Origin of the sequence: Aestuariivirga sp., from assembly GCF_020252395.1 — a bacterium.
In the GTDB taxonomy this organism is placed as follows: Bacteria; Pseudomonadota; Alphaproteobacteria; order Rhizobiales; family Aestuariivirgaceae; genus Aestuariivirga.
Genome location: NZ_JADCDB010000037.1, coordinates 1 through 41,822 on the forward strand (window position 1 = coordinate 1; position 41,822 = coordinate 41,822).

The 41,822-nt window shown below is 63.1% G+C and carries 37 protein-coding genes, 3 tRNA genes and 2 pseudogenes; 8 read left to right on the forward strand and 34 right to left on the reverse strand.

Going from position 1 to position 41,822, the window contains the following annotated elements; translation table 11 throughout:
• Positions 1-377 (forward strand): annotated as a pseudogene (locus IOC82_RS15610) (transposase); the annotation flags it as partial.
• Positions 378-535: 158 nt separating this feature from the next.
• Here the strand turns inward: IOC82_RS15610 and IOC82_RS15615 are convergent.
• The 22 genes and pseudogenes from IOC82_RS15615 to IOC82_RS15720 form a co-directional block, all read right to left on the reverse strand.
• Positions 536-698 (reverse strand): annotated as a pseudogene (locus tag IOC82_RS15615) (IS256 family transposase); the annotation flags it as partial.
• Positions 699-796: 98 nt separating this feature from the next.
• Positions 797-3,040 carry a DNA topoisomerase IV subunit A gene (gene parC / locus IOC82_RS15620; RefSeq protein ID WP_290547132.1) on the reverse strand — a complete coding sequence of 748 codons (2,244 nt, stop codon included), beginning with the start codon at positions 3,038-3,040 and terminating at the stop codon, positions 797-799.
• Positions 3,041-3,086: 46 nt separating this feature from the next.
• Complete coding sequence (locus IOC82_RS15625; protein WP_290547133.1) at positions 3,087-4,754, reverse strand: ribonuclease J; 1,668 nt, start codon at positions 4,752-4,754, stop codon at positions 3,087-3,089.
• On the reverse strand, positions 4,751-5,557 hold the full coding sequence (locus IOC82_RS15630; RefSeq protein ID WP_290547134.1) for a biotin--[acetyl-CoA-carboxylase] ligase: 807 nt from the start codon (positions 5,555-5,557) through the stop codon (positions 4,751-4,753). Before IOC82_RS15630 ends, IOC82_RS15625 begins: the two co-directional genes overlap by 4 nt.
• Positions 5,500-6,945 (reverse strand): NADH-quinone oxidoreductase subunit NuoN, encoded by a 1,446-nt coding sequence (gene nuoN, locus IOC82_RS15635; RefSeq protein WP_290547135.1) that lies wholly within the window; start codon positions 6,943-6,945, stop codon positions 5,500-5,502. The genes IOC82_RS15630 and nuoN overlap by 58 nt, the downstream gene beginning before the upstream one ends.
• 13 nt (positions 6,946-6,958) lie before the next feature.
• Complete coding sequence (locus tag IOC82_RS15640; protein WP_290547164.1) at positions 6,959-8,473, reverse strand: NADH-quinone oxidoreductase subunit M; 1,515 nt, start codon at positions 8,471-8,473, stop codon at positions 6,959-6,961.
• Positions 8,470-10,518 (reverse strand): NADH-quinone oxidoreductase subunit L, encoded by a 2,049-nt coding sequence (gene nuoL, locus IOC82_RS15645; RefSeq protein ID WP_290547136.1) that lies wholly within the window; start codon positions 10,516-10,518, stop codon positions 8,470-8,472. Before nuoL ends, IOC82_RS15640 begins: the two co-directional genes overlap by 4 nt.
• 10 nt (positions 10,519-10,528) lie before the next feature.
• Positions 10,529-10,837 carry an NADH-quinone oxidoreductase subunit NuoK gene (gene nuoK / locus IOC82_RS15650; protein ID WP_290547137.1) on the reverse strand — a complete coding sequence of 103 codons (309 nt, stop codon included), beginning with the start codon at positions 10,835-10,837 and terminating at the stop codon, positions 10,529-10,531.
• A 3-nt stretch (positions 10,838-10,840) separates the two neighbouring features.
• Positions 10,841-11,449 carry an NADH-quinone oxidoreductase subunit J gene (locus IOC82_RS15655; protein WP_290547165.1) on the reverse strand — a complete coding sequence of 203 codons (609 nt, stop codon included), beginning with the start codon at positions 11,447-11,449 and terminating at the stop codon, positions 10,841-10,843.
• An 8-nt stretch (positions 11,450-11,457) separates the two neighbouring features.
• Entirely contained in the window at positions 11,458-11,946 is a 489-nt protein-coding gene (gene nuoI / locus IOC82_RS15660) for an NADH-quinone oxidoreductase subunit NuoI (RefSeq protein WP_290547138.1), read from the reverse strand.
• A 109-nt stretch (positions 11,947-12,055) separates the two neighbouring features.
• Positions 12,056-13,117, reverse strand: coding sequence for an NADH-quinone oxidoreductase subunit NuoH (gene nuoH / locus IOC82_RS15665; RefSeq protein WP_290547139.1), 1,062 nt, complete (start codon positions 13,115-13,117; stop codon positions 12,056-12,058).
• Between the two features lie 3 nt (positions 13,118-13,120).
• Positions 13,121-15,202, reverse strand: coding sequence for an NADH-quinone oxidoreductase subunit NuoG (nuoG, locus tag IOC82_RS15670; RefSeq protein WP_290547140.1), 2,082 nt, complete (start codon positions 15,200-15,202; stop codon positions 13,121-13,123).
• A 12-nt stretch (positions 15,203-15,214) separates the two neighbouring features.
• Positions 15,215-15,670 (reverse strand): DUF3291 domain-containing protein, encoded by a 456-nt coding sequence (locus tag IOC82_RS15675; RefSeq protein ID WP_290547141.1) that lies wholly within the window; start codon positions 15,668-15,670, stop codon positions 15,215-15,217.
• A gap of 3 nt (positions 15,671-15,673) precedes the next feature.
• Positions 15,674-16,981: an NADH-quinone oxidoreductase subunit NuoF gene (nuoF, locus tag IOC82_RS15680; protein ID WP_290547142.1), complete on the reverse strand. Its 1,308-nt coding sequence runs from the start codon at positions 16,979-16,981 to the stop codon at positions 15,674-15,676.
• 9 nt (positions 16,982-16,990) lie between these two features.
• Positions 16,991-17,674: an NADH-quinone oxidoreductase subunit NuoE gene (gene nuoE, locus IOC82_RS15685; RefSeq protein WP_290547143.1), complete on the reverse strand. Its 684-nt coding sequence runs from the start codon at positions 17,672-17,674 to the stop codon at positions 16,991-16,993.
• Positions 17,671-18,864 (reverse strand): NADH-quinone oxidoreductase subunit D, encoded by a 1,194-nt coding sequence (locus tag IOC82_RS15690; RefSeq protein WP_290547144.1) that lies wholly within the window; start codon positions 18,862-18,864, stop codon positions 17,671-17,673. Before IOC82_RS15690 ends, nuoE begins: the two co-directional genes overlap by 4 nt.
• Positions 18,861-19,463 carry an NADH-quinone oxidoreductase subunit C gene (locus tag IOC82_RS15695; protein ID WP_290547166.1) on the reverse strand — a complete coding sequence of 201 codons (603 nt, stop codon included), beginning with the start codon at positions 19,461-19,463 and terminating at the stop codon, positions 18,861-18,863. The genes IOC82_RS15690 and IOC82_RS15695 overlap by 4 nt, the downstream gene beginning before the upstream one ends.
• A 2-nt stretch (positions 19,464-19,465) precedes the next feature.
• Positions 19,466-19,990, reverse strand: a complete 525-nt coding sequence (locus IOC82_RS15700) for an NADH-quinone oxidoreductase subunit B family protein (RefSeq protein ID WP_290547145.1) — start codon at positions 19,988-19,990, stop codon at positions 19,466-19,468.
• A complete protein-coding gene (locus IOC82_RS15705) occupies positions 19,981-20,346 on the reverse strand; it encodes an NADH-quinone oxidoreductase subunit A (RefSeq protein WP_290547146.1) in 366 nt (121 codons plus the stop codon). The genes IOC82_RS15700 and IOC82_RS15705 overlap by 10 nt, the downstream gene beginning before the upstream one ends.
• A gap of 335 nt (positions 20,347-20,681) precedes the next feature.
• Positions 20,682-20,758: transfer RNA gene (locus IOC82_RS15710), tRNA-Asp, on the reverse strand.
• A 52-nt stretch (positions 20,759-20,810) separates the two neighbouring features.
• Positions 20,811-21,191 (reverse strand): RidA family protein, encoded by a 381-nt coding sequence (locus IOC82_RS15715; protein WP_290547147.1) that lies wholly within the window; start codon positions 21,189-21,191, stop codon positions 20,811-20,813.
• Entirely contained in the window at positions 21,188-22,156 is a 969-nt protein-coding gene (locus IOC82_RS15720) for a small ribosomal subunit Rsm22 family protein (RefSeq protein WP_290547148.1), read from the reverse strand. The genes IOC82_RS15715 and IOC82_RS15720 overlap by 4 nt, the downstream gene beginning before the upstream one ends.
• A gap of 294 nt (positions 22,157-22,450) precedes the next feature.
• On the opposite strand from IOC82_RS15720, the gene IOC82_RS15725 reads away from it, so the two are divergent.
• Both IOC82_RS15725 and IOC82_RS15730 read left to right on the forward strand, forming a co-directional pair.
• Positions 22,451-23,236, forward strand: a complete 786-nt coding sequence (locus IOC82_RS15725; RefSeq protein ID WP_290547149.1) for a MipA/OmpV family protein — start codon at positions 22,451-22,453, stop codon at positions 23,234-23,236.
• Positions 23,237-23,497: 261 nt separating this feature from the next.
• Positions 23,498-23,629, forward strand: coding sequence for a hypothetical protein (locus IOC82_RS15730; RefSeq protein ID WP_290547150.1), 132 nt, complete (start codon positions 23,498-23,500; stop codon positions 23,627-23,629).
• Positions 23,630-23,633: 4 nt separating this feature from the next.
• Here IOC82_RS15730 and IOC82_RS15735 read toward each other — a convergent pair whose 3' ends face one another.
• Complete coding sequence (locus tag IOC82_RS15735) at positions 23,634-24,062, reverse strand: DUF2721 domain-containing protein (RefSeq protein ID WP_290547151.1); 429 nt, start codon at positions 24,060-24,062, stop codon at positions 23,634-23,636.
• 153 nt (positions 24,063-24,215) lie between these two features.
• On the opposite strand from IOC82_RS15735, the gene IOC82_RS15740 reads away from it, so the two are divergent.
• The gene (locus tag IOC82_RS15740) at positions 24,216-25,004 is read left to right on the forward strand and encodes a DUF2092 domain-containing protein (RefSeq protein WP_290547152.1); all 789 of its coding nucleotides are present in this window, start codon (positions 24,216-24,218) and stop codon (positions 25,002-25,004) included.
• 10 nt (positions 25,005-25,014) lie between these two features.
• A complete protein-coding gene (locus IOC82_RS15745) occupies positions 25,015-25,227 on the forward strand; it encodes a hypothetical protein (protein WP_290547167.1) in 213 nt (70 codons plus the stop codon).
• Positions 25,228-25,271: 44 nt separating this feature from the next.
• Here the strand turns inward: IOC82_RS15745 and IOC82_RS15750 are convergent.
• The 11 genes from IOC82_RS15750 to IOC82_RS15800 form a co-directional block, all read right to left on the reverse strand.
• A tRNA-Val gene (locus IOC82_RS15750) sits at positions 25,272-25,347 on the reverse strand.
• Positions 25,348-25,645: 298 nt separating this feature from the next.
• Positions 25,646-28,066 carry an endopeptidase La gene (lon, locus tag IOC82_RS15755; RefSeq protein ID WP_290547153.1) on the reverse strand — a complete coding sequence of 807 codons (2,421 nt, stop codon included), beginning with the start codon at positions 28,064-28,066 and terminating at the stop codon, positions 25,646-25,648.
• A 288-nt stretch (positions 28,067-28,354) separates the two neighbouring features.
• Positions 28,355-29,623, reverse strand: coding sequence for an ATP-dependent Clp protease ATP-binding subunit ClpX (gene clpX, locus IOC82_RS15760; RefSeq protein ID WP_290547154.1), 1,269 nt, complete (start codon positions 29,621-29,623; stop codon positions 28,355-28,357).
• Between the two features lie 194 nt (positions 29,624-29,817).
• Entirely contained in the window at positions 29,818-30,450 is a 633-nt protein-coding gene (locus IOC82_RS15765) for an ATP-dependent Clp protease proteolytic subunit (RefSeq protein ID WP_290547155.1), read from the reverse strand.
• A 382-nt stretch (positions 30,451-30,832) separates the two neighbouring features.
• The gene (locus IOC82_RS15770) at positions 30,833-32,023 is read right to left on the reverse strand and encodes an IS256 family transposase (protein ID WP_290547168.1); all 1,191 of its coding nucleotides are present in this window, start codon (positions 32,021-32,023) and stop codon (positions 30,833-30,835) included.
• A 501-nt stretch (positions 32,024-32,524) separates the two neighbouring features.
• Positions 32,525-33,889, reverse strand: a complete 1,365-nt coding sequence (gene tig, locus IOC82_RS15775; protein ID WP_290547156.1) for a trigger factor — start codon at positions 33,887-33,889, stop codon at positions 32,525-32,527.
• A 60-nt stretch (positions 33,890-33,949) separates the two neighbouring features.
• Positions 33,950-34,034, reverse strand: a tRNA-Leu gene (locus tag IOC82_RS15780).
• Positions 34,035-34,331: 297 nt separating this feature from the next.
• Positions 34,332-35,273, reverse strand: coding sequence for a hypothetical protein (locus IOC82_RS15785; RefSeq protein WP_290547157.1), 942 nt, complete (start codon positions 35,271-35,273; stop codon positions 34,332-34,334).
• A gap of 21 nt (positions 35,274-35,294) precedes the next feature.
• Positions 35,295-35,840, reverse strand: coding sequence for a class I SAM-dependent methyltransferase (locus IOC82_RS15790; RefSeq protein WP_290547158.1), 546 nt, complete (start codon positions 35,838-35,840; stop codon positions 35,295-35,297).
• 59 nt (positions 35,841-35,899) lie between these two features.
• A complete protein-coding gene (locus IOC82_RS15795; RefSeq protein WP_290547159.1) occupies positions 35,900-36,901 on the reverse strand; it encodes a glycosyltransferase in 1,002 nt (333 codons plus the stop codon).
• 137 nt (positions 36,902-37,038) lie between these two features.
• The gene (locus tag IOC82_RS15800) at positions 37,039-38,457 is read right to left on the reverse strand and encodes an NAD(P)H-hydrate dehydratase (protein ID WP_290547160.1); all 1,419 of its coding nucleotides are present in this window, start codon (positions 38,455-38,457) and stop codon (positions 37,039-37,041) included.
• Positions 38,458-38,735: 278 nt separating this feature from the next.
• Here IOC82_RS15800 and IOC82_RS15805 point away from each other — a divergent pair, with 278 nt between their 5' ends.
• From IOC82_RS15805 to IOC82_RS15815, 3 genes are all read left to right on the forward strand, one after another.
• Positions 38,736-39,074: a P-II family nitrogen regulator gene (locus IOC82_RS15805; protein WP_290547161.1), complete on the forward strand. Its 339-nt coding sequence runs from the start codon at positions 38,736-38,738 to the stop codon at positions 39,072-39,074.
• 44 nt (positions 39,075-39,118) lie between these two features.
• The gene (gene glnA / locus IOC82_RS15810) at positions 39,119-40,537 is read left to right on the forward strand and encodes a type I glutamate--ammonia ligase (protein ID WP_290547162.1); all 1,419 of its coding nucleotides are present in this window, start codon (positions 39,119-39,121) and stop codon (positions 40,535-40,537) included.
• Between the two features lie 130 nt (positions 40,538-40,667).
• Complete coding sequence (locus IOC82_RS15815; protein WP_290547163.1) at positions 40,668-41,588, forward strand: DMT family transporter; 921 nt, start codon at positions 40,668-40,670, stop codon at positions 41,586-41,588.
• The last annotated feature ends 234 nt before the right edge of the window (positions 41,589-41,822 follow it).

Consider the following 41,822-nt stretch of genomic DNA (forward strand, 5'->3'; position numbering starts at 1 on the left):
GCGGGCGTGTCGTCTCGCTCGCCGTCATCATCGCTACAGGCGTCAACAGCGACGGACGGCGCGAGATTCTGGGTATGGAGATCGGCACCGCGGAGGCCGAACCCATCTGGACCGCCTTCCTTCGCAAGCTGACGCGGCGCGGGCTCCGGGGCGTCAAGCTGGTCGTCTCCGATGCCCATGAAGGGATCAAGGCCGCCGTCTCCAAGGTGCTGTGCGCCAGCTGGCAGCGCTGCCGCGTGCACTTCATGCGCAACGTCCTTGCCCATGCCGGGAAGTCGGGCCGCCGCGTGGTCTCGGCCTTCATCGCCTCCGCCTTCGCGCAGGAAACGCCGGAAGCCGCGAGCACCCAGTGGCGGACAGTGGTCGATCAGATCCGGCCCAAGCCGGTAACGCTCGGCGACCAATGCCATCAGCTACACCACGGAAAGGGACATGATCAACGGCCCAAATACGAGTCGCCTTAGCCGCGACGAACGCCCACCCGGCGTGTCTGGCCGCAAAGTGCTTGCCCGCCCCCGGCGTTCCATCGAGACACAACTTCGCGCGGGGGAGAATGGGCGCCTTTGGCTGCTCCGGGGCTTGTCTCAACCTCCGCTTCCATGATGCATTCCGCCGCAAAAGCGAGCTATCTCACGCACCAAGTTCCCATCAGCCTGTTTCTCAACAAGCTCCATAAGATCCATTCCGCCGACGGTCATCGCGGTCTCCGTTTCAGATTACAGGTGTCGCACCCTGAACCTGCTCCGAAGACCGGCGGTGGCCGCCACATCACCTACGGCCGTGCGCTGCGCTGGTGTCACCCGAACTTGTTCCGCTGCGGGAAGCCCTTGGGCGGAAGCCTGCCGGCCTGGGCGCGTTCGCCGATCCATTCCTTGAGGTCGGTGACGACGAAGTTGCGGCCCGAGCTGTCCGTCCAGGTCAGTCCGTCCTTCAGCTTGAAGGCGCGGGCATCGCTTAAGCCACCGTCCTTGAACTTCTGCAGGCGCACGCCCTTGCCGCGGGCCATTTCCGGCACCTCGCCGAGCTTGAAGATGATCATCTTGCGGTTCTCGCCGATGGTGGCGAGATGCGTCGCATCGGGCGGCACCACGACGCAGACGCAGGCCTCGGCCGGCGCCTTGACGTTCAGCACCTGCTTGCCCTTGCGGGTGTTGGCCACGCATTCGTCCTCGGCAACGATGAAGCCGTCGCCCCCGGTGGAGGCCAGAAGGCGCTTCGTTCCCGGCACATGCACGAAGAGCGAGACAATCGAATCCGCCGCATCGAGGTCGCAGATCAAGCGCACCGGTTCGCCATGCCCACGGCCACCGGGCAGCTTGCCCACATCGAGGGTGAAGAACTTGCCGCTCGACGAGAACAGCATCACCTTGCCGGTCGACATCGCATGGAAGGTGAACTGGCCGCGGTCGCCATCCTTGTAGGTGAGAGTCGAAAAATCCTCCATGTGGCCCTTCATGGTGCGTATCCAGCCCTTCTCGGAGCAGACCACCGTGACGGGTTCCTTCTCGATCATCGCCTGCTCGAAGTCGACGTCGATCTCGGGGACTTCCGAGAAATCCGTGCGGCGGCGGCCGAGCGGCGTCTTCTTGGAGAATTTCTCCTTCACGGCCTTGATCTCATCCGAGATCGTGGCCCACTGCTCGTCATCCGACTTCAGGAGCGCGTTCAGCGCCTTCTGCTCCTTGGTGAGCTTCTGGTGCTCGCCGTGGATTTCCATCTCCTCCAGTTTGCGCAAGGCGCGCAGCCGCATGTTGAGGATAGCCTCGGCCTGGTTGTCGGTGAGTTTGAGGCGCGCCATCAGCGCAGGCTTCGGCTCATCCTCCTCGCGGATGATGCGGATCACCTCGTCGAGGTTGAGGTAGGCGATCATATAGCCTTCGAGGATCTCGAGGCGCCGTGCGATTTCGCCGAGCCGGAAATTGGTGCGGCGGACGAGCACGTCCTTTCGGTGGTCCAGCCACTCGCGCAGCACCTCCTTGAGGCTCATCACCTTCGGCACCTTGCCGTGGCTCAGCACATTCATGTTGAGCGGAATGCGGGCCTCGAGCTCGGTGTTGCGGAACAGCTGCTCCATCATCAGGTTGGGGTCGACGGTGCGGCTCTTCGGCTCCAGCACGAGGCGCACGTCCTCGGCTGATTCATCGCGCACGTCGGCGAGCAGCGTGAGTTTCTTGGCGTTCAGCAGTTCGGCGATATTGGCGATGAGCCGGCTCTTCTGCACGAGATAGGGAATCTCGGTGACCACGATCTGCCACATGCCACGCGGCAGTTCCTCAACGCTCCAGCGGGCCCGCACGCGGAAGCCGCCGCGGCCGGTCTTGTAGGCCTCGAGGATGGACGCGCGGTCATCGATGATGATGCCGCCCGTGGGGAAGTCCGGCCCCTGAACGAGCGTGGCGATCTTCTCGTCCGTCGCGTTGGGCGTCTTGATGAGGTGGAGGGCGGCATCGCAGAGCTCGGCCGCATTGTGCGGCGGGATGGAGGTCGCCATGCCCACGGCGATGCCGGAGGAACCGTTTGCGAGCAGGTTCGGGAAGGCGCCGGGCAGCACGACCGGCTCCTGCACCGAGCCATCATAGTTGGGGCGGAAGTCGACGGTGTCCTCGTCGAGTCCCTCGAGGAGGAGCTTCGCTACCTCCGTCATACGCGCTTCGGTGTAGCGGTAGGCGGCGGCAGAATCGCCGTCGATGTTGCCGAAGTTGCCCTGCCCGTCGACCAGCGGATAGCGCGAGGAGAAATCCTGCGCGAGGCGGACGAGCGCATCATAGATCGACTGGTCGCCATGCGGGTGATAGCCGCCCATCACGTCGCCGACGATCTTGGCGGATTTCTTGAAGGCCGAATTGGGATCGAGCCGCAGAATCTGCATCACATGCAGCAGGCGGCGGTGCACCGGCTTCAGCCCATCGCGCACATCCGGCAGGGCGCGGTGCATGATGGTGGACAGGGCATAGGCGAGGTAGCGCTCTTCCAGCGCTTCCTTCAGGTCGATCTTCTCGATTTCGTTGGGGCCTTGCGGCGGGGGAACGTGCTTGCTCATGATTCGGGGCTTATAGCATTTCCGTCTGCGGGAATTGAATGAGGGCTCAAACCTTCGCCACCGCGACCTTGACGATCGGCTTCTTGCCCCATGTCAGGTCCGCCGCGCGGCGCACCGCGGTGCGGATGGTCTCCGCGAGTTGGTTCACATCCTTGCGGCGCGGCTTGGGGGTGGAGTCGAAGGCCTTCTCCGCCGCCTCAAGCAGGTCCCCCTCGAGGCCTGCGGGAATGCCGTCGGTAATGATCTCGATATCGGCGGCGAGCTCCGCCTTCGCGTCGATCACGACGGAGACGAAGATGATGCCGACGAAGGCGAGCTTGCGGCGCTGCTTGGCCGGGCCGTCCTCGGCGGGCACGATGAGGCGGCCATCGACATGGAGCCGCCCGCAGGGGGCCTCGTCAATGTCCGCCAGCGGCCCCGGAGCAAGCCTGATGATGGCGCCGTCGCGCGGGATCAGGACATCGCGGATGCCCTTCGACTCAGCGAAGATGCGGTGGGCCCTCAGGTGGCGCGGCTCGCCGTGCATGGGAATCAGCGCCTTGGGTTTCACCCACTCGTAGAGAAGCGCCAGCTCGCCCTGGCGCGGGTGGCCGGAGGAGTGCACGAGGTCGTCGTCGCCTGTCACCATGTCGATGTCGAGGCGCGCGAGGTTATTGAGCACGCGGCTCACCTCTTTCTCGTTGCCCGGTATGGTCTTGGACGAGAATATCACGAGGTCGCCTGGATCGAGCGAGATATGCGGATGCTGGTCCTCGGCGATGCGGGCGATGGCCGCGCGCGGCTCGCCCTGGCTGCCCGTGCACAAGAGGATCACCTTGTCGGGCGGGAGATAGCCGAACTCCTCCTGGTCGAGCAGGCGGCCCGAGTCATTCAGCATGCCGCAGAGTCGCGCCGCCTCGATGGTGTTGCGCATGGCGCGGCCGGCGATGACCACCTCGCGCCCCGTGGCGCGTGCGGCGCGGATCGCCGTGGCGATGCGGTCAAGGTGCGAGGCGAAGGTGGTGATGGCGACTCGGGCCCTGGCCTGCTTCACGATTTCGGTGATGCGTTCGGCCACGTCCTTCTCGGAGGGCGAATGGCCTTCGCGCAGCACGTTGGTGGAATCGCAGACCAGCACGTCCACACCCCTGGCGCCGATCTCGCGCAGGCGCTTCTCGTCCATGCCCTCGCCCAGAACGGGCGTTCGGTCGATCTTCCAGTCGCCGGAATGGAGCACCCTGCCTCGGTCCGTCTCGATCAGCAGAGCAGTAGACTCCGGAATCGAATGGGTGACGGCGACCATCTCCAGTCCGAAGGGGCCCAGCTTGAACATGGAACCCATCGGCATGACCTTCACCGGCACCTGCTCGTCAAGCCCTGCTTCCTTCAGCTTCAGCGCCAGGATCTGCGCGGCGAAGGCCGTGCAATAGACCGGGCATCCGAGCTGAGGCCACAGCCATGCGACGGCGCCCAAGTGATCCTCATGGGCATGGGTGAGGATGAGGCCGTGCAGCCGCGACTTCTCTGCCGTGATGAAGCCCACGTCGGGCAGCACCACGTCGATGCCGGGGTCCGTCTCCTCACCGAACTTCACGCCAAGGTCGACCATCAGCCAGTGCCGATCATCAGCCGGGCCATGGCCATAGGCATAGCAGTTCATGCCGATTTCGCCGGTGCCTCCAAGCGGCAGGAATACGAGTTCGCTGGGGAGTTGTGCTCTGCGCCGCGCGTTCATGCGTGTTTCCGCCTCAGGGCTTCGAGTTCGGCGAAGGAAACCTCGCCGGAATGGATGGGAGTGACTGTGCCGTCCGCCTGCGCAAGAACCAGCGCGCCATCGGCCGCCAACTCCCGGAAGGTTCCCGCGAGTTGCCGTGTTCCGGACGTCGCCGTGACGCTGCCGCCAAGGCCCAGTGCGCAGGCGGACCAGTCGGCGCGGATGGAGGTGAAATCCCTGCCCTCGTCCCACTGCGCAAGGCGGCGGACGAGGCTGGCGTCGAGCTCCTTCAGCACGGTGGCGACCGAAAGATCAGCGCCCAGCGCCGTGACCGGATAGGGCGTTCCTTCCGGTGCGTGGGCGATGTTGAGGCCGAAACCAATGCCGATGCGCGTGGGGTTTTCTCCCACTACCTCCGGCAGCACGCCGCAGAACTTTGCCCCCCCGATCAACACATCGTTCGGCCACTTGATGCGGGGGCTAAGTTCAGGCCGCAGCGTGACGACGGTGTCATGCACGGCAAGCGCGGCCACAAAGCTCACCTGTGCGGCGAGATGCGAGCCTTGCGTGATCGCGAACAGGAAAGTGGCGTATAGGTTGCCTGGCTCGCTCACCCAGCTGCGGCCCAGGCGGCCTCGGCCCAGCGTCTGCTCATCCGCCAAAAGCCAAAGAGGCCCGCGCTCAGCCTGTTGAGCAAGCCTGCGGGCCTCCAGATTGGTGGAATCGATCCGGCCGAAGTGGCGGACCGGATGTCCAGTTAAGAGTCTCAATAGAAGGACTTGGCTGCGGCCGCAGCCACCGCAATGACGGGGCTGGCGATCCACGGGAGAACGAAAGCAACCGTGAAGGCGCCCGAGGCATAGGCGATGAGCTTCACCTCGCCGTCCATCGGCTCAAAGGCCGCCTTCGGCTCGTCGAAATACATGATCTTGACGATGCGGAGATAGTAATAGGCGCCCACCACCGAGGTGACGACGCCAATCACCGCCAGCGCATAGAGGCCCGCCTTCACCGCCGCGAGAAACACAAAATACTTGGCGAAGAAGCCCGCCAGCGGCGGAATGCCGGCCATCGAGAACATCAGCATGGAGAAGACGAAGGCCAGGCCCTTGTGGTTGCGCGACAGGCCCGCGAGATCGCCGATCTCCTCCACCATGCAGCCCTTGCGGCGCATGGCGAGAATGCAAGCAAAGGAGCCAAGCGCCATGATCATGTAAATGATCATGTAAACGACGACGCCCTGGACACCTTCCTGAGTGCCGGTGGCGAGGCCCACCAGCGCATAGCCCATGTTGGCGATGGAAGAGTAAGCGAGCAGTCGCTTGATGTTGCTCTGGCCGATGGCGGCGAAGGCGCCGAGCGCCATGGAGGCGATGGAGATGAAGATGATGATCTGGCCCCAGGCCGGCTGGATGGCGCCGAAGGCCACCATCATGGTGCGGGTGATCAGCGCCACGGCCGCCACCTTGGGCGCCGCCGCGAAGAAGGCGGTGACCGGCGTGGGCGCGCCTTCGTACACGTCGGGCGTCCACATGTGGAAGGGCACGGCGGAGATCTTGAAGGCGAGGCCCGCGATGACGAAGACCAGGCCGAAGATCGCGCCGAGGTCCGCCCCATTGCTGGTGAGATAGGCTGCGATGCCTGGGAACTCGGTGGTGCCGGTGAAGCCATAGACCAGCGAGGCGCCATAGAGCAGCATGCCCGAGGAGAGCGCACCCAGCACGAAATACTTGAGGCCCGCTTCCGAGGCGCGCGCCGAGTCGCGGTTGATGGCGGCCAGCACATAGAGCGACAGCGACTGCAGCTCGAGGCCCATGTAGAGAGCAATCAGGTTGTTGGCGGAGATCATCAGCATCATGCCAAGGGTGGCAAGCAGGATGAGGATTGGATATTCAAAGCGCTGCGAACCATCACGCTTCATGAAGCTGACGGAGAGGACGAGGGCCGCGGCGGAACCGAACAGCGCCAGCACCTTCATCACCTTGGCGAAGGTATCGACCATCAGCGCGCCGTGGAAGGCGGTGGCCTGATGGCCCGACCAGAAGATGACCAGCAGCCCAGCAATGCCGAGAGCGATGAGGGAGCCCAACGTCACCATGTCCGAAGGATCGCCCTTGCGGAATACGCCGAGCATCAGGAGTGCCAGCGTCAGCACCGCCAGCACGATCTCGGGGAAAGCGGCTACGGCATCGGCCTGTTGGAGAAGCCACATGGGTCGATTGTCCTTACTGCAGCGCGGCAGTCGCCAGCAGATGCGCTGCTGCGGCGGCCTCGTTCAAGGGCCTGATGATGCCTTCGACCGCGGGGCCGAAGATGTTGAGGATCGGGGCCGGATAGGCGCCGAAGAAAATGGTGAGGATGACCAGCGGCAGCAGCGTTGCCAGCTCGCGCGGGGTCACGTCCGGCAGGCGCATCAGCGCCGGCTTCGTCAGCTTGCCGAACACCACGCGGCGATAGAGCCACAGGGCATAAGCCGCCGAGAGGATGACGCCGGTGGTGGCGAAGAAGGCCACCCACGCCGTCGCCTTGAAGGCGCCCATCAGCGACAGGAATTCGCCGATGAAGCCGCTCGTGCCGGGCAGGCCGGCATTAGCCATGGTGAAAACCATGAAGATGCAGGCATAGAGCGGCATGTTGTCGACGAGCCCGCCATAAGCAGCGATCTCGCGCGTGTGCATGCGGTCATAGACCACGCCCACGCAGAGAAAGAGCGCCCCCGACACCAGGCCGTGGCTGATCATCTGGAACATGGCGCCGTCGATGCCCTGGCGGTTCAGCGCGAAGATACCCATGGTCACGAAGCCCATGTGGGCGACGGAGGAATAGGCGATAAGTTTCTTCATGTCCTCCTGCATCAGCGCCACCAGCGAGGTGTAGATGATGGCGACGGCCGAGAGGAAGAAGACGAAGTCCTGGAAATAGACCGAAGCATCCGGAAACATTGGCAGCGAGAAGCGCAGGAAGCCATAGCCGCCCATCTTCAGCAGGATCGCCGCCAGGATGACGGAGCCGGCCGTCGGCGCCTCGACGTGCGCGTCGGGCAGCCAAGTATGCACCGGCCACATCGGCATCTTCACCGCGAAGGAGGCGAAGAAAGCGAGCCACAGCCACTTCTGCGCCTCCGGCGTGAAGCCCGGATTGGCGAGCAGCTGGGTGATGTCAGTCGTGCCGCTTGTCCAGTACATATAGACGATGGCGATCAGCATGAGCACCGAGCCCAGGAGCGTGTAGAGGAAGAACTTGAAGCTCGCATAGACGCGGCGCGGGCCGCCCCAGATGCCGATGATCAGGAACATCGGGATCAGGCCCGCCTCGAAGAACAGGTAGAACAGCACGATATCGAGCGAGCAGAAGACGCCGGTCATCAGCGTCTCGAGCACGAGGAAGGCGATCATGTATTCCTTCACCCGCTTGGTGACGTGCCACGAGGCGAGGATGCAGATCGGCATCAGGAAGGTGGTCAGAATCACGAAGGGCATGGAGATGCCGTCGACGCCGAGCTTGTAGGTGGCAGCCGGCCCGAGCCACGAATGCTCCTCGACGAACTGGAATCCTGAAGCATTGAAGTCGAAGAAATACCAGATGCTCAAGGACAGAACGAAGGTGAAAAGCGTCGTCCACAGTGTCGCCCAACGCACGTTCTTGAGCGCAACCTCGTCATCACCCCTCACGGTGAGGATGAAGAGCACGCCGAGGAGCGGCAGGAAGGTGATGACCGAAAGGATGGGCCAGTTCATCAGTGCGCGCCCCCGAAAAGGAACCAGGACATCAATGCGGCGACACCAATCATCATGGCGAAGGCATAGTGATAGAGATAGCCGGTCTGCAGCCGGACGACGCCGCGCGTCACGTCATTGACGGCCGCGGAGACGCCATCGGGGCCGAAGCCGTCGATGATGAAGCCATCGCCCTTCTTCCACAGCAAGCGGCCGAGCCACATGGCGGGGCGCACGAAAATGAAGTCATAGAGCTCGTCGAAGTACCACTTGTTGAGCAGGAACTTGTAAAGCGGCTGGTGCAGCTCGGCGAGGCGCTTCGGGATCGAGGTGTCGCGGATGTAGAAGACCCAGGCGGTGACGAAACCCAGCGCCATGGCGATGAAGGGCGACCACTTGACGAGGGATGGAACCGTCCCCTCCCGCTCCATCTCCTCCATCACCGGGCCATTGGCCAGCGAGGCGCCCCAGAACTCCTTGAAGTGATGACCGATGAAATAATCCTTGAACGCCAGCCCCGCGAAAAGCGCGCCGGCAGCGAGCACGAAGAGCGGGACAAGCATGACCATGGGGCTCTCGTGCACATGCTCCATCACTTTCCGGTCAGCGCGGGGCTGGCCGTTGAAGGTCATGAAGGTGAGGCGCCAAGAGTAGAAGGAGGTGAAGACCGCGGCGATGATCAGCATCCAGAAGGCGAAGCCCCAGCCCGAGACATAAGCCGCCTCGATGATGGCATCCTTGGAGAAGAAGCCCGATGTATAAGGGAAACCGGTGAGCGCCAGGTTGCCGATCACCATCATGGCAAAGGTGATCTTGATGAAGGGGCCAAGCCCGCCCATCTTGCGCATGTCCTGCTCGCCTGACACGGCGTGGATGACGGAGCCCGCCGAGAGGAAGAGCAGCGCCTTGAAGAAGGCATGCGTGAAGAGGTGGAACACGCCCGCGCCATAAGCACCAACACCAAGCGCCACGAACATGTAGCCCAGCTGTGAGCAGGTCGAATATGCGATGACGCGCTTGATGTCGTTCTGGACGAGGCCGACTGAGGCCGCGAAGAAGGCGGTGATGGCGCCGATGACGACCACGAAATCCTTGGCGTAGGGCGCCAGCTCGAACATCGGCGAGAGACGCGCGACCATGAAGACGCCGGTCGTCACCATGGTGGCGGCGTGGATCAAGGCAGAGACGGGCGTCGGGCCTTCCATGGCGTCCGGCAGCCATGTGTGCAGCAAAAACTGCGCCGACTTGCCCATCGCGCCCATGAACAGGAGGAGGCAGAGCACGGTCAGCGTGTCGGGCTGCCAGGCCAAGAAGTGCATGGTCTTGCCGGCAACGCCCGGGGCGGCGGCGAAGATCGTGTCGAAGTCGACCGTCTGGAAGACCATGAAGCAGCCGAAGATGCCAAGCGCAAAGCCGAAGTCGCCAACACGGTTGACGATGAAGGCCTTCATGGCGGCGGCACAGGCGCTGTCGCGCTGATACCAGAAGCCGATGAGCAGGTAGGACGCAAGGCCCACGCCTTCCCAGCCGAAGAACATCTGGACGAGGTTGTCCGCCGTCACCAGCATCAGCATGGCGAAGGTGAAGAGCGAAAGATAGGCGAAGAAGCGCGGCTGGGACTCGTCATGGCTCATGTAGCCAAGCGAGTAGATATGTACGAGGGCGGAGACCGTGTTCACCACCACCAGCATGACGGCGGTCAAGGTGTCCACACGGATCATCCAGTTGGCGGAGAGTGCGCCGGAGTTGATCCAGTGCAGAACTTCCAACTTCTCGACGCGCGGCTCATGCAGGAAGCCCGCGAAGACATACCAGGAGAGTACGGCGCAAAGGCAGAGCAGCGCGGTGGTGAGATACATCGGCCAGGTTGGGCCGTCGTAAGCCCCATGGTGGCCGTGGCCGTCGTTGTGGCCGTGGTCATGGCGACTATGCGCGTCGTGGGCATGGGCGTGCTCGCCATAGACGTCGGAGTCGCGGCCAAGCTGGCGAAACAGCTTGGTGCCGAAGAGACCGGCGATCAGCGCGCCTATCAGCGGCAGGAAGACGATGGCGGAAAGGACGGTGTTCATGATGTTCCCGTCAACCCTTCATGAGATTGATGTCTTCAACCGCGATGGTGCCGCGGTTGCGGAAATAGGTGACGAGGATGGCAAGGCCGATGGCCGCCTCGCCCGCGGCAACGGTGAGAACCAGCAGCGCGAAGACCTGCCCGGCGAGATCGCCCAGGAAGGTCGAGAAGGCGACAAGGTTGATGTTGACCGAGAGCAGGATGAGCTCGACCGACATCAGGATGACGATGACGTTCTTGCGGTTCAGGAAGATGCCGAAGATGCCGATGGTGAAGAGGATCGCCGCGACGGTGAGATATTGCGAGAGGCCGATTTCCATGGCTCAGATCCCCTGCCCCGGCTTGACCTTCACGACCTCGACGGCGGTGGCGGGGGTGCGGGCCACCTGTACGGAGATGTTCTGTCGCTTCACGCCCTCCTTGTGGCGCAGCGTCAGCACGATGGCGCCGACCATGGCGACGAGCAGCACAAGACCCGCCGCCTGGAAGTAGAACAGGAAGTCCGTGTAGAGCACGCGGCCCAGCGCCTCGGTGTTGGTTACGCCTTCCGGCAACGGCGCCACGCGCGACCCGAGGCTTCCCGGGCTGATGATCCAGCCACCAACCGCGAGCGCGAGCTCGACCAGCACGATCAACCCGATCGCGCCGCCGATGGGCAGGTAGTTCAGCATGCCCTGCCTCAGTTCCACGAAGTCGACGTCAAGCATCATGACGACGAAGAGGAACAGCACGGCCACCGCGCCGACATAGACGACGACGAGGATCATCGCCAGGAACTCCGCCCCAAGCAGCACGAAGAGGCCGGCGGCGTTGAAGAAGCACAGAATGAGGAAGAGCACCGAGTGAACCGGGTTCCTCGCCGAGATAACCATGACCGCGGAGGCAACCGCGATGGCCGAAAAGAGATAGAAGAACAGTGCGGCGGCCATTATGGGCTCCTTCAGCGGTAGGGCGCGTCGATCGCGATGTTGCGCGCGATCTCGCGTTCCCAGCGGTCACCATTGGCGAGCAACTTCTCCTTGTCGTAGAGCAGCTCCTCGCGGGTTTCGGTGGCGAATTCGAAATTGGGGCCGAGCACGATGGCGTCCACCGGGCAGGCCTCCTGGCAGAATCCGCAATAGATGCACTTCACCATGTCGATGTCATAGCGCGTGGTGCGCCTTGTGCCGTCGTTGCGGCGGGGCCCCGCCTCGATGGTGATGGCGAGTGCGGGGCACACGGCCTCGCACAGCTTGCAGGCGATGCAGCGTTCTTCACCGGAGGGATAGCGGCGCAGCGCGTGCTCGCCGCGGAAGCGGGGCGACACCGGACCCTTTTCGTTGGGGTAATTGATCGTCGCCTTGGGCGCGAAGAAGTAGCGCATCGACAGCACCGCGGCGGCGACGAACTCCTTCAGGAACAGCGAGCGGGCGGCTTGTGCGAGTTTCATGCGTGTTTCACCCGTGAGATATCGTGCTTCCACCCGGCATGGAGCCGCGAATGGGCGAATTCCGCAAGGCCGGGACTTAGGAACGGCGGCGCCCCTGAAATCCCTCCGGTCACGGCGCCCACCCGAAGCCGACGAGCACGGCGGCCACCAGCACCACGTAGAAGATCGAGATCGGCAGGAAGACTTTCCAGCCCAGACGCATCAACTGGTCGTAGCGGTAGCGCGGCACAAAGGCCTTCACCAGCGCGAACATGAAGAACACCAGAACCACCTTGAGGAAGAACCAGATGAACCCGGGCACCCAGTTGAGCGGCGCCACGTCGATGGGCGGCAGCCATCCGCCGAGGAAGAGGATGGCGGTCATCGCGCACATCAGCGTGATCGCCACATATTCGCCGAGCATGAAGAGAAGGTAGGGCGTGGAGGAATATTCCACCATGAAGCCCGCCACCAGTTCCGATTCCGCCTCGACGAGGTCGAAGGGCGGGCGGTTCGTCTCCGCCAGCGCCGAGACGAAGAAGATGATGAACATCGGGAACAGAGGAATGAAGTACCAGTCGAGGAACGACCCCGGCAGGCCTAGCATGGCGCCGAGGCCGGTGTGCTGCGAGCGCACGATCTCGGTCAGGTTCATCGAGCCCGCGCACATCAGCACGGTTACGATGACGAAGCCGATCGAGACTTCATAGGACACCATTTGTGCAGCGGAGCGCAGCGCCGAGAGGAAAGGATATTTTGAGTTCGAGGCCCAGCCGCCCATGATAACGCCATAGACGCCGAGCGAGGAGATCGCGAATAGATAGAGGATACCGACATTGATGTCGGAGATCACCCACTTGCCCTCGGCGAGGCCGAAGAACGAGCCTTCTGAGACAGGGACAACTGCCCACGCGGCGAGCGCCAGGGTCGCCGTCACCAGAGGGGCGATAACGAAGACGCCCTTGTTGGCGCCGTCGGGGATCACCACTTCCTTCAGCGCGAACTTGATAAGGTCGGCGAAGGACTGGAACAGGCCCCAGGGGCCAACGACGTTGGGGCCGCGGCGCATCTGCACGGCGGCCCAGATCTTGCGGTCGGCCCACAGCAGATAGGCGACGATCAACAGCAGGCCCGCCATGAAGCCGAAGCTCACGACGGCGAAGAACAGCAAAGTGAGAAGAGCCTCGATCATGATTTACTCAGCGGCCTCGAGCTTCTGCACGTTCTTCAGGGCCGAACATTCGGCCATGATGCGGGACGCGCGGGCGATCGGGTTGGTCATGTAGAAGTCCGTGATGGGCGAGCGGAAGGGCTCCGCTGACATCGCACCCTCGGCCTTGCCGAGATCGGCGAGCCCGCCCATGGGCGCGGGCGTGCGCTGGTCGATGCGCATCAGCTGCGGCGCCACCTTGTACATGGCGGCGCGCAGCTCCTCGAGATTGTTCCAGGGCAGCGCCCGGCCCAGCGCCTCGGAGAGCGCGCGGAAGATCGCCCAATCCTCGCGGGCCTCGCCCGGCGGGAAGGAGGCGCGCTCGGTCAGCTGCGGGCGGCCCTCGGTGTTCACATAGGTCGCCTGCTTCTCGACATAGGCCGCACCGGCGAGGATCACGTCGGCGCGATGCGCGCCGGCGTCGCCATGTGTGCCGACATAGACGACGAAGGTGGAGCCCAGCGCCAGGGTGTCGATCTCGTCTGCCCCGATGAGGAAGAGAATATCGAGTTCGCCCGCCTTCGCGGCTTCCAGCATCTGGCGCGTGGTCCTGCCGCCCTCGAGGGACGGAAGCGCGCAGACGTCGAGCGCACCTACACGGCCAGCTGCCGTGTGCAGCACGTTGAAGCCGTTCCAGCCGTCCTTGATGGCGCCGAGCTTCTCTGCCGCCTTGTAGGCCGCCGCCAGCACCTGCGGGCCGTCGGCGCGCGCGAGTGCGCCCTGCCCCACGATCACCATGGGCTTGGCGCCCGTGGCCTGCGCGGCATCGATGAACTTCGTCAGCGTCTCGGGGCCAGCGCCGAGATAGCTGTAGCCATAGGTGAGGTCGGCCTGCTCACCGATCACCGAGACCGGGCAGCCGCCGCGCGTCACGCGCTTGCGGATGCGGGCATTGAGCACCGTGGCCTCGAGGCGCGGATTGGCGCCGATGAGCAGAATCGAGTCTGCCTCATCGATTCCGGCGATGCCGGTGTTGAAGAGATAGCCCGCACGGCCGCCCCTCTCGCCCAGCGGTGTGCCGTCCTGGCGGCAGTCGATGTTCTTGAAGCCGAAGAGGTCGGCGAACTGGCGCATCGAGAAGGCCTCCTCGGCGGAGACGAGGTCGCCAAGGATGATGCCGATGCGGTCTGGGTTCACCCCGTTCATGCGCTGCGCGATGCGCTGGAAGGCCTCGCCCCAAGTGGCCGCCCGCAGCTTGCCGAACTCGCGCACATAAGGCCTGTCGAGGCGCTGGGCCTTGAGACCGTCCCAGACGAAGCGAGTCTTGTCGGAGATCCACTCCTCGTTCACGTCCTCATGGGTGCGCGGCAGGATGCGCATCACCTCACGGCCGCGCGCGTCGACGCGGATGTTGCAGCCCACCGCATCCATCGCGTCGATGGTCTCGGTCTTGCGCAATTCCCAGGGCCGCGCCTTGAACTCATAGGGAAGCGAGGTGAGAGCACCCACCGGGCAGAGGTCGATGATGTTGCCCTGGAGTTCGGAGGAGATCGCTTTGTTGAGATAGGTGGTGATCTCCATGTCCTCACCGCGACCGGTGGCGCCCATCTCCTCGATGCCGGCCACTTCCGTGGTGAAGCGGACGCAGCGGGTGCACTGGATGCAGCGGTTCATCGAGGTCTTGACCAGCGGGCCCAGATATTTGTTCTCCACCGCGCGCTTGTTCTCGTGGAAGCGGTTCTTGTCCACGCCATAGGCCATGGCCTGGTCCTGCAGGTCGCATTCCCCGCCCTGGTCGCAGATGGGGCAATCGAGCGGATGGTTGATGAGCAGGAACTCCATCACGCCTTCGCGCGCCTTCTTCACCATCGGGGTCTTGGTGAAGACTTCCGGCGGTTCGCCATTGGGGCCGGGGCGCAGGTCGTTCACCGACATGGCGCAGGAAGCCTGGGGCTTGGGCGGGCCGCCCTTCACCTCGACAAGGCACATGCGGCAATTGCCGGCGATCGACAGACGCTCGTGATAGCAGAAGCGCGGCACCTCCGCGCCCGCCTGTTCGCAGGCCTGCAGCAGGGTGAGGCCGTTCTCGACCTCGAGTTCCACGCCGTCGATCTTGATCTTGGGCATCTTGCTTATTCCTCACGCACAGCGGAGCGCCCGCATGCGCTGTTCATCCATCACTTGGCGCCAGCCGAAGGCCTCCGCGCTGGGGCCCTCCTGCTCATATTTCTTGAGTCTCACGTAGGCCTCGTCCAGCGCCGGCAGGTGGCCCTCGGGAACCCACCACATCACCACGTACGGCTTCTCCATCAGGTCAAACCACGCGGCCTTGTTACGGTAGAACTGCACATGCACGGTCTTGAAGACATAGTCCTCGAGTGACTTCGCATCGGTCCAGACCGAGAGGTTCACCGCCATGTCGTCGCCGACGCGGAAGTCGGTGGCATTGTTGTTGTCGCCCTTGAGGCGCCACACGAAGCCCGGCGAACGTTCGGCGATCGCGTTGACGCGATCGAGATTGTCCATGAACCCGGCCATGCGCGGGTCATGGGTCGGGTACTTGAATTTACCGATGTTGAGTTCAGCAATGTGCACTGTTCACTCCGCCGCGATCTTAGCGACAGCGCCATCATGGTCGGGGTTCGCGGCATACTGATCGATGCGCTCTTCGATCACATGGCGGAAATGCGCGATGAGGCCCTGGATCGGCCAGGCCGCCGCATCGCCCAAGGCACAGATGGTGTGGCCCTCGATCTGCTTCGTCACGTCGAGCAGCATGTCGATCTCGCGCTTTTCCGCGCGGCCCTCGGCCATGCGGGTCATCACGCGCCACATCCAGCCCGTGCCTTCGCGGCAGGGCGTGCACTGGCCGCAGGACTCGTGCTTGTAGAAATAGGCGAGCCGCGCAATGGCCTTGATGAGGTCAGTCGACTTGTCCATCACGATCACCGCCGCGGTGCCGAGGCCCGAACGCAGCTTGGAGAGCGAGTCGAAGTCCATCGGCGTGTCGATGATAAGGTTGGCCGGAACCATGCGGACCGACGAGCCGCCAGGGATCACCGCCAGCAGGTTCTCGAAGCCGCCGCGCACGCCGCCGGCATGCTTCTCGATCAGCTCGCGGAAGGGAATGCCGAGTTCCTCCTCCACCACGCAGGGCTTGTTCACGTGGCCCGAGATGCAGAACAGCTTGGTGCCGGCATTGTTGGGGCGGCCGAGCGAATTGAACCAGGTGGCGCCGCGCCGCATGATGGTGCCGGCGACCGCGATCGACTCCACATTGTTCACCGTGGTTGGCGCGCCATAGAGGCCGACATTGGCCGGGAACGGCGGCTTCATGCGCGGCTGGCCCTTCTTGCCCTCGAGGCTTTCGAGCATGGCCGTCTCTTCGCCGCAGATGTACGCACCGGCGCCATGATGGACGATGATGTCGAAGTCCCAGCCATGGACGTTGTTCTTGCCGATGAGGCGCGCCTCATAGGCCTGGTCGACCGCGGCCTCGAGATGTTCGCGCTCGCGGATGAATTCGCCGCGCACATAGATGACCGCGGTGTGGCAGCCCATCGCCGCACCCGCCAGCAGGCTGCCCTCGACCAGGAGATGCGGCTCATGGCGCAGGATCTCGCGGTCCTTGCAGGTGCCGGGCTCCGACTCATCGGCATTCACCACGAGGTAATGCGGCCGCTCGCCGATGATCTTGGGCATGAAGGACCACTTGAGGCCGGTGGGGAAGCCCGCACCGCCGCGGCCGCGTAAGCCAGAGGCCTTGATCTCGTTGATCATCCAATCGCGGCCATTGTCGATGAAGGTCTTGGCGCCGCTCCAGCAGCCGCGCTTTTTTGCGCCTTCCAGACCCCAATCATGGAAGCCGTATATGTTGGTGAAGATGCGGTCCTTGTCAGCGAGCATGTCTGCTTCTCACTTCTTCGTCTCATCGGCCGGGGGCGGCGGCGGCGGGGGCGGTTCAACGCGCGTGAAGGTGCGCTGGCCATCGTAAAGAGCGGGATCCGTCAGGCTCGTCGGGCCGCCTTCAGGCGACGCCATGTGACGGCCGGTCTGCGGGCCCACCTTCACCTTGCGGCCGGCGGCCAAGTCGTCGATCAGCTTCTCGAGCGAGGCGGGCGTCAGGTCCTCGTAGGTGTCCTTGAAGATCTGCACCATGGGCGCGTTCACGCAGGCGCCGAGGCACTCGACCTCTTCCCACGAGAACTTGCCATCCTCGGTGACGTGATGCTGCTCGCGGTGGATCTTGTGCTGGCAGACCTTCTTCAAATCCTCCGCGCCGCGCAGCATGCAGGGCGTGGTGCCGCAGACCTGGATATGGGCCACCTTGCCCACCGGCTGCAGCTGGAACATGGTGTAGAAGGTCGCGACCTCGAGCACGCGGATATAGGCCATGCCGAGCATGTTCGCGACATACTCGATCGCGGGCTTCGTCACCCAGTTCCCGTTCTGCTCCTGGGCGCGCCACAAGAGCGGGATCACCGCCGAGGCTTCCTTGCCCGCAGGATACTGCGCGATCTTTGCCTTGGCCCAGGCCAGGTTCTCCGCATTGAAGGCGAAGCTGCCGGGCTGAACGGGATGAAGACGCCGCACACTCACCGGTCCACCTCGCCAAAAACGATATCGAGAGAGCCCAGCACGGCGGAGACATCCGCCAGCATGTGGCCGCGGCAGATGTGGTCCATGGCCTGCAGATGCGCGAAGCCCGGCGCGCGCAGCTTGGCCCGATAGGGCTTGTTGGCGCCGTCGGAGACCAGATAAACGCCGAACTCGCCCTTCGGCGCCTCGACGGCGGCATAGACCTCGCCCGGCGGCGTATGGAAACCCTCGGTATGAAGCTTGAAGTGGTGGATCAGCGCTTCCATCGAGCGCTTCATCTCGCTGCGCTTCGGCGCCACCACCTTGCCGTCATTCGCCGAGACCGGACCCGAGCGCTCCGCGCCCAGCAGCAGGTTCACGCACTGTTTCATGATCTTCACCGACTCGCGCATTTCCTGCATGCGGATCAGGTAACGGTCATAGCAGTCGCCATTCTTGCCGATGGGGATGTCGAAATCCATCTCGTCATAGCATTCATAGGGTTGCGCCTTGCGCAGGTCCCAGGCAGCACCCGAGCCCCTCACCATGACGCCGGAGAAGCCCCACTCGAAGCACTCTTTCAGCGACACGACGCCGATGTCGACGTTGCGCTGCTTGAAGATGCGGTTGCCGGTCAAGAGGCCCTCGATGTCGTCCAGCACTTTGTTGTGGTGCTCACAGAACACTCCGATATCCTCGACCAGCTCCGGCGGAACGTCCTGGTGCACACCACCCGGGCGAAAATAGGCGGCATGCATGCGCGAGCCCGAGGCGCGCTCATAGAACACCATCAGCTTCTCGCGTTCCTCGAAGCCCCAGAGCGGCGGCGTCAGCGCGCCGACATCCATGGCCTGGGTGGTGACGTTGAGAAGATGCGAGAGCAGACGGCCGATCTCGGAATAGAGCACGCGGATCAGCTGGCCGCGCTTCGGCACCGTGAGGCCAAGCAGCTTCTCGATGGCCAGGCACCAGGCATGTTCCTGGTTCATCGGCGCTACGTAGTCGAGGCGGTCGAAGTAAGGCACGGCCTGGAGATACGTCTTGTGCTCGATCAGCTTCTCGGTGCCGCGATGCAGGAGGCCGATGTGGGGATCGACACGGGTGCAGACCTCGCCATCGAGTTCCAGCACGAGGCGCAGCACGCCGTGGGCGGCTGGATGCTGAGGGCCGAAATTAATCGAGAAATTGCGGACGGACTGGGTATCGGTCACGGCTTGGCCTTTTCATCGCCGGGGAGCACGTATTCGGTGCCTTCCCACGGACTCTCGTAATCGAATGCACGGAATTCCTGCGTGAGCTTGACGGGCTCATAGACCACGCGCTTGGCGAGGTCGTCCCAGCGCACCTCAACATAACCGGTGAGCGGGAAGTCCTTGCGCAGCGGATGGCCGGCAAAACCGTAGTCGGTGAGAATGCGGCGCAGATCCGGGTGGTTGGAGAAGAGCACGCCGTAGAGATCGAAGGTCTCGCGCTCATACCAGTTGGCGGCTGGGAAGACCGAGATGACGGAGGGCACAGCGGTGTCCTCGTTGGTCTCGACCTTCACGCGGATGCGCCGGTTCTTGTAAGGAGACAGCAGATGGTAGACCACGTCGAAGCGCTTCTCGCGATCCGGGTAATCCACGCCACAGATATCGATGAAGCAGACGAAGCGGCACTCCGCATCGTCGCGCAGGAATTCCAGCACGCGCACGATGTGGGCGGCTTCAGCCGTCACCGTCAGCTCGCCATATTCCACGTGCAAGCCCGTCACCGCGCCCGCCAGCTTGTGGGCAACGTGCTCGCCCAGGTCCTGCAAGGTCTCAGCCATCATCAACGCTCGATCGTTCCGGTGCGGCGGATCTTCTTCTGCAGTTGCAGCACGCCATAGATCAGCGCCTCCGCGGTGGGCGGGCAGCCGGGCACATAAATGTCGACCGGCACGATGCGGTCGCAGCCGCGCACCACGGAATAGGAATAGTGATAGTAGCCGCCGCCATTGGCGCAGGACCCCATGGAAATCACGTAGCGCGGCTCCGGCATCTGGTCATAGACTTTGCGCAGCGCAGGGGCCATCTTGTTGGTCAGCGTGCCGGCGACGATCATCACGTCCGACTGGCGTGGCGAGGCGCGCGGCGCAAAGCCGAAGCGTTCAAGATCCCAGCGCGGCATCGAGGCCTGCATCATCTCCACCGCGCAGCAGGCCAGCCCGAAAGTCATCCACATCAGCGAGCCGGTGCGGGCCCAGTTGATGAGGTCGTCCGAGGCGGTGACGAGGAAGCCCTTGTCGGCAAGTTCGGCATTGATCCCGGTGAAGAACTCGCGCTGCTCAGGCGAAGTCTGTTCGATCAATCCCATTCAAGAGCTCCCTTTCGCCATTCATAGATGAAGCCGATGGTCAGGACGGCGAGGAAAATCATCATCGACCAGAAGCCGAAAACGCCGACCTCCTTCAGCGAAATCGCCCATGGAAACAGGAAGGCCACCTCGAGATCGAAGATGATGAAAAGGATCGACACCAGGTAGAAGCGCACGTCGAACTTCATGCGCGCATCGTCGAAAGCGTTGAAGCCGCATTCATAGGCCGAGAGCTTCTCGGGGTCCGGGTTGCGGAAGGCGATCAGAATCGGTGTGATCAGCAGGATAAGGGAGAAGCCGAGCGCCACCCCCAGGAAGATGACCAGCGGCAGGTATTCTCTCAACAGTTCTGGCATGTTGCTCTCGCCTCTCGGTCCGCCGGAGCGGCGGACAAGAATCCGCCGCTTGGTAGCGCACCGCCCCTCTCCCCGCAAGTTTTTCGGCACAGTTGTCAAAGCTTGATGACAAATGTGGCAGGCTGACGCGCACAGGGCGCGGCCTCGCTCTCAGCCGAGATTTCGGGATGGCGGGCAGACCAGCCGGTATGTCCACTTGGTGGAGATGCGCCGCCGCAGCCTGAAGAAGACACAAACTGCCGCGAACCGGCCCGGAAAAAAAGACCGGGAATTTCGAAGCCGCCGGACGAAGCATTGGAATCTGAACAGCGGGAATTGCCATGTTATTGAAATCATGGCGCGAGTGACGGGGCTCGAACCCGCGACCTTCGGCGTGACAGGCCGACGCTCTAACCAACTGAGCTACACCCGCAATTCTGTGACAGGTCTGATAGGGGAACCCCCTTATTCTGTCAAGCGAACCGTCAACGTTTCTTGGCGGTGACCTCGATCTCGATTTTCATGCGGGGATCGATGAGCGACGCGATGAGGGCAGTGGACGCGGGTCTTGTTTCACCGAGGTATTTCCGGAACACGGGCCAGCACGGTTCGAAGTCCTCAGGCCTCGGAAAGATGTAGGTGACGCGCACCGCGTCGGCCAGGCTGAAGCCCGCCTTTTCCATCGCGGCCTGTATGTTACGGAAGGTCTGGTCTGCCTGCTCGGCCACGTCCTCCGAGATGGTCATGCTGTCATAGTTGAAGCCGGTGGTGCCGGAAACCCACATCCAGTCGCCGTCGACGATGGCGCGCGAATAGCCGATCTCGGCTTCGAATTTCGATCCCGATGAAATCTGGCGGCGGGTCATGGGGCTTCCTCCTTGGTTGCGGGGGCGAGTATCCCGCCCCAGTCGAGTTTGCGCGCTTGTTTGTAGGCCGCGCTGTCTCGCCTCGCAATGAGGCGGGTCTCGAGCCGTCCCTCCCCGCACAGCCGCAACGTCACGCCTGGTTTCGCGTGCTGTGGCGGCGCCACAATCCGGGCGCCCTGCGGCCGTGCGCCGTCACGCGCCAGAACCAGATATGCGAAAGGCTCATCCTCGAAGGGCACGCGTGCCGACTTGGCTTGCATGTGGGCGCGGCTGCGCGGAAGCCTGACCCTGAAGTGGCACCAGTCGTCACCGGCAATGGGGCACGCGAGCGCATGCGTGCAGGGCGCCACGGGAATGGCCCCCTCGCCGATCAGCCGCTGGCGCACCGCGCGCAGCCGGGCAAAGCCCTGGGGCGTTCCGGGCTCGACCAGCACCAGCGCCTTGCGGCTTGCCCGCCAAAGGCCCCCGGCAATGACCGCCGCCCGCGCCTCCGGCAGTTCTGCCAGCGCATAGGCGGCAATAACGAGATCGGCGGCAAGGCCCTCCGGCAGCTGCCCGATGCTGCACTGCAGGGCGGCGGCAAGGGCGAGCGGCGCTGGTCCATGACGCGCCAGTTCCGCCGCCAGCGCCAGGAAGGGACCCGACGTGTCGAGGAAGGTGACAGCGGCAAGCTCCGGCCATTGCTCCGCCGCGGTCCATGACGCCGTGCCAGGGCCCGATCCGGCATCAAGCAAACTCGCAGGCGCCAGATCGGGCCGCAACCGGGCGAGTTCCGCCAGCACCCGGCGCACCGCCGCGAAGGTCGCCGGCAAGCGCGCCACGAGATAGGCGCCAAGATCGATTCCCGCCGAACTGCCACCGGCCCGGTAAGTGGCCGAAAGCGCCGCGCTGGCGCGACGCCGGTCCCCCGCGTTGCGGCCAAGCCATGCCGCTACCGCGCCCTGCAGGGCTTGCGGCAAACTCATGACGATAAGGGAAAACAAAGTTGCACGGCGCGCGGCTCAAACCCTTTGGTCCGGCCCGTCATAACGGCCGGAACCCCGCTGCGAAAGGCCCCGCGATGTTCGTTTCCGTCTACCCTTCGCCCCGCCTGTTCTTTGCCCCGGCCATGCCAGGCAGGGCCCGGCCTGCGCCGCAGAGCTGCTGCCGGCCCGCACCACACACGTTTCATGCGATCGCGTCCCGAAGAATTGTTGCCGGGCCGGGTGACGTGGCCGCCTGAAATTGCTATCCTGTCGGTTGATTTGCGTGGGATCCTCATGACGTATCTCCGGTTGTCCGTTCTTGCCGCGTGCCTGCCCCTGCTGGCCGTGCTGTCGCCTGCCTCGGCCGATGAAGCGGGTGGGCACCGATATGTTCTGGACCTGGGCGGCGGCGTCCTAGCCCAGCCGCGCTATCCCGGTTCGGACGAGACGATCGCCGTTCCCTATCCGCTGATCGCCGTCAGCCGGCTTTTCGTGCCCGGCGTTGGCCAGATCGACGGCAATGACGGCACGCGCAGGATTACGGTCTATCCCTCCTTCAACTTCATCGGCGAACGCAATTCAGCCGATTCGAACGAGCTGGAGGGGCTGGAGGACGTCGATTGGGCGCTGGAAGCAGGCCTCGGCTTGTCCGCGCGCTATGACTGGATCCGCGGTTTCGCCGAGGTGCGCCAGGGCTTCAACGGCTATTCCGGCCAGGTGGCGAATTTCGGCGTCGACCTCATCGGCAGCCCGATGGAGGACCTCGAACTCCGTTTCGGGCCACGCGCCGGCTGGGGCTCGCAGAACTACATGGATACCTATTTCGGCATTTCGGCCAGCGAGGCCGCCGCAAGCCCGCTCTATGACCAGGCTTACAAGGCTAATGCCGGCTTCAACACGGTCGGGCTCGCCGGCTCCGCCACCTACAATTTGACGGATGACTGGAAGCTCCACGCACTGGTGGGCTGGGACCGTCTGGTGGGCGATGCCGGCAACAGCCCCATCGTCAAGGAAGGCAGCGTGAACCAGTATTACGCCGGCGCCGGCATCACCTACCGCTTCGCCTTCGACCTGTTCTGATCCACCCGGCGACACCCGCGCTGTCCGGGTTCCCGCATCGCATAAGGGGCAGAGGCGCGCCCCAACCCTCCGCGCCCAATTTGTCGATCGGCAACCACACTGCCGCCATGGCGTTGCACCCTGTGCAAACTCACCCGGGGACTTGCCAGACGCCTGTTGCGATGCTACTTATCTCCTACCGATTTTCTAGGCATTATAGAGATGTCCCTCGCCGACCGTATCAGCAGTGCCGTCCGGAGGTTCCAGCAGCGCTGGGACCGAATGGCGGATCGCACCTTCGGCAAGCCTCCCGCCGTTCATGACGAAATGGCGCGCGGCGAATTTATCTCGGCCTTCATCAGCGAGAGCGGCCGCGCCTTCCCCCGGGCCGGCGAGAATGGCCGGAGAGGCTGATCCGTCATAACGGGTCGAATTCGTTCAGTCCGATCCGCACCTCGGCTGCGAACAGCACCAGCGCTGCGCACAGCAACAGCATGGAAACGCTGAACAGCAGGGCTGTTCCCCACATGTGCTCGCGGTGCAGCAGCGCCGCGCCAAAGGCCACGATGATCAGCAGCGCCCCCGCCACGCCGCTGGCGATCGAGAACAGCAGCGAACGCTGCAGCAGCAGCACCCGGCGCCGCAGCCGCGGCAGGTCCTGCTTGAGGCGCGATTTGGAATGTCCGTCCGGCGGCAGGTCATTGATGAAGCGCATCCGCTCGATGACGTCATTCATCCTGCCGGCAAGGATCGACACGAAACTCGCCACCGCCCCAAGCAGGAATGCTGGCGCCACCACCTGCGATATGATCTGGGAGAGCTGTTCGATCGAGGGAACGAAATCCATAGCTGACTCCTGTGATGCGCAAGTAATTATCACAGGCTGTCCGCCAAAGGCTAATCGGCGATCTCGAAACAGTGCTAGGACTCGGATGCCGCAGCGCCGCGCGGGTGCGTTGAGCGCGCTTCGCGGTGAACCGCAATCGAGTTGGAGACTGCAATGATCTGCTCACGCACACCGCGCCGGCCCGGCCTCGCCGTGGTCACCGCCATGGCGGCCATGTGGGGCGCCCTTCCCGCCCATGCCGACGCCACCGCCGGCATCAAGGACCTGGTCAAGAGCATGACCGATTTCGTCGCCGCCCAGAAGTCGATCTCCTTCGACATGGAAACGGACCTCGAGATCGTCACCACCCAGGGCCAGCGCCTGTCGCTCGCCAGTTCCGGCGCCATCGACCTGAGCCGGCCTGACAAGATCCGCGTCGAGCGCAAGGGCGGCTTCGCAGACGTGGCCGCCGTCTATGACGGCAAGACGCTGAGTATCCTGGGCAGGAACCTGAACCTCTATGCCCAGGTCCCCATTGCCGGCGATCTCGACCACCTGATCGACGAGCTGCGCGACAAGTATGCCCGGCCGCTGCCCGCCGCCGACCTGCTGAAGAGCGACTCCTACAGCCAGATCATGACCGGGGCCACCGGCATTGCCTATCTGGGCGCCGGCGTCATTCTCGGCCAGATGTGCGACCACGTTGCCATGCGCAACGACGACGTGGACCTGCAGATCTGGATCGCCCAGGGCGACAAGCCCTATCCCTGCCGCTACACCATCACCAGCCACGCCATTCCCGGACAGCCGCAGTATTCGGTCGAGATCTGGAACTGGAAGTCCAGCCCCGAGCCGGGCAACGCCGATTTTTCCTTCACGCCGCCCGCCGGCGCCCAGGCCGTGGAACCCGCCAAGCTCGCCGACACCGACGAGCTTCCCGCGCATCTCGCCCGCAAGAACTGACAGCATGAGGATCACCATGATCAAGCGGATCGGCCTTCTGGCCTTCACCACGCTCGCCCTTGGCTTCGCCATCGAACTCGGCGGCCAGGCCCTCGCCCCCGGCAAGCTCGGCATCGTCACGCAGGCCCAGGCCATCATCGGCAGGCCCCTCACCCCGGTGAGCGTCGCCGGCGTCGCCCGCCGCACGGTGCGCCGCTGCGCGGTGGGGGTCTATTACTGCTGAGATAACACACCAGAGGCACCGCCCGCCGTTAATTGCGGGAAACGTGGTGGGCGATGAGAGACTCGAACTCCCGGCATCTTCGGTGTAAACGAAGCGCTCTACCAACTGAGCTAATCGCCCGCCCGGACGCAGGCTTAGCGCCCGGGATCAACACAATCAAGCCGAACAAAAACCCCGTGCGAGTTCTGAGGGCGCACGGGGCCGATGTGATTTGAGTGGTTTCAGAAACTAGCTCTGCGCTGGTCCGTCTCCTCGCTGAGTTGCCACGCCCGAAACGCATTACGGGGTCCATGTGCCGGTGATTCGGGGCGAATTTCAAGTTTTCGCAGCGGCGGGAGAGGCTCCTGCCTGATCTTGCGGCAGAAACGGAAAGGGCCGCCCCGAAGGGCGGCCCAGATGCCGTTTTGCGGAGGTTCGATCAGTGGGCGCGGGCTGCGCCCTCGACAGTCTTGTCGGCAGCCGCGCGGGCGGCGGCGGCCGCTTCCTCGGCCTCCTCGTCCCAGGTGATGGCCTCCGGCATGCGGGTCAGCGCATGCTTCAGCACCTCGTCCATGCGCGAGACCGGGACGATCTCGAGCCCCTTCTTCACATTCTCTGGGATTTCCGCAAGGTCCTTCACGTTTTCCTCTGGGATCATCACGGTCTTGATGCCGGCGCGCAGGGCGGCGAGCAGCTTTTCCTTCAGGCCCCCGATCGGCAGAACGCGGCCACGCAGCGTGATCTCGCCCGTCATCGCCACGTCCCTGCGGACAGGGATGCCGGTCATCACGGAGACGATTGCCGTGACCATGGCGATGCCGGCTGACGGGCCATCCTTCGGTGTCGCGCCTTCCGGCACGTGCACGTGGATATCGCGCTTGTCGAACACCGGCGGCTTGACGCCGATGGTCGCGGCGCGCGAGCGGACATAGGAGGAAGCAGCCGAGATCGACTCCTTCATCACGTCTCGCAGGTTGCCGGTCACCGTCATCTTGCCCTTGCCCGGCATCATCAGCGCTTCGATCGTCAGGATCTCGCCGCCGACTTCGGTCCAGGCAAGGCCGGTGACCACACCGACCTGGTCCTCGCGCTCGGCCTCGCCATGGCGGAACTTAGGCACGCCGAGATACTGCTGCACCACCTCCGGCGTCACCTGAATCTTCTTCTTCTTCGCCGTGATGATCTCCTTCACCGCCTTGCGGGCGAGCGAGTTGATCTCACGCTCCAGGTTCCGCACACCTGCTTCCCGGGTGTAGCGGCGGATGACCTCGTACAAGGCATCCTCCGTCACCTCGAACTCCGTGGCCTGAAGGCCATGGTGCTCGGCCGCCTTGGGCAGCAGGTGGCGCTTGGCGATCTCGAGCTTCTCCTCTTCCGTGTAGCCCGCGATCCGGATGATCTCCATGCGATCGAGAAGGGCGGGCGGAATATTGAGCGTGTTCGACGTCGTCACGAACATCACGTTCGAGAGGTCGTATTCGACCTCCAGATAGTGGTCCATGAAGGTCGCGTTCTGCTCGGGGTCCAAAACCTCCAGCAACGCCGCGGACGGGTCGCCGCGGAAGTCCATGCCCATCTTGTCGATCTCGTCCAAGAGGAAGAGCGGGTTGGACTTCTTGGCCTTCTTCATCGACTGGATGACCTTGCCCGGCATCGAGCCGATATAGGTGCGGCGGTGGCCGCGGATCTCGGCCTCGTCGCGCACGCCACCAAGAGACATGCGGATGAATTCGCGGCCCGTGGCCTTGGCGATCGACTTGCCGAGCGAGGTCTTGCCGACGCCGGGCGGGCCGACGAGGCACAGGATGGGACCGCGCAGCTTGTTGGTGCGGCTCTGCACCGCGAGATATTCGAGGATGCGTTCCTTCACCTTGTCGAGGCCGAAGTGATCGGCATCGAGCACGTTTTCGGCGAACTTCAGGTCGTGCTTGACCTTGCTCTTCTGGCCCCAGGGGATGCCGAGCAGCCAGTCGAGATAATTGCGCACGACGGTGGCTTCCGCCGACATCGGGCTCATCTGGCGCAGCTTCTTGATCTCGGCTTCGGCGCGCTCGCGCGCTTCCTTGGAGAGCTTGGTGGTCTTGATGCGGCCTTCGAGCTCGTCGATTTCGTTCTTCTCTTCGCCGTCGCCCAACTCCTTCTGAATGGCCTTCATCTGCTCGTTCAGATAATACTCGCGCTGCGTCTTCTCCATCTGGCGCTTGACGCGGCTGCGGATGCGCTTCTCGACCTGGAGAACCGAGATCTCGCCTTCCATCAGCGCAAACACCTTCTCCAGCCGCTGCGCGACGGAGGTCATCTCGAGCAGCTCCTGCTTCTCGGCGATCTTGATGGCGAGATGGGCGGCGATCGTATCGGCCAGCTTCGACGGGTCTGCGATCTGGCCGACCGAGGCCAGCACTTCCTGCGGCACCTTCTTGTTGAGCTTCACATAGCTGTCGAACTGCGAAACGGCCGTGCGGGCCAGCGCCTCAGTCTCCGCCGGCGTGCCGGCATCGGACGGCAGCACCTCGACGTCCGCCTCGAAGAAATCGGTGCGGGCCGAGAAGCCGTGCACGCGCGCGCGGTCGGAACCTTCGACCAGCACCTTGACCGTGCCGTCGGGCAGCTTCAGCAACTGCAGCACCTGGGCCAGCGTACCCACCTCATAGACGGCGTCAGACGCCGGATCGTCATCGGCGGGGTTCTTCTGCGCGACAAGCAGGATGCGCTTGTCTTCGCGCATCGCCTCTTCCAGCGCCTTGATGGACTTCTCGCGCCCCACGAAGAGCGGCACGATCATGTGCGGAAAGACGACGATGTCGCGGAGCGGCAGGACCGGAATCGTCTCGTGGCTTCCTGCGGGGGTCGTTTTGCTCATACTGCTTCCTTTCATAGGCCGCCTCTGAGCCTGGCGCGGGAATGCCGCCAGACGAGGGTGCCCGGATTCTGGGCCGGCGGGCCACAAACCGGTTGAGTCTCATGCGCATGATACGCACAAATTCCCCGGAAGAGCAGCCTCAGCGTCGCGGGAGATGTGGAGAGCGCATGAGGAAATTTCAATGCACCCGGTTGCCGTCTTTTCGCGCTCCTCCAGCGGCAAGAGGACCCTTGACGCGAAAAGGCCGGGCCTAAACCCCGGCCTTTCCAATCGCTTGCGCAGTCGGTATCAGGCTGAAACCGTGGCCTTGCCCGACTGCTTGTCGGCGTAGATGAGGAGCGGCTTGGCCGTTCCCTCCACCACGTCCTTCGAAATCACAACTTCCTCGACGCCCGACATGGCGGGTAAGTCGAACATGGTTTCGAGCAGGATCGACTCCATGATGGAGCGAAGCCCGCGCGCGCCCGTCTTGCGCTCTATGGCGCGCCGGGCAATCGCGCCCAGCGCCTCCTCGGGGAAGTTCAGCTTCACGCCCTCCATTTCGAACAAGCGCTGATACTGCTTCACCAGCGCGTTCTTGGGCTCGACCAGGATCTGCACGAGTGCGGCTTCGTCGAGGTCCTCGAGCGTCGCCACGACGGGCAGGCGGCCGACGAATTCGGGGATAAGGCCGAACTTCAGGAGGTCCTCCGGCTCCAGCTCGCGCAGCACCGCACCCGTGCGGCGGTCCTCGTTGGAGCGGATTTCCGCGCCGAAGCCCAGGCCCGAACCCTTGGAGCGCTGATTGATGATGCGCTCGAGCCCGGCGAAGGCGCCGCCGCAGATGAACAGGATGTTGGTGGTGTCCACCTGCAGGAATTCCTGCTGCGGATGCTTGCGGCCGCCCTGCGGCGGCACGGAGGCGACCGTGCCTTCCATGATCTTCAGGAGCGCCTGCTGGACGCCCTCGCCCGACACGTCGCGCGTGATAGACGGGTTGTCCGACTTGCGGCTGATCTTGTCGACCTCGTCGATATAGACGATGCCGCGCTGGGCGCGCTCGACATTGTAATCGGCGGCCTGCAGCAGCTTGAGAATGATGTTCTCGACGTCCTCGCCCACATAGCCCGCTTCGGTCAGGGTCGTGGCGTCCGCCATGGTGAAGGGAACGTCCAGGATGCGGGCCAGCGTCTGGGCCAGCAGCGTCTTGCCGGAGCCCGTGGGGCCGACCAGCAGAATGTTCGACTTCGCCAGTTCCACGTCGTTGTTCTTCTGGGCGTGGTTCAGGCGCTTGTAGTGATTGTGCACCGCGACCGAGAGCACCTTCTTGGCGTGCTCCTGGCCGATAACGTAATCGTCCAGAACTTTCCGGATCTCGTGCGGGGTGGGCACGCCGTCCTTGGATTTCGCCAGCGAGGTCTTGTTCTCCTCGCGGATGATGTCCATGCACAGCTCGACGCATTCATCGCAGATGAACACGGTCGGGCCCGCAATCAGCTTGCGGACCTCATGCTGGCTCTTGCCGCAGAAGGAGCAGTACAAGGTGTTCTTGCTGTCGCTCCCCGTTGCTTTACTCATTCCATCTCCTTGGACATGTGCTGCGCGATACACACGCAGTCTCTGACAAGACTTCACCGCCATTGCCGCAGTTACATCGCGGGGGCCCGGCACACCGGTTCAGGACGGCAATTCAGCATGGTCGGGCCGGGTTAATCAAGAATTGATTGTCCGGCACGCCCCACCGGCGCAATGTCTGGTGGAAAACGATAGGTTTACTTCCCTTCGGCGGGGGCGGCGCGTTTCTCGATCACCTTGTCGATGAGGCCGAAGGCGAGGGCGGCTTCCGAGGTGAAAAAGTTATCGCGCTCAAGGGCTTCCTCGATGGTCCGGTAGTCGCGGCCGGTGTGATGGACGTAGATTTCGTTCAGCCGGCGCTTCAGGCTCTCGACTTCCTTGGCATGGATCAGGATGTCGGTCACCTGGCCCTGATAACCGCCCGAAGGCTGGTGAACCATGATGCGGGCATTGGGAAGGGCGAAGCGCAATCCCTTCTCGCCCGCCGTCAGCAGAAGGGAGCCCATGGACGCCGCCTGCCCCATGACCGTGGTGGAAACCGGGCAGCGGATGAACTGCATGGTGTCGTAGATCGACAGGCCGGAGGTGACGACACCGCCCGGGCTGTTGATATACATGGAGATTTCCTTCTTCGGGTTTTCCGCCTCGAGGAACAGAAGCTGCATGCAGATGGAAGCCGCGACAGTGTCGTCGATGGCCCCGGTGATGAAGATGATGCGCTCGCGCAGCAGGCGGGACGGCAGGTCATACACGCGCTCGCCCCGGCTCTCCTGCTGGATGACGGAGGGCCAGAAGGCGCCGGTGGTCAGGAATTCGACGGGATCGCGCATGGAGGTCCTTCGGATGAATCGGGTTATTTGCCGATCCTTAGATAGGTGAGCCTGCGGGAGGATGGAAGAGGTATTCCCGGCACGTGTCTTGCCGGCCGGTCATGCCATGGCCGGGCGCCAGCAACGTGTCATGCCAGCGCATGTTCCGATGAGATGGAATCATCTCATCGAAAAGAAAATGCGACAGAGTCGAAAGCTGGCGCAACTTTACGCCCTCAAGTGCGGATGCACTTGAGGGCCCGTTGCGCTAGCAGGCTGGCATCCAGCTTCCCTTTTCCAAAGCTTAACCCCGGCTTCCGTGCAGCGTCCCAGACGGTTGGATTGACAGTCCGGGGGTGATGCGAAGGGGAAGGGTAGTGTCCAGATTCTTTCGCACATTTTTTCAAGCGACGGCGGCTTCGGTTGGGTTTTCGTCGGCCTGAAACAGTGGCCGCATGTTCATGTAGCGCTTCGTTGACCACTGGGTTCCCGCAATGTGCCGCAGACGGGCTGCCGCAAGGTTGAGGCAGGACTGACCATTTGGGAATGCGCCAACCACGCGTGTCCGGCGCCGGATCTCCCGCATGATGCGCTCCAGCGGATTGTTGGTCCTGATCTTCTGCCAGTGGATGTCAGGGAAGGCGTAATAGCTCAGGGTCTCGTGCACCGATTGCTCGACGAGATCAGCAGCCTTGCCCATCTTCAAAAGCCGGAGTTCGGCAATGATGGCCCTCGCCTTCTCATCGGCTGACGTACGGCTCTCCTGGGCATGGATCGCCTTGAGCATGTGGCTCACGTCCCGCACCCGGGTTGCCGGAACATGGCTGAATACATTGTGGTAGAAATGAACCATGCACCGCTGCCACCGGGCGTCTGGCAGATACTCGGCTGCACTTTCCACGAGGCCACGGCAGGCGTCCGAGATGATCAGCCTGACGCCGTTGAGGCCGCGCTCGACCAGGTGGCGGAGGAACGCGGACCAGCCGGACTTGTCCTCCTTGGCTCCCTCACAGATCCCCAGAATCTCCCGGAAACCCTCGGTATTGACCGCACTTGCCACGAGCAGGGAGACATTACGAACCTCGCCCGCCCAGCTGCGCTTCATCACGATCCCGTCGAGGTAGAGATAGGGATGCTCCCCCGTGATGGCACGGTTCCGCCAGGCCTCGATCTTGGCGTAGATCTTCTTGTTCAGGTTCGAGACCGTGGCGGGGCTCACACGCGTACCCCACAGCGCCTCTGTAATGTCCTCCACGCGCCTGACAGACACACCGGCCAGGTACATCTCGATCAGCGATTCCTCGACAGATGCCTCTCGGCGCCGGTAGCGCTCAATGATGGCCGTTTCAAAGACCTGCTGGCGCAGTTTCGGAACCTTCAGCTTCACCTCACCGGCCGAGGTGTGCAGCGTCCGGTCATAGCTGCCGGCCCGGGTATCGACCCGATCAGCGCTGCGCTGGTAGCGCCCAGCCCCGCACAGCTCGTCTGCCTCGGCATCGAGCATCGCGTTGAGCGTCTCCTCAACCGTTCCACGGACCATCTCGCCCAGGTGGTCGCGGATCCGGGCCTCGTCGATCTTGATGACTTCCCCCATCGGTCTGCCTTCGTTCTCTTCCTTCATGGCCTCTTTCCTCCTTCAATCTGAAAGAAACCGCCCGTTTTGAAAAGTGCGAAAGATTCTGTACGTTATCCATCGGTTGTCTCCCCTGACGTTATTGGCTTCGGGCGTTGTGGCGCAAGTTAGCTGTCAATCGTTATATATAAAAACGTGCGGGACACAATACCAAGCAGCGCGCAGTTGGTTTCATGCTCCCGCACAAGTTGCGTTGGCCAAAGCCGGTTGCGGTCTGCGTCACTCATTCAGGAGCAAGCATAGCTCCCGCGGCCCGCGCGGTCTGTGACGGCCACCGCACTTCACAAGAAAAGCTGGAAAACCGATAGAGCGTGAGCCCGGACGCGCCAGCGCTGCCTGCCATGACGGCGCGGCAGCGGACACAAAAAACCCCCGGATCACGTCCGGGGGTGATGCGAAGGGGAACGACTCCCACGGACCCGTGATGCCATGGCCCGGCCCTCAAGACCCTCGCGGTCCGGCTCAGGCCGTTCCGCCCATCCCGTCCTCGTCCTCCACCATCTTCTTCAGTTCTTCACTGGTGACGGTCTTCTCGTCCACCCTGGCGGCGGCGACGATGGCGTCGACGACCTTCTGCTCGAAGATGGGTCCACGCAGTTCGATCATCGCTCCGGGATTGCGGCGGTAATAGTCGATGACCATCTTCTCCTGTCCGGGGAACTGGCGCATGCGGTTCAGCAGCGCGTTCTGCAACTCCTGCTCGGACACGGTGACACCCTGCGTCTCGCCCATGCGGCCGAGAACGAGGCCCAGGCGCACGCGGCGTTCGGCGATGGCGCGGTACTCCTTGCGGGCTTCCTCCTCGGTGGTGTTCTCGTCGGCGAAGGACTTGCCGGCGCGGGTCATCTCGCCCGAGAGCGCGTTCCAGATGTTGTTGAATTCGGCTTCGACCAGCTTCTCCGGCAGTTCGAAGGAATATTCCTTGTCGAGCGCGTCGAGCACGTCGCGCTTCAGCTTCATGGCGCTCATCTGGGCGAATTCGCCGCCGATGCGCTGCCGCAGTGTGTCGCGCAGCTTGGCCAGGTCCTCGAAGCCCATCTTCCTGGCGAAATCATCGTCGACCGGCGCTTCCCCCGGAGCCTCGACCTTGGTCACCCTAGTGGCGAATTCGGCGGGCTTGCCGGCAAGCGTGGCGACACTGTAATCGGCCGGGAAAGACACCTTCACGGTAACCTCGTCGCCCGCCCTGGCGCCGGTCAGCTGGTCCTCGAAGCCGGGAATGAACTGGCCCGAGCCGATCTCGAGGGCCACGTCCTCGGCCGTGCCGCCGTCGAAGGGCTTGCCGTCGATGGCGCCGGCGAAGCTGATGGTCACGCGGTCGCCCTTTTCGGCGCCGCCCTGCTTCTCCACGAAGCTCCTGGACTGCGAGGCGAGGCGCTTCAGCGTCTCGTCGATCTGGTCCTCGGCCACTTCGGCCATGTGGCGGATGAGCGGCAGGCCCGAATGGTCCTTCACCTCGAAATCGGGGATCACTTCCAGCGCCATGGTGAAGGCAAGGTCGCTCTTGCCGTCCATCACGGCGGCGATCTCGGCCTCATCCGCCGGCAGCTTCACTTCCGGCTGGTAGGCGGGCTTCAGGTTCTTGTCCTCGAGCAGACGCTTGGAGCGGGAGTCGACGGCGTCCTGCAGCACCTCCGCCATGGCTGACTTGCCGTAGACGCGCTTCAGATGCGACACCGGCACCTTGCCTGGGCGGAAACCGCGGATGTTGGCGCGCTTCGACATATCGGCCAGCTTGGCGTTCAGCTCCTTGTCGAGCTCCGCCTGGCCGACCACCACCCTGTACTCGCGCCTGAGGCCGGCGTTCTGCGTCTCGGTAACCTGCATCGTTGTGCTTCCGTCTGTAAACTCATGGACCCTTGGCTCCGGATCTCCTCGGCTCGCGCGTGGTGCGGGCGGCGAGACTCGAACTCGCAAGCCTTGCGGCACTGGAACCTAAATCCAGCGTGTCTGCCAATTCCACCACGCCCGCGCACGAGCAAAAGACCGGGCCGTTGCAATGGGCGCGGTCTATAGCAGAGGGCTGTCAGGGATGCCAGTGGGGAAAAAGGCCGGTTGCGGCCGTCCTGAACCCTTTTTCCGGCGACCTGTCACTGAACTTTCGTCCAGCAGCATTCCGAGGACGGGCCTGTTGCATGCTCCGTTGGCCGGGTTGAGCAAGAGGCTGGCTTGCAGAGCCGCAGAACACCTCAACATTAGATCGCCGCCTGACCCTATCAGCGGACAGAGACAAATGTCAGGCGAATACTGTTCTTGCGCAGAATTTCCATTATCGCTCCATAGGAGCACCGAAAGCAATGGGGATATCCTTGACCGCTTTTCTTTCGGCATCGGAAAGATAGCTTCCGCCGTCGAAGAGAAGTTCACGTGCGAGATAAGACGTGGCGAGCCTTCCAAAATTGGTCAGATGAACGACGCCGATGCGGTTTGAATCGTCGCCAATACGCCGCACAATGCCTTGAAACCTCTCGACGCCACCAAGATGGCAATTGAAATTGTGGAAGGAACTGAACTCCACGAAGCAGTCTCGCGAGTGGCAGACATAGTTGAGAGCGGTCTGCTCAGCCATGTGTGAATGAGCTGCATCCATTCGCGCCATTCTATCCTCGCCGGAAAACACCAACTCAATCTCGCGGCGCCAAGCCCGCCAAACGATGCTCGTCCTGGAGAGCGCGAACAGGCCGGAGTTCAATATGTTCTTTCCCCAATAAGAGCCTGCTACGGCGGATCCATATAACGAAGTATACCAAGAATATGAATACTGGCGGAAAGTCTCCGCCTGCTCATCCGTCATGCCGTGAACCCAGGCGTCAGTGCGCGCAATGGCGATTTTCCCGGCGCCGCAGGAAGCCGCTGCAATGAAGGACCTCAAGGTTGCCGCATGCTGGAGCCACATGTCGGAATCGAACCAGACATATACATCATAGTCTGGTGCGATAACTGGCAGGTAGGGCCGGCAGATTTGAGCGGCGATATATTCGATGCGGGTGTTCGGAATGTATCCCGGTATGTGCGCCGCGGGATCGAAAGCAACGATATGGGCTCCGCGACTGACGAGCCATTCCCGCGAGCCGTCCGAGATGCCGCCATCGATAAACACAAGATCGAAGCCGATCGCAGCCTCCCTTTCGAGGCTCAGGACCAAACCCTTGGCCAAGGGAAAGAAGTTTTCGTCGCAGCCGAAGCAAGCGGCGATTCGGGAATGTGTCATCTCACGCCGGCTCCACGAATATCATACTTGCATCCACCAGAATGAATCGACGACATGCAACTCCGCGCCGCGCTGCCGGGATATTCTGTCAACTTCGCGGATGACGTCTGGCCACTGGTCGGAATAGTCATGTCCACACAGAATTCCGCCATCTTTCAGCTGCTTAAGCCAATGCAACAGGTTGCTGGCAAGAATGGGATTTTGATGAATGGAATCTTCGAATACGAGATCGACGGGAAGTGCCCAACTCCCGAAGTCCCTGGGGCTGTAGCCCTCCAGCGGAACGATGTTCAGATGCGAGGATGTAAAGCGCAGGAATGCGTCCTTCGAGAAGAGGGGGCAATTTTCATTCTTCGCTTCGACCAGATCGACGATCCATTGCTCCCGGACCCACGGGTCAATACAGAAAAGCGTTGCATCGCGAGGTATCGCGGCAGCGATAGCGTTGCTCGACAATCCATAGAGCGAGCCGATCTCCACGGCATATCCGCCCGGTCCGACACGCGTGCAAACCTTCCGGAGCTCGTCGAGCTCCGGGACCGTCATCTGGCCCGGGGTCTTCAGCATGGCGTGCGTATCTCTGTTGTCGCCTGAAGGTATTGTTGGTCTCTACGGCAGAGCATCGGCTATTTCACCCGCGCGTCTATGAAGTCGGCCAAGGGCATTATCAGTTTCTGGAACCAGCGTGGAAGGTTGTCCCAAATCGTCTCAAGTCTCCGCTTTACAAGGGAGGGGGTTTCAAACGCCGGAAAGAAATCGTCAGGCAGGATCGCCGCGAGCGCATCACGATTTTTCGCCACAAACCGATCCGCTTGATGATCGATTGCCTGCATAAGGCTTGAGGACTGTGCGACGCGAGGCCTTCTCCATGCTCCGGTCACGACCGATCCTATGAAATTATTGGACTTATGGACCCGATAATCGCCCAGCACATCATAGATCAGAAGCGTCCCCCCGATCGCGGACGACAGTTGAACGAGATAGTAATCTGCGCAAATGCGGATCGTATCCGTCTGCTCGGAGACGATCATCGCCAGTATGTCCCTGCGGAACATGAATGAAGACGTGGCGGAGTATGGCCACCCGCGTCTCGCAGGTTGGCGATATTTGACGGCAAATGCTTCCATGGGAGAAAAAGCAGGCATCTGGAGCATTGCTATATGGGGTATGTCCATGAGCGGAGGTTCGCCCGGTGTTATGTGGCCGAAAGCAAAGAATGTTCCCTCGAGAACCTGTCCGCCGTCATCCACGGTGCGCGTATTTGACGCCGTCATTGCCGCTCCCCGGGCAGAGTTGAGATGGACGGCAATATGCTTCTCGACAAAAGAGGGATCGAGCGCGTCGTCAGCATCGAGGAAGACGACGAAACGGCCATCGCTGTTTTCCAGGCCCGCCCTGAACGCCTTCATCTGTCCGGAATTCTGACCGAGCCTTATCGTTCGGAACTTCGGGTCATTCAGTCCGTCGACAATGGAACAGGCAATTTTGTACGAATCATCGGTGGAGCAGTCATCGACGATAACGCATTCGATGTTAGAGTATGTCTGGGCGATGACCGAGCGTATCGCGTATTCGACATATCGGGCATAATTATAACAAGTGATTATGATTGTTACCTTGGGTAGCAAGTCGAATCCCTCCGAAACCTTCCATTGAGAATTATTTACAATTCAGACGCCTTGCAACATGCCTTTGGCAAGCTTGCCCAGCGGAAAATTGCATCCGAAGGCCAGCCCGGTGATGAGCAGCAGGACAAGCGGGCGGTTCATAGGCTCTCGAGCAGCGTCTCGGCGGTGAGCCCCCGGGGGCCGTGGCGTCTGGCAGCCTCCCCATGCAGCCAGACGGCCGCACAGGCCGCCTCGAAGCCCGCCATGCCCTGCGCCAGCATGGCCGTCACGATCCCCGCCAGCACGTCGCCGGAGCCCGCCGTGGCAAGCCCTGGCGGCGCGTTGACATTCACCCGGGCGCGGCCATCGGGTGCGGCGATCACCGTGTCCGCCCCCTTCAGCACCACCACCGCGCCAGAGCGTTCCGCCGCCTTACGCGCAAGTTCAATCCTTGAATTATATGAAGCGTCTAGTCCATTAAATATACGCGCAAATTCTCCTTCGTGCGGGGTCATCACCACGGGCCGCCCCGGAACCATTTCGATGAGCCGGAACAGCCGCCCGGTCTCCTCCGCGAAGGAGGTCAGCGCATCGGCGTCGAGCACCGCCGCCGCCCCGCTCAGCAGCACTGTTTCAACCAGGTCGCGCGTGCCGGCCCCCACCCCCGCGGCCGGCCCGATGCACACGGCATTCTTGCGCTTGTCCGCCAGCAGGGCGGAAAGATCCATGCCGGACAGCATGATGGCAGTCACGTGCGAGGCATGCACGGCAAGCGCTTCGGGTCCGCCGGAGATGGTCACCAGCCCCGCCCCGCTCCGCAGCGCCGCCTCCGCCGCCAGCCGCGAGGCCCCTGTGTGGAGCGGCCCGCCGGACACCACCACGGCATGGCCGCGGCCATACTTGTGGCCGCCCGGCGCCGGTTGCGGGAGGCGGATTCCGCAATTGATGGAAGCCCTTGGGCGGATCTCCTGCAAGACGGAGCGAGGTATGCCGATGTCCGCCAGCGCCACCGCGCCGCACAGTTCCCGGCCCGGCAGCAGCACATGGCCGGGCTTCTTGCGGAAGAAGGTGACGGTCACCTCGGCCCGCACGCTCGCCCCGCGCGGCTGGCCGGTCAGCCCGTCGAGGCCCGACGGCACGTCCACCGCCACCACCGGGCAGCCCGCCCGGTTGATCGCGCCCGCCAGCGCCTCCGGAAAATCCTTGGACAGCCCCGCCCCGAACAGCGCATCGACGATCAGCCCCGCGCCGATCATGTCGCCCACCGCCTCCACCGGCCCTTCCCAGCGGGCCGCCATGGCTGCGGCGTCGCCCTTCAGCGCCGCGCGCTCGCCCAGCAGCGCCAGCCGCACCGGCCAGCCCCAGGCCTTCAGGTAACGCGCCACCACGAAGCCGTCGCCGCCATTGTTGCCAGGCCCGCAGAGGACCAGCACCGGCCGCGCGCCGTAGCGCCGCACGATCTCGTCCGCCACCACCCGCCCCGCCGTCTCCATTAGGGCGAGCGGCGGCACGCCGGCCGCTGCCGCCAGCGCATCGGCACGGTACATCTCTTCCGGGGTGAGAAGTTCATGGGTCATGAGGCGAGGCTAATGCCTTTTGTCCCCAATGGGAATTACCCCTTCCACCGGCCCCCGCCACACCCCCTCATGCCATCATCCCGGCGCGGACCAGGAAAGATGTTTCCTCATGACGGCCACGCCAAAGTGCCTGAGAATTAGGCAGTACAGCCCAATTTCCGGTCAGGTCGATCTGCTCAAATTTCAGGCTTCCCCTGCAAGCCACTGATTCAACAGCCCGCGGAAACTGGCACAAGGCATGCATTCTAATCGGCAAAATACGCGAGGCTGTCAAGCACATGAAAAAGATCGAGGCGATCATCAAGCCCTTCAAGCTGGATGAGGTGAAGGAAGCGCTGCAGGAGGTGGGCCTGCAGGGCATCACGGTCACCGAGGCCAAGGGCTTCGGCCGCCAGAAGGGCCATACCGAACTCTATCGCGGCGCCGAGTACGTGGTGGACTTCCTGCCCAAGGTGAAGATCGAGGTGGTGCTGGCGGACGAGTTCGTGGAGCGCGCCGTCGAGGCGATCCAGAACGCCGCGCGCACCGGCCGCATCGGCGACGGCAAGATCTTCATCTCCAACATAGAGCAAGCCATCCGCATCCGTACCGGGGAGTCCGGTCCGGACGCGCTCTGACCCGTCCGCAACAAGAAACCAGCACAGACCAGAGGAAGATCATCATGAGCAAGCCCACGGACGTTTCCGGCGTCCTCGCACTGATCAAGGACAAGGACGTCAAGTACGTCGACCTGCGCTTCACCGACCCGCGCGGCAAGATGCAGCACCTCACCATGGACGTCAGCCAGATGCACGAGGATGCCTGGGCCGAGGGCCTGATGTTCGACGGCTCCTCGATCGCCGGCTGGAAGGCCATCAACGAGTCCGACATGGTGCTGATGCCCGACCCGTCCTCCGCGCATCTCGATCCCTTCTATGCCCAGACCACGCTCTCGGTGTTCTGCGACATTCTGGAGCCCGGCACGGGCGAAGGCTATGCGCGCGACCCGCGCATGATCGCCAAGCGCACCGAGGCCTATCTCAAGTCGACCGGCATCGGCGACACGGTGTTCGTCGGGCCCGAGGCGGAATTCTTCATCTTCGACGACGTGAAGTTCGCCGTCACCCCCTACAACACCGGCTTCAAGCTGGACTCGGTCGAGCTGCCGTCCAACTCCGACCGCGACTACGACACCGGCAACATGGGCCACCGCATGCGCACCAAGGGCGGCTACTTCCCGGTGAACCCGATGGACTCGGCGCAGGACATGCGCTCCGAAATGCTGTCCACCATGGGCGAGATGGGTTTGATCGTCGAGAAGCACCACCACGAAGTCGCCTCCTCGCAGCATGAGCTGGGCACCCGCTTCCAGCCGCTGGTCACCGCCGCGGACCACATGCAGATCTACAAATATGTGATCCACAATGTGGCGCACGCCTATGGCAAGACGGCGACCTTCATGCCGAAGCCCATCTTCGGCGACAACGGTTCGGGCATGCACTGCCACTTCTCGATCTGGAAGGACGGCAAGACCCAGATGTCCGGCAACCAATATGCCGACCTCTCGGAAACCTGCCTCTACTTCATCGGCGGTGTCATCAAGCACGCGAAGGCGCTGAACGCCTTCACCAACCCGTCGACCAACTCCTACAAGCGCCTGGTGCCGGGCTATGAGGCCCCGGTGCTGCTCGCCTATTCCTCGCGCAACCGCTCGGCCTCTTGCCGCATTCCCTTCACGGCGAACCCCAAGGCCAAGCGCGTCGAAGTCCGCTTCCCCGACCCGACCGCCAACCCCTATCTCTGCTTCTCGGCCATCGTCATGGCGGGCCTCGACGGCATCGTGAACAAGCTCCACCCCGGCCCCGCCATGGACAAGAACCTCTACGACCTGCCGCCCGCCGAACTCGCCAAGGTCCCCACCGTCTGCGGTTCGCTGCAGGAGGCGATCGATTCGCTTTCAGCCGACCACGAGTTCCTGCTCAAGGGCGGCGTGTTCTCCAAGGACCAGATCGAGAGCTATCTCGAACTGAAGCAGGAGGAACAAGACCGCTACCGGATGACGCCGCACCCGGTCGAGTTCGACATGTATTACAGCTGCTGAGCCGATCCCTCGGGACGCGACAGAAAGAGCCCCGGCCGGGAGGCCGGGGCGTTTGCCGTGCTTGACCCCATGGCTCGCCACCGGCTGGCGCTTGTGGTAGCGGGCGGCCAGGCGCTAATCCGATGCCACCATGCCTTCCGCTCACCCGCTTCACCTGCGCTCCCCCGCCGCCGAGTTCCGTCTCGGCGTATTGCTGGTTGCAGGCTCCGCCATCACCTGGAGTTTCGGCGGCACCATTGCGCGCTTCATCCATGTCGCTGACCCATGGACGGTGGTGTTCTGGCGCGCTCTTTTCGCCTCCTCCTTCCTGCTGCTCTTCATGCTGTGGCGCGACGGGCCCAAAGCCACCGCCGCGATGTTCCGCAACATGGGGCTGCCGGGCCTTGGCGTGGCCGTCTGCTTCGGTGTCGCCTCGTCCTGCTTCGTGGTGGCGCTGCAGTATACGACCGTCGCCAACATCCTGCTCACCCAGGCGGCGGCACCGCTGTTTGCCGGGCTCTTGGCCTGGATGGTGTTCGGCGAGCGCATCAATGGCGCCACCTGGGCCGCCATCGCCGCGGTGATCGGCGGCGTGGCCATCATGGTCTCGTCCTCGGTCTCGGGCGAGGTTTCGCCCCTGGGCGATGGGCTGGCGCTGGTCATCACCATCATGTTCTCAGCGGCGATCGTCATCACGCGCCATTACCCGGAGGTGCGGATGACGCCGGCCGTCTGCCTTGGCACCGCCATGGCCTGCGCGGCCGCCTTCTTCCTGTCGGGGCCGCTGGCCGTCAGCCTGCACGACCTTTGCTGGCTTTTCCTGTTCGGCGCGGTGAACCTTGGCGCGGGTCTTGCCATGTTCGTCACCGGCGCACGCCTCATCCCGGCGGCGCTCGCCGCGCTGGTGGGCACGCTGGAACCGGTGCTGGGACCGGTGTGGGTGTGGATTTTCCATGGCGAGGTGCCGTCGGCGCGCACCATTCTCGGCGGCGCCATCGTCTTCGCGGCCCTGTTCCTGCATATCCTCACCGACTGGCGGCGGCAGCGAAAGCAGAAGCGCACCAGCCCCTAGAGCATTTTCACGCTTAGCGGAATCGCGGATTTTCTTAGGGCCTGTTTGGTGATTCAGTGTTCATGTTGATTCGGCATGGAGACCTGCGATGGGAGTGTCGATAGCTAATTAACTTGTCCGGTTTTGGTAGCACATCAAATGTCCGCTTCTTGTCTTTTGTTCTCCTGTGGGACTGTGGGCAAGGCGGAGCCTTGTCCACATTTCCACAGGTGTTGCGGCTGAGCGGATTTAAGC

Coding starts and splice junctions, on each gene's coding strand:
- IOC82_RS15730 (WP_290547150.1), top strand. CDS start 23,498: ATGGCGGATCGCACCTTCGGCAAGCCTCCCGCCGTTCATGACGAAATG.
- nuoI (WP_290547138.1), bottom strand. CDS start 11,946: ATGAAACTCGCACAAGCCGCCCGCTCGCTGTTCCTGAAGGAGTTCGTC.
- IOC82_RS15625 (WP_290547133.1), bottom strand. CDS start 4,754: ATGAACGCGCGGCGCAGAGCACAACTCCCCAGCGAACTCGTATTCCTG.
- IOC82_RS15785 (WP_290547157.1), bottom strand. CDS start 35,273: ATGACACATTCCCGAATCGCCGCTTGCTTCGGCTGCGACGAAAACTTC.
- IOC82_RS15700 (WP_290547145.1), bottom strand. CDS start 19,990: ATGGGATTGATCGAACAGACTTCGCCTGAGCAGCGCGAGTTCTTCACC.
- IOC82_RS15715 (WP_290547147.1), bottom strand. CDS start 21,191: ATGACCCGCCGCCAGATTTCATCGGGATCGAAATTCGAAGCCGAGATC.
- nuoN (WP_290547135.1), bottom strand. CDS start 6,945: ATGTGGCTTCTCCAACAGGCCGATGCCGTAGCCGCTTTCCCCGAGATC.
- IOC82_RS15815 (WP_290547163.1), top strand. CDS start 40,668: ATGCCTTCCGCTCACCCGCTTCACCTGCGCTCCCCCGCCGCCGAGTTC.
- IOC82_RS15720 (WP_290547148.1), bottom strand. CDS start 22,156: ATGAGTTTGCCGCAAGCCCTGCAGGGCGCGGTAGCGGCATGGCTTGGC.
- IOC82_RS15735 (WP_290547151.1), bottom strand. CDS start 24,062: ATGGATTTCGTTCCCTCGATCGAACAGCTCTCCCAGATCATATCGCAG.
- clpX (WP_290547154.1), bottom strand. CDS start 29,623: ATGAGTAAAGCAACGGGGAGCGACAGCAAGAACACCTTGTACTGCTCC.
- nuoH (WP_290547139.1), bottom strand. CDS start 13,117: ATGATCGAGGCTCTTCTCACTTTGCTGTTCTTCGCCGTCGTGAGCTTC.
- parC (WP_290547132.1), bottom strand. CDS start 3,040: ATGAGCAAGCACGTTCCCCCGCCGCAAGGCCCCAACGAAATCGAGAAG.
- IOC82_RS15695 (WP_290547166.1), bottom strand. CDS start 19,463: ATGGCTGAGACCTTGCAGGACCTGGGCGAGCACGTTGCCCACAAGCTG.
- IOC82_RS15765 (WP_290547155.1), bottom strand. CDS start 30,450: ATGCGCGATCCCGTCGAATTCCTGACCACCGGCGCCTTCTGGCCCTCC.
- IOC82_RS15740 (WP_290547152.1), top strand. CDS start 24,216: ATGATCTGCTCACGCACACCGCGCCGGCCCGGCCTCGCCGTGGTCACC.
- IOC82_RS15805 (WP_290547161.1), top strand. CDS start 38,736: ATGAAAAAGATCGAGGCGATCATCAAGCCCTTCAAGCTGGATGAGGTG.
- IOC82_RS15705 (WP_290547146.1), bottom strand. CDS start 20,346: ATGCCAGAACTGTTGAGAGAATACCTGCCGCTGGTCATCTTCCTGGGG.
- nuoF (WP_290547142.1), bottom strand. CDS start 16,981: ATGCTCGCTGACAAGGACCGCATCTTCACCAACATATACGGCTTCCAT.
- IOC82_RS15725 (WP_290547149.1), top strand. CDS start 22,451: ATGACGTATCTCCGGTTGTCCGTTCTTGCCGCGTGCCTGCCCCTGCTG.
- tig (WP_290547156.1), bottom strand. CDS start 33,889: ATGCAGGTTACCGAGACGCAGAACGCCGGCCTCAGGCGCGAGTACAGG.
- glnA (WP_290547162.1), top strand. CDS start 39,119: ATGAGCAAGCCCACGGACGTTTCCGGCGTCCTCGCACTGATCAAGGAC.
- nuoK (WP_290547137.1), bottom strand. CDS start 10,837: ATGGAAATCGGCCTCTCGCAATATCTCACCGTCGCGGCGATCCTCTTC.
- nuoG (WP_290547140.1), bottom strand. CDS start 15,202: ATGCCCAAGATCAAGATCGACGGCGTGGAACTCGAGGTCGAGAACGGC.
- lon (WP_290547153.1), bottom strand. CDS start 28,066: ATGAGCAAAACGACCCCCGCAGGAAGCCACGAGACGATTCCGGTCCTG.
- IOC82_RS15800 (WP_290547160.1), bottom strand. CDS start 38,457: ATGACCCATGAACTTCTCACCCCGGAAGAGATGTACCGTGCCGATGCG.
- IOC82_RS15770 (WP_290547168.1), bottom strand. CDS start 32,023: ATGGGGGAAGTCATCAAGATCGACGAGGCCCGGATCCGCGACCACCTG.
- nuoL (WP_290547136.1), bottom strand. CDS start 10,518: ATGAACACCGTCCTTTCCGCCATCGTCTTCCTGCCGCTGATAGGCGCG.
- IOC82_RS15790 (WP_290547158.1), bottom strand. CDS start 35,840: ATGCTGAAGACCCCGGGCCAGATGACGGTCCCGGAGCTCGACGAGCTC.